This window comes from Pseudomonas sp. LBUM1673 (assembly GCF_059695645.1).
Map to the genome: position 1 here is coordinate 5,674,048 of NZ_CP166780.1, position 57,671 is coordinate 5,731,718.

Annotated in this window: 51 protein-coding genes, 4 tRNA genes and 1 pseudogene (2 of these 56 only partly in view); 22 read left to right on the plus strand and 34 right to left on the minus strand. The window is 59.1% G+C overall.

Annotated elements, in window-relative coordinates; translation table 11 throughout:
* The 3 genes from ACA044_RS25990 to ACA044_RS26000 all read right to left on the minus strand — a co-directional run.
* On the minus strand, positions 1-369 hold the beginning of the coding sequence (locus ACA044_RS25990) for an OprD family porin (RefSeq protein ID WP_497443888.1). It extends 900 nt beyond the left edge of the window; only the first 369 of its 1,269 coding nucleotides appear in the window; the start codon lies at positions 367-369; its stop codon lies beyond the left edge, outside the window.
* A gap of 112 nt (positions 370-481) precedes the next feature.
* Positions 482-1,693: a benzoate/H(+) symporter BenE family transporter gene (locus tag ACA044_RS25995; RefSeq protein WP_497443889.1), complete on the minus strand. Its 1,212-nt coding sequence runs from the start codon at positions 1,691-1,693 to the stop codon at positions 482-484.
* Between the two features lie 121 nt (positions 1,694-1,814).
* On the minus strand, positions 1,815-3,158 hold the full coding sequence (locus ACA044_RS26000; RefSeq protein WP_497443890.1) for an aromatic acid/H+ symport family MFS transporter: 1,344 nt from the start codon (positions 3,156-3,158) through the stop codon (positions 1,815-1,817).
* 379 nt (positions 3,159-3,537) lie between these two features.
* Between ACA044_RS26000 and ACA044_RS26005 the strand changes: the two genes are divergently transcribed.
* From ACA044_RS26005 to ACA044_RS26030, 6 genes and pseudogenes are all read left to right on the plus strand, one after another.
* The gene (locus ACA044_RS26005) at positions 3,538-4,641 is read left to right on the plus strand and encodes an AI-2E family transporter (RefSeq protein WP_497443891.1); all 1,104 of its coding nucleotides are present in this window, start codon (positions 3,538-3,540) and stop codon (positions 4,639-4,641) included.
* A 22-nt stretch (positions 4,642-4,663) separates the two neighbouring features.
* The gene (locus ACA044_RS26010) at positions 4,664-5,107 is read left to right on the plus strand and encodes an ion channel (RefSeq protein ID WP_497443892.1); all 444 of its coding nucleotides are present in this window, start codon (positions 4,664-4,666) and stop codon (positions 5,105-5,107) included.
* 89 nt (positions 5,108-5,196) lie between these two features.
* Positions 5,197-5,823 (plus strand): DUF1780 domain-containing protein, encoded by a 627-nt coding sequence (locus tag ACA044_RS26015; RefSeq protein WP_497443893.1) that lies wholly within the window; start codon positions 5,197-5,199, stop codon positions 5,821-5,823.
* Positions 5,824-5,984: 161 nt separating this feature from the next.
* Positions 5,985-6,158, plus strand: coding sequence for a DUF3094 domain-containing protein (locus ACA044_RS26020; protein WP_007938396.1), 174 nt, complete (start codon positions 5,985-5,987; stop codon positions 6,156-6,158).
* A gap of 60 nt (positions 6,159-6,218) precedes the next feature.
* Entirely contained in the window at positions 6,219-7,517 is a 1,299-nt protein-coding gene (locus ACA044_RS26025; RefSeq protein ID WP_497443894.1) for an NAD(P)/FAD-dependent oxidoreductase, read from the plus strand.
* A 316-nt stretch (positions 7,518-7,833) separates the two neighbouring features.
* Positions 7,834-8,135: pseudogene (locus ACA044_RS26030) on the plus strand (HvfA family oxazolone/thioamide-modified RiPP metallophore).
* 106 nt (positions 8,136-8,241) lie between these two features.
* Here ACA044_RS26030 and ACA044_RS26035 read toward each other — a convergent pair.
* The 7 genes from ACA044_RS26035 to rluD form a co-directional block, all read right to left on the minus strand.
* A tRNA-Pro gene (locus ACA044_RS26035) sits at positions 8,242-8,318 on the minus strand.
* Between the two features lie 94 nt (positions 8,319-8,412).
* A tRNA-Lys gene (locus tag ACA044_RS26040) sits at positions 8,413-8,488 on the minus strand.
* Positions 8,489-8,493: 5 nt separating this feature from the next.
* Positions 8,494-8,570: transfer RNA gene (locus ACA044_RS26045), tRNA-Pro, on the minus strand.
* Between the two features lie 9 nt (positions 8,571-8,579).
* Positions 8,580-8,655, minus strand: a tRNA-Asn gene (locus ACA044_RS26050).
* Between the two features lie 297 nt (positions 8,656-8,952).
* Positions 8,953-11,517, minus strand: coding sequence for an ATP-dependent chaperone ClpB (gene clpB, locus ACA044_RS26055; RefSeq protein ID WP_497443895.1), 2,565 nt, complete (start codon positions 11,515-11,517; stop codon positions 8,953-8,955).
* A 262-nt stretch (positions 11,518-11,779) separates the two neighbouring features.
* Positions 11,780-12,529: a peptidoglycan editing factor PgeF gene (gene pgeF, locus ACA044_RS26060; protein WP_497443896.1), complete on the minus strand. Its 750-nt coding sequence runs from the start codon at positions 12,527-12,529 to the stop codon at positions 11,780-11,782.
* Positions 12,526-13,488, minus strand: a complete 963-nt coding sequence (gene rluD, locus ACA044_RS26065) for a 23S rRNA pseudouridine(1911/1915/1917) synthase RluD (RefSeq protein ID WP_223485945.1) — start codon at positions 13,486-13,488, stop codon at positions 12,526-12,528. The genes pgeF and rluD overlap by 4 nt, the downstream gene beginning before the upstream one ends.
* Positions 13,489-13,639: 151 nt before the next feature.
* Between rluD and ACA044_RS26070 the strand changes: the two genes are divergently transcribed.
* The 4 genes from ACA044_RS26070 (at position 13,640) to ACA044_RS26085 (ending at position 17,954) form a co-directional block, all read left to right on the plus strand.
* Positions 13,640-14,662: an outer membrane protein assembly factor BamD gene (locus ACA044_RS26070; protein WP_497443897.1), complete on the plus strand. Its 1,023-nt coding sequence runs from the start codon at positions 13,640-13,642 to the stop codon at positions 14,660-14,662.
* 136 nt (positions 14,663-14,798) lie between these two features.
* Entirely contained in the window at positions 14,799-15,032 is a 234-nt protein-coding gene (locus ACA044_RS26075) for a PP0621 family protein (RefSeq protein WP_497443898.1), read from the plus strand.
* The gene (locus tag ACA044_RS26080; RefSeq protein WP_497443899.1) at positions 15,022-16,611 is read left to right on the plus strand and encodes an ATP-binding protein; all 1,590 of its coding nucleotides are present in this window, start codon (positions 15,022-15,024) and stop codon (positions 16,609-16,611) included. Before ACA044_RS26075 ends, ACA044_RS26080 begins: the two co-directional genes overlap by 11 nt.
* A complete protein-coding gene (locus ACA044_RS26085; protein WP_497443900.1) occupies positions 16,569-17,954 on the plus strand; it encodes a sigma-54-dependent transcriptional regulator in 1,386 nt (461 codons plus the stop codon). Before ACA044_RS26080 ends, ACA044_RS26085 begins: the two co-directional genes overlap by 43 nt.
* A gap of 143 nt (positions 17,955-18,097) precedes the next feature.
* Here ACA044_RS26085 and thiO read toward each other — a convergent pair whose 3' ends face one another.
* Genes thiO through ACA044_RS26120 form a run of 7 tightly spaced genes read right to left on the minus strand, consistent with a single transcriptional unit; the run spans position 18,098 to position 24,896 of the window.
* A complete protein-coding gene (gene thiO, locus ACA044_RS26090; protein WP_497443901.1) occupies positions 18,098-19,198 on the minus strand; it encodes a glycine oxidase ThiO in 1,101 nt (366 codons plus the stop codon).
* A 58-nt stretch (positions 19,199-19,256) separates the two neighbouring features.
* Positions 19,257-19,658: a type IV pilin protein gene (locus ACA044_RS26095; protein ID WP_497443902.1), complete on the minus strand. Its 402-nt coding sequence runs from the start codon at positions 19,656-19,658 to the stop codon at positions 19,257-19,259.
* A gap of 14 nt (positions 19,659-19,672) precedes the next feature.
* Complete coding sequence (locus ACA044_RS26100) at positions 19,673-22,789, minus strand: pilus assembly protein (protein ID WP_497443903.1); 3,117 nt, start codon at positions 22,787-22,789, stop codon at positions 19,673-19,675.
* On the minus strand, positions 22,776-23,255 hold the full coding sequence (locus ACA044_RS26105) for a pilus assembly PilX family protein (RefSeq protein WP_497443904.1): 480 nt from the start codon (positions 23,253-23,255) through the stop codon (positions 22,776-22,778). Before ACA044_RS26105 ends, ACA044_RS26100 begins: the two co-directional genes overlap by 14 nt.
* Positions 23,256-23,266: 11 nt before the next feature.
* Positions 23,267-23,980: a PilW family protein gene (locus ACA044_RS26110; protein ID WP_497443905.1), complete on the minus strand. Its 714-nt coding sequence runs from the start codon at positions 23,978-23,980 to the stop codon at positions 23,267-23,269.
* Positions 23,977-24,426: a type IV pilus modification protein PilV gene (pilV, locus tag ACA044_RS26115; protein ID WP_123721398.1), complete on the minus strand. Its 450-nt coding sequence runs from the start codon at positions 24,424-24,426 to the stop codon at positions 23,977-23,979. Before pilV ends, ACA044_RS26110 begins: the two co-directional genes overlap by 4 nt.
* The gene (locus ACA044_RS26120) at positions 24,423-24,896 is read right to left on the minus strand and encodes a GspH/FimT family pseudopilin (protein ID WP_497443906.1); all 474 of its coding nucleotides are present in this window, start codon (positions 24,894-24,896) and stop codon (positions 24,423-24,425) included. Before ACA044_RS26120 ends, pilV begins: the two co-directional genes overlap by 4 nt.
* Before the next feature lie 130 nt (positions 24,897-25,026).
* Between ACA044_RS26120 and ACA044_RS26125 the strand changes: the two genes are divergently transcribed.
* On the plus strand, positions 25,027-25,584 hold the full coding sequence (locus ACA044_RS26125; protein WP_497443907.1) for a GspH/FimT family pseudopilin: 558 nt from the start codon (positions 25,027-25,029) through the stop codon (positions 25,582-25,584).
* On the opposite strand, the gene ispH is transcribed toward ACA044_RS26125, so the two are convergent.
* From ispH to murJ, 6 genes are all read right to left on the minus strand, one after another.
* Positions 25,553-26,500 carry a 4-hydroxy-3-methylbut-2-enyl diphosphate reductase gene (gene ispH, locus ACA044_RS26130; RefSeq protein WP_253548398.1) on the minus strand — a complete coding sequence of 316 codons (948 nt, stop codon included), beginning with the start codon at positions 26,498-26,500 and terminating at the stop codon, positions 25,553-25,555. The two genes, ACA044_RS26125 and ispH, sit on opposite strands and share 32 nt — an antisense overlap.
* A gap of 146 nt (positions 26,501-26,646) precedes the next feature.
* Complete coding sequence (gene fkpB / locus ACA044_RS26135) at positions 26,647-27,084, minus strand: FKBP-type peptidyl-prolyl cis-trans isomerase (RefSeq protein ID WP_320394475.1); 438 nt, start codon at positions 27,082-27,084, stop codon at positions 26,647-26,649.
* Between the two features lie 7 nt (positions 27,085-27,091).
* A complete protein-coding gene (gene lspA, locus ACA044_RS26140; protein WP_497443908.1) occupies positions 27,092-27,604 on the minus strand; it encodes a signal peptidase II in 513 nt (170 codons plus the stop codon).
* The gene (gene ileS / locus ACA044_RS26145) at positions 27,597-30,428 is read right to left on the minus strand and encodes an isoleucine--tRNA ligase (protein WP_497443909.1); all 2,832 of its coding nucleotides are present in this window, start codon (positions 30,426-30,428) and stop codon (positions 27,597-27,599) included. The genes lspA and ileS overlap by 8 nt, the downstream gene beginning before the upstream one ends.
* Positions 30,429-31,379 (minus strand): bifunctional riboflavin kinase/FAD synthetase, encoded by a 951-nt coding sequence (gene ribF / locus ACA044_RS26150; RefSeq protein WP_497443910.1) that lies wholly within the window; start codon positions 31,377-31,379, stop codon positions 30,429-30,431.
* A gap of 129 nt (positions 31,380-31,508) precedes the next feature.
* Complete coding sequence (murJ, locus tag ACA044_RS26155; RefSeq protein WP_497443911.1) at positions 31,509-33,047, minus strand: murein biosynthesis integral membrane protein MurJ; 1,539 nt, start codon at positions 33,045-33,047, stop codon at positions 31,509-31,511.
* Between the two features lie 252 nt (positions 33,048-33,299).
* On the opposite strand from murJ, the gene rpsT reads away from it, so the two are divergent.
* Entirely contained in the window at positions 33,300-33,578 is a 279-nt protein-coding gene (gene rpsT, locus ACA044_RS26160) for a 30S ribosomal protein S20 (RefSeq protein WP_007901883.1), read from the plus strand.
* 184 nt (positions 33,579-33,762) lie between these two features.
* Here rpsT and ACA044_RS26165 read toward each other — a convergent pair whose 3' ends face one another.
* The 5 genes from ACA044_RS26165 to rplU all read right to left on the minus strand — a co-directional run bounded on the left by ACA044_RS26165 (position 33,763) and on the right by rplU (position 37,526).
* Entirely contained in the window at positions 33,763-34,227 is a 465-nt protein-coding gene (locus ACA044_RS26165) for a CreA family protein (protein ID WP_497443912.1), read from the minus strand.
* Positions 34,228-34,239: 12 nt separating this feature from the next.
* Entirely contained in the window at positions 34,240-35,358 is a 1,119-nt protein-coding gene (proB, locus tag ACA044_RS26170) for a glutamate 5-kinase (RefSeq protein WP_017340857.1), read from the minus strand.
* Between the two features lie 123 nt (positions 35,359-35,481).
* Positions 35,482-36,705 (minus strand): Obg family GTPase CgtA, encoded by a 1,224-nt coding sequence (gene cgtA, locus ACA044_RS26175; protein ID WP_497443913.1) that lies wholly within the window; start codon positions 36,703-36,705, stop codon positions 35,482-35,484.
* Positions 36,706-36,900: 195 nt separating this feature from the next.
* A complete protein-coding gene (gene rpmA, locus ACA044_RS26180) occupies positions 36,901-37,176 on the minus strand; it encodes a 50S ribosomal protein L27 (protein ID WP_007901871.1) in 276 nt (91 codons plus the stop codon).
* A 35-nt stretch (positions 37,177-37,211) separates the two neighbouring features.
* The gene (gene rplU, locus ACA044_RS26185) at positions 37,212-37,526 is read right to left on the minus strand and encodes a 50S ribosomal protein L21 (RefSeq protein WP_007901869.1); all 315 of its coding nucleotides are present in this window, start codon (positions 37,524-37,526) and stop codon (positions 37,212-37,214) included.
* Between the two features lie 240 nt (positions 37,527-37,766).
* Between rplU and ACA044_RS26190 the strand changes: the two genes are divergently transcribed.
* From ACA044_RS26190 to ACA044_RS26200, 3 genes are all read left to right on the plus strand, one after another.
* A complete protein-coding gene (locus tag ACA044_RS26190) occupies positions 37,767-38,735 on the plus strand; it encodes a polyprenyl synthetase family protein (protein WP_497443914.1) in 969 nt (322 codons plus the stop codon).
* Positions 38,736-38,852: 117 nt separating this feature from the next.
* Positions 38,853-39,194 carry a zinc ribbon domain-containing protein YjdM gene (locus ACA044_RS26195; RefSeq protein ID WP_007901863.1) on the plus strand — a complete coding sequence of 114 codons (342 nt, stop codon included), beginning with the start codon at positions 38,853-38,855 and terminating at the stop codon, positions 39,192-39,194.
* Positions 39,195-39,400: 206 nt separating this feature from the next.
* Positions 39,401-39,658, plus strand: coding sequence for a PA4570 family protein (locus ACA044_RS26200; RefSeq protein ID WP_007938432.1), 258 nt, complete (start codon positions 39,401-39,403; stop codon positions 39,656-39,658).
* A 149-nt stretch (positions 39,659-39,807) separates the two neighbouring features.
* On the opposite strand, the gene bamJ is transcribed toward ACA044_RS26200, so the two are convergent.
* The 3 genes from bamJ to ACA044_RS26215 form a co-directional block, all read right to left on the minus strand.
* Positions 39,808-40,425 carry a BamJ family beta-barrel-assembly machinery protein gene (gene bamJ / locus ACA044_RS26205; RefSeq protein WP_007901858.1) on the minus strand — a complete coding sequence of 206 codons (618 nt, stop codon included), beginning with the start codon at positions 40,423-40,425 and terminating at the stop codon, positions 39,808-39,810.
* A gap of 130 nt (positions 40,426-40,555) precedes the next feature.
* A complete protein-coding gene (locus ACA044_RS26210) occupies positions 40,556-40,849 on the minus strand; it encodes a DUF6482 family protein (protein WP_497443915.1) in 294 nt (97 codons plus the stop codon).
* Between the two features lie 227 nt (positions 40,850-41,076).
* Positions 41,077-41,565 carry a TIGR00645 family protein gene (locus tag ACA044_RS26215; RefSeq protein WP_007901849.1) on the minus strand — a complete coding sequence of 163 codons (489 nt, stop codon included), beginning with the start codon at positions 41,563-41,565 and terminating at the stop codon, positions 41,077-41,079.
* Positions 41,566-41,724: 159 nt separating this feature from the next.
* Between ACA044_RS26215 and ACA044_RS26220 the strand changes: the two genes are divergently transcribed.
* Entirely contained in the window at positions 41,725-43,557 is a 1,833-nt protein-coding gene (locus ACA044_RS26220; protein WP_497443916.1) for a hypothetical protein, read from the plus strand.
* 5 nt (positions 43,558-43,562) lie between these two features.
* Here the strand turns inward: ACA044_RS26220 and ACA044_RS26225 are convergent, their stop codons facing one another.
* Both ACA044_RS26225 and ACA044_RS26230 read right to left on the minus strand, forming a co-directional pair.
* Positions 43,563-43,904 carry a PA4575 family protein gene (locus ACA044_RS26225; protein WP_497443917.1) on the minus strand — a complete coding sequence of 114 codons (342 nt, stop codon included), beginning with the start codon at positions 43,902-43,904 and terminating at the stop codon, positions 43,563-43,565.
* A 236-nt stretch (positions 43,905-44,140) separates the two neighbouring features.
* Positions 44,141-46,579 (minus strand): Lon protease family protein, encoded by a 2,439-nt coding sequence (locus ACA044_RS26230; protein ID WP_497443918.1) that lies wholly within the window; start codon positions 46,577-46,579, stop codon positions 44,141-44,143.
* Between the two features lie 276 nt (positions 46,580-46,855).
* Between ACA044_RS26230 and ACA044_RS26235 the strand changes: the two genes are divergently transcribed.
* The 4 genes from ACA044_RS26235 (at position 46,856) to ACA044_RS26250 (ending at position 50,433) form a co-directional block, all read left to right on the plus strand.
* Positions 46,856-47,344: a DUF3015 domain-containing protein gene (locus tag ACA044_RS26235; RefSeq protein WP_497443919.1), complete on the plus strand. Its 489-nt coding sequence runs from the start codon at positions 46,856-46,858 to the stop codon at positions 47,342-47,344.
* A 107-nt stretch (positions 47,345-47,451) separates the two neighbouring features.
* The gene (locus ACA044_RS26240; protein ID WP_497443920.1) at positions 47,452-49,305 is read left to right on the plus strand and encodes an Lnb N-terminal periplasmic domain-containing protein; all 1,854 of its coding nucleotides are present in this window, start codon (positions 47,452-47,454) and stop codon (positions 49,303-49,305) included.
* A 205-nt stretch (positions 49,306-49,510) separates the two neighbouring features.
* A complete protein-coding gene (locus tag ACA044_RS26245; protein ID WP_007938453.1) occupies positions 49,511-49,867 on the plus strand; it encodes a hypothetical protein in 357 nt (118 codons plus the stop codon).
* Between the two features lie 71 nt (positions 49,868-49,938).
* A complete protein-coding gene (locus tag ACA044_RS26250; RefSeq protein ID WP_497443921.1) occupies positions 49,939-50,433 on the plus strand; it encodes a GreA/GreB family elongation factor in 495 nt (164 codons plus the stop codon).
* 156 nt (positions 50,434-50,589) lie between these two features.
* Here ACA044_RS26250 and ettA read toward each other — a convergent pair whose 3' ends face one another.
* Positions 50,590-52,254, minus strand: coding sequence for an energy-dependent translational throttle protein EttA (gene ettA, locus ACA044_RS26255; RefSeq protein WP_497443922.1), 1,665 nt, complete (start codon positions 52,252-52,254; stop codon positions 50,590-50,592).
* Between the two features lie 285 nt (positions 52,255-52,539).
* Here ettA and ACA044_RS26260 point away from each other — a divergent pair, with 285 nt between their 5' ends.
* Together ACA044_RS26260 and glyA are read left to right on the plus strand one after the other, a co-directional pair.
* Positions 52,540-56,388 (plus strand): sensor domain-containing protein, encoded by a 3,849-nt coding sequence (locus tag ACA044_RS26260; RefSeq protein ID WP_497443923.1) that lies wholly within the window; start codon positions 52,540-52,542, stop codon positions 56,386-56,388.
* Positions 56,389-56,652: 264 nt separating this feature from the next.
* Positions 56,653-57,671: the 5' portion of a serine hydroxymethyltransferase gene (gene glyA / locus ACA044_RS26265; RefSeq protein WP_030129473.1), read on the plus strand. 235 nt of this gene lie beyond the right edge of the window; the window shows 1,019 of its 1,254 coding nt (coding positions 1-1,019); it begins with the start codon at positions 56,653-56,655; the stop codon falls past the right edge of the window.

Genomic DNA, 57,671 nt, shown 5'->3' on the forward strand with positions numbered 1-57,671 from the left:
CAGACGGCTGTAATCATTTGCCGCGCGTCCGTCATCGTGCACCGGCAGCAAACCGGTATTAACCCGGTCCGGGCTGCTGTCGAGTTTGAGGCCGAGCAGGCCGATGACATCCACGCCAAAACCGACCGGGCCTTGGGTATAACCGGATTTGACGTTGAGGATGAAGCCCTGCGCCCACTCTTCGGCCTTCGACTGTTGATTTGCCCCGACGATGTCCGAGAAGTCTCGACTGAAGTAATAGTTACGCGCCTGCAAGGTGGCCGTAGTGTCTTCGATGAAGCCACCCTCGGCGGCCATCACGCCGCTGGAAAAACCCGAGACGACCACCATGGACAACACTGAACCGGTTGCTGGAAGAATCTGTTTCATCGCTGTTCTCTTATTTTTATTGATTGGCAGGTTGAAGTGCTCCACCCGCTGCGGATTCGCCGCGGGGGATGGTGAAAACGGATAAGGATCGGGGTTGCGATTACTTACTCGGTCAGCGCGCCACCTCCTGCGCAGGGGTGGCTTGAGTCGCCGGCGCGGGACGCCTGGCACTCAACAGCACGTGCGTGACCATGCCGAAAATCAGCCCCCAAAAAGCGGCGGACAAACCAAACAGCGACATGCCCGACGCGGTGGTGAGAAAGGTCACCAGCGCGGCTTCGCGATCACTCGGTACGGCCATTGCGCCGGCCAGTGCCCCGGCTATCGCGGCGAACAGCGCCAGCCCGGCCAGGGCCGCGATCAGTTCCCTGGGGAGCGCCGAAAACAACGAAACCAGCGTGGCACCGAAGACTCCCAGCACCAGGTAACACAGCCCGCCCACGACCCCGGCCACATAGCGTTTGCCCGGATCTTCGTGGGCCTCGCGACCGGTACAAATGGCCGCGGTAATCGCCGCCAGATTCAGCCCGTGACAACCGAACGGTGCCAACAGCGCAGTGCCCAACGCACTGCTGGCGATAATCGGGCCGGCCGACGTTGTGTAACCGCTGGCGCGCAGCACTGCCATGCCGGGAACAAACTGGCCGGTCAGCGCCACCATCACCAGTGGCAAGGCGACATTCAGGGTCGCACTCAGGCTGAACGTGGGGGTGATCCACACTGGCGTGGCCAAACCAATCACCAGCGCCTCGCGGTGCAAATCACCGACGAGGAACGCGATGGAACAGCCCACCAGCAGCACCATCAACACCGCATAACGCGGCATCACCCGCTTGCAGATCAGGTACGTGGTAAACATCGCCAGTACCAGCAATGGCTTGCCTTGCAACGAGACGAACAATCCTGTGCCGAAGCTGAACAGAATCCCTGCCAGCATCGCCGCCGCAATCGCCGCCGGCAGTTTGCCGATGACCCGGTCAAAAGCCCCCGACACCCCAACCAGAAAAATAATCAGACTGCTGACCAGATAGGCGCCCACCGCCTCCGGCATGGAGATCCCCGGCAACAAGGCCACCAGCAACGCCGAGCCCGGTGCCGACCACGCGATGATCACCGGGACGCGATAACGCAGGCTCAAACCGATGCCGAGCACAGCGCTGCCGATGGAAATCGCCCAAATCCAGGAGGACAACACTTCCCGCGAGAGGTGCGCGGTCTCAGCGGCCTGAAAGATGATCACCAAGGGGCCTGCGTAGGAAATCACCGTGGCGATAAATCCGGCGACTGCCGCAGACAGGGAAAAGTCCTGAAATAACGCTTTCATGAAACCTCGCCGCAAGACTCGTCAGGCGATCCGTGGCACAGGCCCGGCCGCTCTTGTTCGGAAAAAGTGTGGGTGACCAGGCAGGCGACACGGCACGACGCCGCGCCGCCCGCTGCCTGGTTCAAGCGCTGGTCGGTGTTAGCGTCCGGGCAACACCTTTGGCACTGCGCTGAGTGCTAATGGCGAACACGGTCATGGCGAGGGCGGCCACCGCACCGGGCAAGGCAAACGCCATGAAGTTCAGTTGCAGCGGCAGGCTGATCCCCAGCAAGGCACCGCCCAGCAGTGGGCCGACAATCGCGCCGTTGCGCCCGATACCTGACGCCCAGCCCAAACCGGTGGAGCGAATGGTCATGGAGTAGAACTGCGCGGCGCAGGCGTACAACAGAATCTGCGAGCCGATGGTGGTGGCACCGGCAAGGGCGATCAGCAGGTACAACACCGGCATCGGGCTGTTGAAGCCCAGCAAGGTGATCGATACCGCAGCAACGACGAAGAACACCGCCAACACTCGCGGCAGGTTGAGCTTGTCGCCCAGTACGCCACCGCCGACCGCGCCGAAAATGGCGCCGAAGTTGAGCACCAGCAGGAACGACAGACTCGAGCCCAGACTGTAACCGGCGTTGGCCATCAGTTTCGGCAGCCAGGAGCTCAAGGCGTAGACCATCAGCAAGCAGCAGAAAAATGCCAGCCACAGCATCAGCGTGCGCAGCGCACGGCCCTCGCGGAACAGTTGCAACACCGGGGTGCCGCTGCCCTTCACTTCACTCATGTGCAATTGATCGCTGGCGTGTGCGACGTAAGCCGGGTCAACCCGTAGCAGGATGTTGCGAGCCTCTTCGTTGCGCCCCTGACGCAGCATGAAACCCACCGACTCGGGCAGGAAGTACATGATCAACGGCAACAACAGTAACGGCAGCACCGCCACATAAAACACCGACTGCCAGCCAAAACTCGGGATTAGTACGATGCCAAGCCCCGCCGAAAGCATGCCGCCCACCGAGTAGCCGCTGAACATGATCGCCACCAGCGTGCTGCGGATTTTCTTCGGCGCGTACTCATTCATCAGTGCCACGACGTTGGGCATCACCCCGCCAATGCCCAACCCGGCAACGAACCGGCAGAGGCCAAACTCGGTGGGGTTGCGAGCAAAACCATTGAGCACGGTAAAACCGCTGAACAGTATTACGCACAGGGTGATGGCTTTTTTGCGGCCGATCTTGTCCGACAGCGGGCCGAAAAACAGCGCGCCGAACATCATCCCGAACAGTGCATAACTTCCCAGTGCGCCGGCTTGCAGGGGACTGAGCCCCCACTCTTTCATCAGCATCGGCAACACCACGCCGTAGATCACCAAATCGTATCCGTCGAAGATGATGATCAGGGCACACCAGAACAGCACCATCCAGTGAAAGCGGTTGAATCGAGCGTTGTCGATAACCTCATGTACGTTGATCTTGCGCATGGCATCTATCTCTTGTTGTTGTTTTTAGAGCGTCGGTAACGCGGCTAACGTCCGTACAGCCGAGGGTAGAGTCGCCGGGCACGGGGCAATAGCCGCTTTGCGCAGATCGCTATCCGTTTTGTGCAATGCCCTGAACCGGGCGCTGTGGCGAGGGAGCTTCCGCTTGACCGGGCTGGCGCTCCAGTGCGTAGCACTCACAAAAATCGGCAATGGTTGTCAGGTTTTTGGGGCCGCTACGCAGCCCAGCGCGACTCGCTCGCCACAAAAGCAAACCGGCCGTTGCGGACAGTCGTGGGAGCGGCCAACACGTGGATTGCCAGCACGTCTATGCTGGACTTACCCATCTCAGGTCTTTGCTCCTATCTACAGGAGGTCATCAATGGTTCCCACGCCCATTTCCGAGAAGGCTTTTTCCAGAGGTCTGCTCGATGTACTGATTCGTGCCGGACTGATTGCCGTTCTGGTGATTTTCTGCTTTCAGATATTCAGCCCATTCCTCCATCTGATGCTGTGGTCGTTGATCCTGGCAATCACCCTCTACCCATTGCATGTCAGATTCAAAGGCGCGCTGGGGAACAAGGACGGGATCACCGCGACGCTGATCGTGTTGATCGCCATCTGTATCCTTATGGTGCCGGTTTATTTGTTGGGGGCCTCGATTGCGGATTCCGTGGAGAGGGTCATGACCATGCTCAAAACTGACAGTTTCCATATTCCGCCACCGTCCGATGCGGTAGCTGGCTGGCCACTCGTGGGGAAACCTCTTCATAGCTTGTGGGCACAAGCCGTCACTGACCTGCCCCATCTGGTACAGAAGTTCATACCGCAAATCAAAGGTGTCAGCCTCTCCCTGCTGAGCAAGCTTGCGGGTGTCGGCATGGGGCTCCTTTTATTCATTGTCGCCCTGATTATTGCCGGTATTTTTGTAGCGTATGGTGACAGTGGCCACCGCAGCGCGGTGCAAATCGTTTCGCGCTTCTGTGGACCAGCCAAGGGGCCGAAAATCGCCGCGCTGTGCACCGCCACCATCCGGGCGGTGGCGTTGGGTGTGGTCGGCATCGCCTTCATTCAGATGCTGTTGGTGGGCATCGGTTTTGTGCTTATGGGTGTCCCCGGCGCAGGTCTTCTCGCCTTGGCGGTGCTGCTTCTTGGCATCATGCAGTTACCGGCCACCCTGATTACCCTTCCGGTCATCGTCTTCGTCTTCGCAAGTGAAGGTGCCAGTACGGCGACCATTGTGTTTGCCATCTATGTCTTCATCGCGGGATTGGTCGATAACGTCCTCAAACCGTTGCTGCTAGGTCGTGGTGTCGATGTGCCGATGCCTGTGGTGCTGATCGGCGCCTTGGGCGGCATGGTCACGAGCGGCATCCTCGGCCTGTTTATCGGACCCGTGATACTTGCGGTCGGCTATCGGCTGTTCTGGCAATGGGTGGAGGATCAAACGCAAGAATCCGGGCCAGACAACCAGGGACAGACCTGACACGGCTGCCGAGGATATCCCCATGCTGTTAAACCTGCTGGCCGGCGTCCCCGTGATGTTGCTCTGCCTGCTGATGCAAGCCGTTTTCGTGACCCTATGCCTGCGTCATTACGTGCATTTCAGGCATGCCCAACCAGCTGAATCGCAATGGCTGAATATCCTGTTGTTGTCGATGGTGATGCTGCTGATGTTGCTCAGTAATTTCGTGCAGATCGCCATCTGGGCCACGCTGTTCATGCTGCTCGACGAATTCGACGAATACGCCACCGCGCTGTATCACTCGGCGGTCAATTTCGCCACGCTGGGCTACGGCGACATCATCATGTCCTCACGCTGGCGCCTGCTTGGTCCATTGGAGGCAGCCAACGGCATCCTGATGTTTGGCGTCTCCACCTCGGTGATGACCGCTGCGGTGATGGATGTCATAAAGCACAACATGGACAGGCTAAAGCGTGAACAGCCGTAGGCATGCCAGAAAAAACGGGTAAGACTCTGTCTGAAGAAATCGCGACAGACTTATTATTCAGATCACATTTGAACGCTAAGCTTGGGCCTATGGATGATTCAGATTATTTACGCCTGCTGACCATCGCGGCCGAGCAAGCCAATACGTTCCTCTCCAATGCCCGCAAATGGGAGCGTGAGCGTTGGGTTTGCCAGCGCCTGCTGCAGGGCCTGAACATTCCCTATCGCGTCGACGAATTTGCTCCCGCCGGGGAGCCGCCGGACGTACTGTTCCGCGACGCGAATTTCGAGGTGTTCTTCGTGCTCGACGAAGGCCGGCGCCTTAATGATGAATGGCGCGACGAGCTGCAACGCCGGCGCAGTGCGTTTTCCCTGAGCCAGCTGGTGCGCCGCGAGGCCAAGCCCCGGCGCATCCCGGCCAATGAATTTCTGCTGAGACTGGCGCCGACCTTGCGCAAAAAAGCCCATAACTACAAAGAACGCGGCATGGACCTGGGGGAACTGGACATCATCGCCTTCGCCAGCCTCAAGCGCGAAGTGCTTGACCTCAACAGCCACTTTCCGCCGCCCACCGAGTACCTGCGCCAGGGCTGGCGCTCGTTGTCGCTGGTCGGTCCGACCTTCGCCCGAGTGCTGTTCGCCCACCCGGATGCCCCGGACTTCCTGCGCGGCAACTTGGGTCGCAGTATTGTCTTCGATGTCGGAATCAGCTTATGAGCCCCACCACAGATACCGGCAACACTGCACGGGATGGCGTAATCACTGGCCGAATGTTACAAAGCCCAATCTTTCGCCCGAACCACATGCGCCGTTCAACGCTTGCAGACAAACCGCTGTAACGTCTGCACATTCAGCAACGTCTACCTGACGAGGCCTTTATGACCAGCCGCCTGAACCCCGACGACCAGAAGCATGTCGAAGAGTACCTGCACCTGTCCCAGCACCAAGTCGAGCGCCGGCCTTTCCGGCCGTGGATGCTCCTGGTGGTGGTGTTGGCAGTGACCATTGGTCTGGGCCTGTTGAGCCGCTTGATCAGTTACCTGACGCTATGAGCTGCATCGCGCTCGCTCGGGTAATTGCACCGATTTCTTTTAGCCTTGCGAGATATCCCCATGACTCATCGTATTGTCATCGTTGGCGGCGGCGCCGGCGGTCTGGAGTTGGCTACCCGTCTGGGTAAGACTCTGGGCAAGCGCGGCACGGCCAGTGTAATGCTGGTCGACGCAAACCTGACCCACATCTGGAAACCGCTGTTGCACGAAGTGGCGGCCGGGTCGCTGAACTCCTCCGAAGACGAACTCAACTATGTTGCCCAAGCAAAATGGAACCACTTCGAGTTCCAGTTGGGGCGCATGAGCGGGCTCGATCGTGCGCAGAAAAAAATCCAGCTGGCCGCCACCTACGACGAGGCCGGTCTGGAACTGGTGCCGGCACGCGAAGTGCCTTACGACTCGCTGGTGATTGCCGTCGGCAGCACCACCAACGACTTCGGCACTCAAGGGGCGGCTCAACACTGTCTGTTCCTCGACACCCGTAAACAGGCCGAGCGCTTCCACCAGCAACTGCTCAATCACTACCTGCGCGCCCACGCCGGGCAAACCGACGCGGTGCAACAGATCAGCGTGGCCATCGTCGGCGCGGGTGCCACAGGCGTCGAATTGGCAGCAGAACTGCACAACGCGGCCCATGAACTCGCGGCCTACGGCCTGGACCGGATCAAACCGGAAAACATGCACATTACCCTGATCGAAGCCGGGCCACGGGTGTTGCCGGCCTTGCCGGAACGGATCGGCGGGCCTGTGCATAAGACCCTGGAGAAACTCGGGGTCAACGTCATGACCAATGCCGCGGTCAGCGAAGTGACGGCAGACAGCCTGATTACCGCCGACGGCCAAGTGATCAACGCCAGCCTCAAAGTCTGGGCCGCCGGGATTCGCGCGCCGGGTTTCCTCAAGGACATCGATGGCCTGGAAACCAACCGGATCAATCAGCTGCAAGTGCTGCCAACCCTGCAAACCACCCGCGACGAGAACATCTTCGCCTTCGGCGACTGCGCGGCCTGCCCTCAACCGGGCACCGACCGCAATGTGCCACCACGTGCCCAGGCGGCGCACCAGCAGGCATCGTTGCTGGCCAAAGCGCTGAAACTGCGGATCGAAGGCAAGACCCTGCCAGAGTACAAATACACCGACTACGGCTCGCTGATCTCGCTGTCACGCTTTTCCGCTGTGGGTAACTTGATGGGCAACCTCACCGGTAGCGTGATGCTTGAGGGCTGGCTGGCGCGGATGTTTTACGTGTCGCTGTATCGTATGCACCAGATGGCGTTGTATGGCGCGTTTCGTACGGCGATGTTGATGCTCGGCAGCAAAATTGGGCGCGGGACTGAGCCGCGGCTGAAGCTGCATTAACACAAATCCAGTGTGTGAGCGGGCTTGCTCGCGAAAGCGGTCTGACAGACAACATCCATGTTGAATGTACTGACCCCTTCGCGAGCAAGCCCGCTCCCACATTTGTTATTCATCACCCTGCAGATCTGTGTCTCACTGTATCTCCCCCACGATTGCGCCCCTTCGCTTACAAATACCTCCTTGCGCGACACAGTAGCGATACACCGCGCCCGCTAAATGGCCACACCTGAGCAAGGCACTGCCTGCTTCGGTCAGCGCCGCACTTACGTGGCGTCCTTTATCGAGCGGTTGTGTCGTGCAACCCAGGAGATTTGTAATGTCCCGTACCACTACTCTCAGCAAAAACACCGTTGGCCTGCTCGGCGCTGTCCTGGCCGGTGGCATGATGTTGTCCGGTTCCGTATTCGCTTCGCAGCCGCTGACTCAAGGCTACCTGTTGGCCTCGGCGGAACAGGTCGTGAAAACGCCTGAAGGCAAATGCGGTGAAGGCAAGTGTGGCGACGCCTCGATGGTCAAATCTCGGAACAAGAGGCTTTCGATAACGTGAAAGCCCACTACGAAGCCAATGGCAAAAAAATGCCGAAGGGCTTGTTCGAGCACCTGAAAGACAATAGCTAAGTCCTTGAAGACCCAAGCCCTGCCTCTCCATCGAGAATCAGGGCTTTTTTGCATTTACAGCAGACAAAAAAAATCCCCGTATCTTTCGATACGAGGATTTTTAATATGGTCGGGGTAAGGGGATTCGAACTCCTGACATCCTGCTCCCAAAGCAGGCGCGCTACCGGACTGCGCTATACCCCGGTAAAAAAAGGCACCTTTGAAAGGCGCCTTCTTCGATCAGCGCTTTTGGCCTCTGATCTTAAGATTCGATTCCAGCGTTAACTGGTTTCAAAAATGGTGGGTCGTGTGGGATTCGAACCTACGACCAATTGGTTAAAAGCCAACTGCTCTACCAACTGAGCTAACGACCCAAAAATGGTCGGGGTAAGGGGATTCGAACTCCTGACATCCTGCTCCCAAAGCAGGCGCGCTACCGGACTGCGCTATACCCCGGTTTGAAATTGGCTCCGTGACCAGGACTCGAACCTGGGACCCAATGATTAACAGTCATTTGCTCTACCGACTGAGCTATCACGGAACTACATATTTCAATTACAACTGTGAAGCATGCTTCACCTCTTCTACCTGTTCGCATCGCTGCGTTCGTGTGTCTGAGGCGCGCTATTCTACAATCTTAAGCACCTCTGTCAACCCCCTAAATTGCTTTCAAGACAATGATTTGCAACTTATTTCAGATTCCTGCTTGGGGAGCAGAAACCCCTTGGGGTGACTTACTGCGGGGCGCACTTTACAAGCCTTTCCCTTTGAGTTCAACAGCCTGGCGAAAAAAAGGCCTCGCGATGCGAGGCCTCCTTCAATGCACTGCCGTTGAGCGTCAGACGAAAACGATTTCGTCGTTTTCCACGGTGCCCTTGGCCGTCTCGCCGGGCATGAATCGACCCGACAGAATCAGCTGTGCCAGCGGGTTCTCGATCCAGCGCTGAATCGCCCGTTTGAGCGGCCGTGCGCCATAGACCGGGTCGTAACCGACGGCGATCAGCTTATCCATCGCTTCCGGGCTCAGTTCAAGCTTCAGCTCGCGCTCAGTCAGGCGGCTACGCAGGCGACCCAACTGGATCTCGGTAATGCCGGCGATCTGATCCCGAGCTAACGGTTCGAAAATCACCACTTCGTCGACCCGGTTGATGAACTCCGGCCGGAAGTGCGTGGAAATTGCATCCATCACCGCCGCGCGCTGAGCCTCACGATCACCCACCAGTTCCTGAATCTGCACCGAGCCGAGGTTGGAGGTCATGACGATCACGGTATTTTTGAAATCAACCGTGCGGCCATGGCTGTCAGTCAAACGGCCATCTTCGAGCACTTGCAGCAAGATGTTGAACACATCCGGGTGAGCCTTCTCGACCTCGTCCAACAGGATCACCGAATAAGGCTTGCGACGCACCGCCTCGGTCAGGTAACCGCCCTCTTCATAGCCGACATAGCCTGGTGGCGCGCCGATCAGTCGAGCCACGGAATGTTTCTCCATGAATTCGGACATATCGATCCGCACCATCGCCTCTTCGGTATCGAACAAGAACTCGGCAAGCGCCTTGCACAGCTCGGTTTTACCGACACCGGTCGGGCCGAGGAACATGAACGAACCGCTCGGGCGATTCGGGTCAGACAACCCGGCACGGGAACGCCGCACCGCGTTGGAGACGGCGATCACCGCTTCGTCCTGACCGATCACACGCTGGTGCAACAGGCTTTCCATCTTCATCAGTTTTTCACGCTCGCCCTCGAGCATTTTCGCCACGGGGATGCCGGTCCACTTCGACACGACTTCAGCGATCTCTTCTTCAGTCACTTTACTGCGCAGTAACTGGTTTTCGCTTTTGCCGTGCTGGTCGACCATCTGCAGGCTGCGCTCCAGGTCCGGAATCACCCCGTATTGCAGCTCGGCCATGCGGTTCAAATCGCCTTTACGGCGTGCGGCTTCCAGTTCCTGACGGGACTGTTCGATTTTCTGCTGGATCTGCGCCGAACCTTGCACTTCGGCTTTTTCCGAGTTCCAGATTTCTTCGAGGTCGGAGTACTCACGCTCAAGGCGGACGATTTCTTCCTGGAGTTTTTCCAGACGTTTTATCGCCGCTTCGTCGCTTTCTTTCTTCAGCGCCTGGGATTCCACCTTCAACTGAATCAGGCGACGTTCCAGACGGTCCAACACTTCCGGCTTGGAGTCGATTTCCATACGGATGCGGCTGGCGGCTTCATCGATCAGGTCGATAGCCTTGTCCGGCAGCTGACGGTCGGTGATATAGCGATGACTGAGCTTGGCCGCGGCGATGATCGCGCCGTCGGTGATCGCCACCTTGTGGTGAACCTCGTAGCGCTCTTTCAGGCCACGCAGGATGGCGATGGTGTCTTCTTCGCTCGGTTCGTCCACCAAGACTTTCTGGAAGCGCCGCTCCAGAGCTGCGTCCTTCTCTATGTATTGGCGGTACTCGTTGAGCGTAGTTGCGCCGACGCAGTGCAACTCCCCACGGGCCAGTGCCGGTTTGAGCATGTTGCCGGCGTCCATCGAACCTTCGCCCTTGCCCGCGCCAACCATGGTGTGCAGTTCGTCGATGAACAGAATGATCTGCCCTTCCTGCTTCGACAGTTCGTTGAGCAGGGATTTGAGGCGTTCTTCGAACTCGCCGCGGTATTTGGCACCGGCAATCAGCGCCCCCATGTCCAGGGACAACAGACGTTTGCCTCTCAGGCCATCCGGCACTTCGCCATTGATGATGCGCTGGGCCAGGCCTTCGGCGATGGCGGTTTTACCCACGCCAGGCTCACCGATCAGCACCGGGTTGTTCTTGGTACGGCGTTGCAGGACCTGAATGGTGCGGCGAATTTCGTCGTCACGGCCAATCACCGGATCGAGCTTGCCCTCTTCAGCGCGTTTGGTCAGGTCAACGGTGTACTTGTCGAGCGCCTGACGCGATTCTTCGTGGTTGGCGTCATTGACCGCCTCGCCGCCACGCAGGTTATTGATCGCGTTTTCCAGGGCTTTCTTGCTCACGCCCTGGCCCAGCAACAATTTGCCTAGTTTGCTGTTCTCGTCCATGGCGGCGAGCAGCACCAGTTCGCTGGAGATGAACTGGTCGCCCTTCTGCTGGGCCAGGCGATCGGCCTGATTAAGCAGGCGCGCCAGATCCTGCGACATGTTCACGTCGCCGGTCGGGTTCTGGATTTTCGGTAGTTGGTCGAGCTCTTTGGTCAGCTCTTTACGCAAGCTGTTGACGTCAAACCCCACCTGCATCAACAGAGGTTTGATCGAACCGCCCTGCTGTTCAAGCATGGCTTGCATCAAGTGCGCCGGTTCAATACCCGGATGATCGAGGCCGACGGCCAGGGATTGGGCGTCGGACAAGGCTAACTGCAACTTGCTGGTTAAACGGTCTATACGCATGGGTCACCTTCCTTTTGAGCAGGCCGGACCTATAAACATCCTGAATGAAGAAACCTGCCAGATACCGCTATAGATGTGGTCGATTCTGGAAGATTCAAGCGTCGTGGCGTTGATGCAGATCAGAGAAGTCTAGGCGGGTGCCCTGTCTCGCAAATACGTTCCTCTTTTGACGAGTGGCTGTTGTCGTCAGGCAAGGCGCCGCGACGAGTCATAGCCCGCTATGGCGAGGAGCGGCAACGCAGCATGACGACAACAGACGCCGTCAAAAAGGAACAGTATTTGTGAGACAGGGCACCTGAAGCCAGATGAGGGAGGCAAACCGGCCGGTGCGTGGGCTGCGGCGGTAAGAAAAGAAACGTGGATCGGTCACGGTGCACAAACCGCCCCCGTAAACGGCGGTGACACCGCGGGCGGCCAGACGCAAACGTGCCAGCTCATAGATGTCGGCCATGAACTTGCCGAGGTTGTGGCTCGGCACAAAGGCTTCGGCGGTCTCAGGCAATTGCTGAACGAAGGCTTCGCGCACTTCGGGGCCGACTTCAAAGGCTTGCGGGCCAATGGCCGGACCAAGCCAGACCAGCACGTCTGCAGACGGCACGGCCAGACTGTCGAGGGTCGCTTCCAGCACACCCGCCGCCAACCCCCGCCAGCCAGCATGGGCAGCCGCAACGCGAGTGCCGGCACGGTCGCAGAATAGCGCCGGCAGGCAATCGGCGGTCATCACCGCGCAGGCGATACCGGGCGTTGCCGTCCAGCTGGCGTCAGCGGTGGCGACCCGGTTTGGGTCGGCATCAGCCACGACAATGCCGTGAACCTGCTGCAACCAGGCCGGTTGAATCGAGAAATGATCGGTGAGGCGACGGCGGTTTTCGGCGACGGCTTCAAGGCTGTCGTCGACATGATCGCCCAGGTTGAGGCTGTCGAACGGCGCCAGACTGACGCCGCCCTCACGGGTGGTAACGCAGGCTTTGACGCTGGCCGGCGCAGGCCAGTCAGGCGTCAGCCAGGTCATCCGATGAACGCCTCGCGGTCTTGCTTGAGCAGCGACAACAACCAGACAAAATCGTCCGGCAGCGGCGATTCCCAGCTCATGCGTTTACCGGTGGTCGGATGATCCAGCTCCAGGAACCGCGCATGCAGCGCCTGACGCGGGAAGTTCTTCAGGGATTCGACCATGGTCACACTGGCTGCCGGCGGAATACGGAAACGACCGCCGTAGGCAGGATCTCCGACCAACGGGTAGTTGATGTGCGCCATGTGCACGCGAATCTGGTGCGTACGACCGGTTTCCAGCTTCACCCGCACGTGAGTGTGGGAGCGGAAACGCTCGAGCACGCGGTAATGGCTGACGGCTTGCTTGCCACCTTCCATCACGGCCATGCGCTGGCGTTGCTGGCCGTGACGACCGATCGGCGCGTTGATCTTGCCGCCGGCCGTCACCACACCGATCACGATGCACTCGTAGATCCGGCTGACACTGCGACTCTGCAATTGCGTGACAAGCTGTGTTTGCGCCTGAATGGTCTTGGCCACCACCATCAGACCGGTGGTGTCCTTGTCCAGACGATGCACGATACCGGCGCGGGGCACATTGATGATGTCCGGCACGTGGTGCAGCAAGGCGTTGAGCAAGGTGCCATCAGCGTGACCGGCAGCCGGATGCACCACCAGGCCCGCAGGCTTGTTGATCACCAGGATGTCGTCGTCTTCATAGACGATGTCCAGGGCGATGTCTTGAGCGATCCATTCGCCTTGAGCTTCCTGCTCGGCAGTGAGCTCAAGAATGGCGCCACCATGAACGATGTCTCGCGGGCGGATAACCGCCCCATCCACAGTCAGGCGGCCGTCTTTGATCCAGGCGGAAAGGCGCGAGCGCGAGTGCTCAGCGAATAATTGTGCGGCGACTTGATCGAGGCGTTGGCCGCCCAATTCGGACGGCACCTCTGCGCGAAGTTCAATTTTATCGGACATGCTCAGACTAGGCGTCGGCACAGCCTTTGGTTTCGGCTGCGCGCTTGTGGTTAAATACGGCGTCTTTTGCCCCGAGGCTTTTCAACGGGGCGCTCATCATAACAGGACGGCCCCGCCCAAGACAGCGGCCGTCATAGGGACGCAAGCCGCCATGCAAGTGAAACACCTGCTGCTGATCGCCATCCTCGCATTGACCGCTGCTTGCTCATCGAAGGAAGTCGTAGACGAAAACCTGAGCGAAGTCGAGCTGTACCAGCAGGCGCAGACCGACCTGGACAATAATAGCTACACCAGCGCCACAGCCAAGCTGAAGGCCCTGGAGTCGCGTTATCCGTTCGGTCGCTACGCCGATCAGGCTCAACTCGAGCTCATCTACGCCAACTACAAGAATACCGAGCCTGAGGCTGCGAAGTCCGCCGCCGAGCGTTTCATTCGCCTGCACCCACAGCACCCGAACGTGGATTACGCCTACTACCTCAAGGGTCTGACGTCTTTCGACCAGGACGTCGGCCTGCTGGCGCGCTTCCTGCCGCTGGACATGACCAAGCGTGACCCGGGCGCTGCTCGCGACTCCTACAACGAATTCGCCCAGCTGACCAGCCGCTTCCCGAACAGCCGTTACTCGCCGGATGCCAAGCAGCGCATGATCTACCTGCGCAACCTGCTGGCTTCCTACGAGATTCACGTTGCCGACTATTACCTGACCCGTCAGGCCTATGTCGCCGCCGCGAACCGTGGTCGTTACGTGGTGGAAAACTTCCAGGAAACCCCATCAGTCGGTGACGGCCTGGCGGTGATGACCGAGGCCTACCAGCGTCTGCACCTGGACGAACTGGCCGCGACCAGCCTCGAAACCCTGAAGCTCAACTACCCGAACCACCCAAGTCTGGTGGACGGTCAGTTCGTGCCGTCGGTAGACGAAGCCGACAACCGTTCGTGGCTGAGCAAGGCCACCTTGGGCCTGATCGAATCCCGTCCGCCGCTGCCGCCAGGTGAAACCCGCGCCAACCAGGACGTGCAGAAGCAGTTCCAGGATGCCAAGGACGCAATTCCGAACGAGCTCAAGCCTAAAGATGAAAACGGCGATGTGATCGAAGAAGAGGAACACGAGTCCGAAGCCAACAACGCTGACCGCTCGTGGTTCAGCTACATGACCTTCGGCGTGTTCGACTGACACTGGGGATTGTGCCGAGAAGGCGCCTTTTGAGGCGCCTTTTTTTTTGCCGGATTTTAGGGGTGGGCGTATTGCGCTGTGCGCCTGCCCCGTCCTTGGCTAAACTGCCAATTCACTACTCAAAAAGCAGCTCACCATGCTTCGTTTATTGTTCTGGATCGCCCTGATTGCCGCTGCGGTATGGTTCTGGCGCAAGTTCAAGAGCCCGGCTTCGGCCGCCAACACGCCGCGAGAGCAAGATGCTCCCCCCATGGTCCGCTGTGCTCATTGCGGTGTACACCTGCCCCGCGACCGCGCGCTGAGGCTTGAACAACAGTGGTATTGCAGCCAGGCTCACCTTGAGCAAGGCCCGGGCTCCAGTGATCGCTGAGACGTCCAGTCCCGGCAAAAAACAGGCCCAGCGACTGCTGCGCCTCTACCACCTCTACCGTTTAAGCATCGGCATCACCCTGGTGCTGTTGATCTCCAGCAACATGGACAACCAGTTGCTGACATTCGCCGATGACGACCTGCTGCGTAATGGCAGCTGGTTGTATCTGGTACTGAATATCCTGCTGGTGGTCTTTCTGGAGAACACCCGGCGCCCGGCGCAGTTGTTCGGCCTGGCGCTGGTCGATGTCTTGCTGCTGTGCGGCCTGTTCTACGCGGCGGGGGGCGTGGCCAGCGCCATCGGCAACTTGCTGATCGTGTCGGTGGCCATCAGCAATACCCTGCTGCGTGGGCATATTGGCTTGCTGATCGCCGCGGTCGGCGCCCTCGGCATCGTGGGTTTGAGCTTCCTGCTAAGCTTCAGCCACGCCACCAGCCCCAACGATTACCTGCAAGTCGGCACCCTCGGCGCCCTGTGTTTTGCCGCGGCATTGCTGGTGCAAGGCTTGATCCGACGACTGGAAGTCAGTGAAACCCTGGCCGAGCAGCGGGCCAGCGAAGTGCTCGGCCTCGAAGCCCTCAACGCACTGATCCTGCAACGCATGCGCACAGGCATTCTGGTACTCGACGACCAACGGCGGGTACAGCTGGCCAATCACAGCGCCCTGACCTTACTGGGGCGGGAAAAACTGGATGGCGAGTTGATCGACGATCATTCGATGCCGTTGGTCGAGCGCCTCCAACTGTGGTTCAACAATCCGACTTTGCGCCCGCAAAGCCTGAAAATCACCAGCAATGGCCTGGAGCTGCAACCGAGCTTCATTGCCCTGAACCAAAGCCCGCACCACCAGACGCTGGTCTTTCTCGAAGATCTCGCCCAAATCGCCCAACAAGCCCAGCAACTGAAACTCGCCGCCCTCGGTCGCCTGACCGCCGGTATTGCCCATGAGATCCGCAATCCACTGGGCGCCATCAGTCATGCCGCGCAGTTACTGCAGGAATCCGAGGAACTGAACGGCACGGATCGGCGTCTGACGCAGATTATTCAAGACCACTCTCAGCGAATGAATCGGGTAATCGAAAACGTCCTGCAACTGTCCCGTCGCCAGCAAACCGAGCCACAACGGCTTGATTTGCGGCCGTGGCTGGAGCACTTCGTCACCGAAACCCGCGAAGGGACGACCGAGCGCCAGCAGATTCACCTGCGCATCGGTTCGGGAGACTTCAAAACCCTGATGGATCCGAATCAGCTGACCCAGATTCTCGACAATCTATTGCGCAACGCCTGGCGCCATAGCGCCCTGAAACATGATCGGGCGCAGGCCTGGCTTGAGTTGTTTGTCGACCCGGATAGCCAGTTGCCGATCCTTGAAGTCCTGGACGATGGCCCCGGCGTGGTGCCGGACCAGCGCACGCACTTATTCGAACCGTTCTTCACCACCAGTAGCCAGGGCACTGGCCTGGGGCTTTATCTGTCCCGTGAGCTGTGCGAAAGCAATCAGGCCCGCCTAGACTTCAAACCACGCCAAGGCGGCGGATGCTTTCGAATCACCTTTGCTCACGGACGGAAACAAAGTTGAACACGAGCCCACGGCAAAAAATCCTGATCGTCGACGACGAACCGGATATCCGCGAACTCCTGGAAATCACCCTGGGACGGATGAAACTCGACACCTTCAGCGCACGCAACCTCGCAGAGGCCCAGGCGCTGCTGGCACGGGATACGTTCGACCTGTGCCTGACCGACATGCGCCTGCCCGACGGCACCGGTCTGGCGCTGGTGCAGCACATCCAGCAACGTTATGCGCAAGTGCCGGTGGCGATGATCACCGCCTATGGCAGCCTGGAGACGGCAATCAACGCCCTCAAGGCCGGCGCCTTCGACTTTCTGACCAAACCGGTAGACCTCACCCGCCTGCGCGAACTGGTCACCAGCGCCCTGAGTTTGCCAGCACCAGGCGGCACCAGCAGCGCCATCGACCGTCGGCTGCTGGGTGACTCACCGCCCATGCGCAGCCTGCGCAAACAAATCGATAAACTGGCCCGCAGCCAGGCGCCGGTGTACATCACCGGCGAGTCCGGCAGCGGCAAGGAGTTGGTCGCACGATTGATCCACGACCAAGGCCCACGCGCCAGTCGACCGTTCGTGCCCGTGAATTGCGGGGCGATCCCCTCGGAATTGATGGAAAGTGAATTTTTCGGCCATCGTAAAGGCAGTTTCAGCGGCGCCATCGAAGACAAACCCGGGTTGTTCCAGGCCGCCCAGGGCGGCACTTTGTTCCTCGATGAGGTGGCAGACCTGCCGCTGGCGATGCAGGTCAAACTTTTGCGTGCAATTCAAGAGAAAGCCGTTCGTAGCATCGGTGGTCAGCAGGAAACCGTGGTCGATGTGCGCATCCTCTGCGCCACCCACAAAGACCTCGATGCCGAAGTCGCCGCCGAACGCTTTCGCCAGGACTTGTACTACCGCCTCAACGTTATCGAGCTGCGGGTGCCGCCCTTACGCGAACGCCGCGACGACATTGAGCTTCTGGCCAGCCATGTACTCAAGCGGCTGGCGACCAGCACTGGCCAACCCGCCGCAAAACTCCACCCGCAAGCCCTCGACGCACTGAAAAGCTATCGTTTTCCAGGGAACGTGCGGGAATTGGAGAACATGCTTGAGCGGGCCCATACCTTGTGCGAGAACAAACAGATCGAAGCCAGCGACCTGCGATTGGCCGAAGGCAACTGCAACCCGGACGGCGGCGTGCCGGACTTGACGCAGATCGACAACCTGGAAGCCTATCTGGAAAACGTCGAACGCAAACTCATCCTCCAGGCCCTGGAGGAAACCCGCTGGAACCGCACAGCGGCGGCTCAGCGATTGAATCTGTCGTTTCGGTCGTTGCGTTACAGGCTCAAGAAATTGGGGTTGGATTGAAGGCCCCTTCGCGGGCAAGCCTCGCTCCTACAGGGTTTATGTGTGCCACATGATTTGGGCACGACACATACTTGTAGGAGCGAGCGGTGCGGCGATCCGACTTGCCCGCGAAGGCGATCTGACCAACAGCAAAGCTCGCTCGGTCAGATCCGCCCCGCCGGCGCATACGGCGCAGGATCGATAATCGGTGCCCGACCCAGCATCACATCCGCAAACAACTGACACGACGCAGGCGCCAGCACCAACCCATTGCGGTAGTGCCCGCAGTTGAGCCAGAGCCCGTCAAAACCCGGCACCCGGCCAATATAGGGAATCCCTTCCGGCGACCCCGGCCGCAGCCCGGCCCAATGCCCCACCACCTCGGCATCCGCCAGCGCCGGAATCAACTCCACCGCCGAAGCCTTCAGGCTTTCCAGCGCGGTGTCGGTTGGTGTCTTGTCGAAGCCTTCATGCTCCAGCGTACTGCCGATCAGAATGTGCCCGTCACGGCGAGGAATGGCATAACGCCCCTTGGCAAGGACCATGCTCGGAAGGAAGTCCGCCGCGCACTTGTAGAGAATCATCTGGCCTTTGACCGGCTCGACCGGCAGCTCCAGGCCCAGGCTTTTCAGCAAGTCACCGCTCCAGGCCCCTGCCGTCAAAACCACCTGATCACCCGCAATGGCCCCCATCGACGTCTGTACTCCGACCACCGTAGCGCCTTCACGGATAAACCCGCTGACCTCACACTGCTCATGAATCGTCACGTTCGGCAGCGCCAACAAGGCTGCCTTGAGGGATTTCACCAGCCGTGGATTACGCACATTGGCCACGTCGGCCATGTAGATCGCCCGCGAAAAACCGGCGCCCAATACCGGCACCGCATCGTGTGCCGCAGAGATATCCACAGCCCGCAGCGGACGGTTTTCCCGCTCGGCCCAGGCGAGCGCTTCGGCCTCATCATCCAGGTCCAGCCAGTACAACCCGGTGGTGTGCACTTCAGGATCGACACCGGTGGCAGCAAACAGACGCTGCGCCAGCTGTGGATAAAAATCCTGGGACCAATGAGCCAACGCAGTGACCGCCGGGCTGTAGCGCCACGGGTAGAGCGGCGAAACGATCCCGCCACCGGCCCAGGAAGATTCCTGACCGACATTCGAGCGGTCCAGCAGCACCACGCTCTGCACTTCGGACGCGAGATTGAATGCCGTCAGCAGGCCAATCACCCCGCCGCCGACAATCACCACTTGCTGTTGCCTGCTCATGTTCTGATCCAACCATTCAATAGACAGAGGGCGCAAAGGGCGCCCGAAAAAAAGAAACTCAGCGCCCCCAGCAATCCTTGGCGGTCAGGCCGGATGTCGCATTGACCATGCTTCTGACACCCGTGTTAGTGAGGGTGAAATCACCGCACTTGTCGCCCGCCATGGTCGAACCGGCCTTGCGTGTTGCCGTCAGCAGGAAGGTCTGATCGGTCAGGGTCGGGGTAATGGTATAGAAATCATTGCCGGCGCTCAGACCGGTGGCATTGGTGTAGACATTATTCTTCGAATAGAAGCGCTCAAGGATCTGTGCCTGTTCGGAAAGCAGCCCGGCCACTTCAGTACGACGGCCCTTTTTCACATACTCGGTGAGACTCGGGTAGCCAATGGTGATGACGATCCCGATGATCGCAATCACGATCATGATTTCGATCAGGGTAAAACCTCGGTTGGATCTGCGCATGCCTCAACTCTCACTTACTGTATTTGTCGCCACATGATGCGACGGCCGCTGCCGCCACCGGATTTTTCCACCAACGTGGTCACGCCACCACTGGAGTCGTTCACAACCTTGCGAGTTGCGTTATTGACGACTGCGTTCAGGGTCGGGATACCCCCGGTGAAGATCACCCCGCTGGAAATCGTGTCAGTGCTATCGACCACCCCATCATCATTGGTGTCGAGCACCGCGTAGTTGAGCATCTTACCGCTGAACGCATCGAGTTCGACCAGTTTGCCGGTGCCGAAGCTGGCACAGGGGTCCGTGGTATCGACACTGGCCGTGGTAAAAACGATTCGCCCCGACACCAGACTGGCCTGATTGATCACCCGCTCTCCCGTCAGCACGTTGTTATATACCAGGGGCAAGTACCAGCCTTTCTCTGCCGGGTAGGTCACCTCGTTCTCGCTGGTGGTGATGAATTGCCCGGTGCTGCCTGAAAAAACGCCGGTCACCGCCTGCGCCTGCAAGCTGGAAGTGGTGATCTGCCCCGCGCCACCCTCTGCATCCCATACGGCGTAGAACGCCTGTAGATCTTTGTTGGTCTTGTCGGCGGTCTCATTGAATTTCCCGGTACCGAAAAACACTTCCTTGCCACCCGATGCGTGATCGGCCAGCAACGGTTGCGCGGTGATCGGTTGGGTCGCGCCGCCTGCGGTGGTGAACAACGGCTTGCCGGAAAACGCCAAGCTCCAGGTGTCGGTGGTGGCGCCACTTAAATCGAACTTCCACAATTGCCCTTTCAGGTCGCCACCATAGGCGGCCTGCACCACATTCTGCGAATTGACCCTGAGCTTCACCGACGACAGGCCGTTGGTGGTTTCTGTACTGTCGACCACGATTTTCTTGATCAGCGAGCCGTCGCGGATATCCACCACATACAGTGCTGCCACCCCGGAGTTGCTGCCATAGCCGTTGGAGATGAAGGCCGCCCAGCGACCATCGGCCAAGCGTGCCACTTCGGGGCGCGCATAGGCGTAACCCAGATCATTGAAAACGTTCGCCGTGCTGGCGGTGGCCGGAGCGCTGATTTCCCACAACGCTCTGGTCACATTACCGGCCGACGCGTCGAACAGTTGCAGCGCATAGAAGGTCTTGCCACCCGCCCCTGTTCCGCCAATGGCCAGGGTTTTCCAGACGTTGTTGAGTTGAGCGTCGAACACACCGACCTGGCCATCGACCAGAAATTTGTGGCTCACGCCGTTGATGTAATTGGGCTCAGCGATGTCGCTCAACGACGGCAGGACGCTGGAGGGCATGTAGGCGTAACGCCTGACACCGTTGGACGAGTTGATGACATTCACGAACCCGTCATTGGCATTCACCACCAGGCTGGAATTCATAGTGGCGGCTTTGGTGGTCAGATAGGTGCTGTAGCTGGTGTCGCCTACCAGATCGGCCGCGGTTTTGTCCGAGGGTGCGGCCAGCACGAGAGGCGAATTAATGATATCGCCGAGCAACACGCTGCGTGCTTTCAACCCGGTTTTGTTGGTGCCCGTGCTCCACTCCACCAAATCGCTGCCAGTAATGCCGGTAGGCAGGCCCTGACTGAGGGATGTCTGCTGGCTCGGGGAGAAGTTGCTGTAAGCCAGGGTGATGGCGGCGTTGGTCAGTGTGTTCCAGGACTGGTAGGTCGGCGCGGTGGCACCGGGCACGATGGTGGTATCGGTTGTCCACAGCACCGCGGCCGTGTTCACCACACCCGACGACGTGAAGCCAAAGGACTTGATGGTGCCGCGCCAGTCCTTGGGATCGTAACTGGTCTGGAAGTAACTCGAATTGCCGGCGAGGATGGTGCCGCTGGTCACGCCGCTGCCGCCGGAGCCGGCCTTGGAGGTGATGTCGCTCAGCGCCGAAGACAATGCGCTGTTGAGTCCCGCGCTGTCGCTCGCCTGGTAATACCCGCCCTGCCCATAGCTGGCGGCATCCGACAACATATCGTTGGCAACGGCGAAACCCACGGTATAGGTGTTCATGTTCTGATTGGGAAAGTCCACCGCGTTCCAGCTTTTGCCCGCGGCGTCGGTGCCGGTCGAGCGCATGTCGATGTCGAAGGCGAACTTGGCGATGTCATCCAGGTACAGGGTGTCGCCCTCACCATCGCCGAAGAAGTTATCGCCATCGTTACTGCTGATACCGTCCCAGTTCGGTAACCGGCTGCCACCGAGCGGGTCATTGGTCGGGAAGGTTCGGTCGTAGGTAGGTAAACCGTCGGTGATCACTACTCCATAGTTTTTCTGACAGCGGTACGTGATTGGGCTGGTATAGGTGGTCGGCGTCGAGTTGTAGTACGGCGCCATGCCACGCATGTAGCGGGTGATCTCATAATAGGTTTCCGCCAGTGGCGTGTTGGCGATAGCGCCCAAACCGTTAATCGCAGCGATCAGGGCGTTGTAATTCGTATCGGCCTGAGCCTGGGTCACGCTGCCAGTGACCGGCGATAGATCGCTGACAGCGCGGGCAATGTAGCCGCCGGGGCCAGCGTTAATGCTGTTGGGTGGATTGAACGTCGCCAGGCCGATACGTAGAGATCGATTGCTGGCGACCAGGCCTATGGAAATATTCTGCGCCACGCTGATCCGGTAATCGTTGGGAATCGCATTGGCGCCAGTGGTGAAATCCCTGTTCGAACCATTGGCCAGACCTAGCAGATACGCGAGATAGTTGGCCGTGTAGCGAGTGTTTTCATTGCCCACCGGGTCAGGTAGCTTCAGGCAGATCGGCGTCAGCCCCAAAAACCCGCGATAAAAACCATACCAGTTGCCGCTGGTCGAACACCCCCCTCGATTCAGGCTCGACAAGGCAATATTGGCATCATCCATATCCAGGCTCTGACCGCTGAAACATGACGTATTGGAACTACAAATCGCAATTGGCGCACGGTTGAGTGTCGAGTCGAAACCCGGCGCCCAGATGATGTTGTTCATACTCCCCGAGTCGTCGATCAGCAGCATCACATTGGGCGTTACCGCTGCGGCACTCAACAATGGCGATTCCGATGGCGTAAAGGCATACGCCGGCACCGACAAATAAAGCCCCAGCACGGCACCGCAAAGCAGCCGCCACAACCCGCCGCGCCATTTAGTACTTCGCATAGATACTCTCCACCACACTGCGCGAATTACCCGCGATGCCCACGGCGGTCACCCGGTACAGCGTTGCCGACGTGTTGCTCGGTACGTTCACGGCCGTCAGGGTGGTGCCGATGTTCTGCACCCCGTAAAAGCTGCTGCCGGAGGCGATCCAGGTCACCCCCGAGGTGGAGTTGAACCCGGCGGCGGTAATAACCGACGCTTCGGCCGGCGGCGCGCATTGGCTGGTACCGCTGCAAACCGGCAATGAATAGGTGTCCAGTTGCACCGCGCTTTCGCCGACGCGCAACGCCGCTTCTGCGCCCTGGAACGACTGGTTGCGCAGGATCACGCTGCCGGCCATTTTTTCCTGCAACGTCGCGCTTTGCATCGACGAAAGGCCGATCAACGTCAGCACCAGGAGAAACACCAGACTGACCAACAGCGCCATGCCGCGCTGGGCGTGAGGGGTCATGGGAGAAATATTCATCGACCCTCCCCTCATGGCAACCGGTTGCGCAAGGCGGCAACCACGTTGAAGGTTTGATCGCTTACCCGGTAGTTCGGGTCGGTCAGCGTCAGCGTCAGTCGCACACTTCGGATTCGTGCCGGATCGGATGGGTTGCTGCTGTAGCTGGAGGCGGCCGTATCCGTGGCGGAGCTGGCGAGGCCGAAGCTCACATTGAATTCACTGACATTGTTCACCAGCACCTGCTGCGTCGGCGTACCTGTACCAGAGCCCATCAGCAGTTGGTTGTTGCTGAAGCTGTAGACCAATCGCCGGATCGGAAATGCCAACTGCCCAGACGTCGGCGTTCTTACACCGGTGTAGGCCGTCGCGATGTTGCGGCAGTCCGAAACTACTGTCCAGGTTGGCGCACCGCCACTGCCGCCGACATCGGCGGTAACAAGCGTTAATTTGAGGTTGGCATTGTCCCAACTGATCGGCGTGATTTGACTGGCATTGAAACTCCCTGCCGAGCTGTCGTCGATAATCGTGCCTAGGCAACCGAACATGCCAACCATGCGGATTTCCTGAATCATTTTGCTCAGGACGAACCGTGCATCTTCCTGCATGCCGGCGGCAGTGTTCTGACTGACGTAGGTATTTTTAGCTGCGATGAAGATCTGCGCCACGCCAAGAACCACGACCAGACTCAACGCCAGGGCGATCAGTAACTCGATCAGGCCGAAACCTTTGCTGGCTCTGATCATGGTGTCGTCGCCGGATCAACGGTGGCGCGGCTGACAACGACGAAACTGCGGCGCGAGTCGGCGGTATTGGCGGCCCGCGAGTCGTCCCAGGTAATGGTAATGGTGTACACCCGCTGGTTGCGGGTGATGCTACCGGTCGCTGTGGCGCCGCCAAAATTGACGATGTTGGTGGTGAAATCGTAAAGGTCCTGATCCCGGGCCACGCTCAGGTTGCCCGAGGTCGGTGGCGTGACGGTGTAATCGGCGCCGGAGTTGGCGCGAATGCGGTCCATCATGTCGTAGGCGATAAAACTCGCCTGGCTGGTCATCCGCGAGCTGTCGGTGTACTTCAACGCATTGAGTTGAATCGCTGCTGCGCCCAACAACCCCACAGCCAGAACCAACAACGCGACCAATACCTCGATCAGCGTCATGCCCTCCTGTGCACGCTTGCTCCATCCCCTCATCCGCAACTTCCACCCAATAGAATTCGTCCGTTCAAACACACATTCAACGTCCGGCTTTGCGCCCCCAATACATAACTGATCACGACCGCCGTAGACGGTGCCGACAAACCGCCCAGATTGTTGAAATCGATGGCGGTCACTCCTGAGGTTAGCGTCAGAGTTGCACCACTGCTCAGCGCTGGAACAACCCGCAATATATTGGCCGGATTGCCAGTACCGTCATAAACGGTCAACTCGCCGGTCCAGACATTGCCGCCGGCTGTCGGGCGAACCCGGGTGGTCAGGCCCCGGTCGATCGCCTCAAGCCGTGCGTAGCTGAGCGCGCGCTGCAGGTCGCCGATCTCGGTGTCGGCCTTGGTGCTTTGCACCGAACGGGTAAACGCCGGAACGGCCAGGGTGATCAGGATCAGAAACACCGCGAGCGTGACCAGCAACTCGATCAGCGTGAAACCTTTTGTACGATGATCCATCGGTGCGCTCCGTTGCCGTCGGCTATACCTGCTTCTACACGCTAGAACATTCGACCGGCAGATGTACGGTTGTTTTGCCATTACTCGCGCAGGGAACGCGTGGGCCGCAGCACTCCAGGAGGGAGATGACATGCATCAGCAAGGTTTCAGCCTGATCGAACTGCTCATGGGACTGACGATTGTCGGGATTGTTCTGCAACTGGTCAGCCCAGCGTTCGCCGCACTGACAGAATCGAACCACCGGGAGCGGGCGGCGCAATCGATAGCCAGTGGTATACGCAATGCCAGAACCCTTGCCATCACTCGCAATCAGAGCGTTGTGATTCACGGCATCAACGGCGACTGGAGTCAGGGCTGGCGGATCATTCTGGATATCAGCGGCAAAGGCCCGGAGGACAGCAGCAATCCACTGCTGGTTGAGCACGCGAGTAGCAGCCGGGTGCCGATTGTCGGCAATTGGTCGGTCAGGCGTTTTGTACGTTTCAGCAGTCTGGGCCAACCGCTGATGCCCGGAAGGGCGTTTCAGGCAGGGACGCTACATATTTGTTCGGCTCACGAGCCGGTCAGCCAGCTCCAGGTAGTGCTGGCGGCGAGCGGTCGAGTGCGCCTGGCCACCGATAAGGTTGAGCAGGCGCTGTGTCGAAAGACGAAAAGTGTTACAGCAGCGAACGCACGCGCAGCTCTTTAGGCATGGAGAAGGTGATGTTCTCCTCACGACCGGCCAGTTCATCGGCCCCGGTGGCGCCCCAGGCCTGCAATTGCTGGATCACGCCACGCACCAGCACTTCAGGAGCGGAGGCACCGGCAGTGATGCCAATACGCTCGACACCGTCGAACCAGCTCTTTTGCAGGTCTTCGGCGCCGTCGATCAGATAGGCCGGAGTGGCCATGCGTTCGGCCAGTTCACGCAGACGATTGGAGTTGGAGCTGTTCGGACTGCCGACCACCAGCACCACGTCGCATTCGTCCGCCAGTTGCTTGACGGCGTCCTGACGGTTTTGCGTGGCGTAGCAGATGTCGTCCTTGCGCGGACCACCGATCGCCGGAAAACGAGTGCGCAGGGCGTCGATCACGCGACTGGTATCGTCCATGGACAGGGTGGTCTGGGTGACGAAGGCCAGTCTTTCAGGGTTGTGCACCTGCAACGCGGCGACGTCTTTCTCGTCTTCGACCAGATAGATCGCGCCACCATTGCTGCCATCGTACTGGCCCATGGTGCCTTCGACTTCCGGATGACCGGCATGGCCGATGAGGATGCATTCACGGCCGTCGCGACTGTAACGCGCGACTTCGATGTGCACTTTGGTCACCAGCGGGCAGGTTGCGTCAAATACTTTCAGGCCACGGCCAGCGGCTTCGGTGCGCACGGCCTGGGAAACGCCGTGGGCGCTGAAGATCACGATCACGTCGTCCGGCACCTGATCCAGTTCCTCGACGAAGATCGCCCCTCGGGCGCGCAGGTCTTCGACGACGAATTTGTTGTGGACCACTTCATGGCGCACGTAGATCGGCGGCCCGAAGACTTCCAGGGCGCGGTTGACGATTTCGATCGCCCGGTCCACACCGGCGCAGAAGCCACGGGGGTTGGCGAGTTTGATTTGCATGCTGTGCCTCGTGTCTTGCGCGCAAGAAAATAGCGAAAACAGTGAAAAAACCACTGTGGGAGCGAGCCTGCTCGCGAAAGCGGTGCGTCAGTCAACATTGATGTTGAACGTGATGACGCCATCGCGAGCAGGCTCGCTCCCACAAGTTACAGCGCTTTGACGTTGATGATCTCGACGTCAAAGGTCAAGGTTTTACCGGCGAGCGGGTGATTGAAGTCGATGGTCACTTGCGCATCATCGAATTCCTTCACCACACCGGGCAGCTCAGTATTGGCCGCATCATTGAAGATCACCAGCAATCCTGGCGACAGTTCCATGTCCTGGAACTGCGAGCGCGGGATGATCTGCACATTTTGCGGGTTAGGCTGACCAAAGGCGTTTTCCGGCTCGACGGTCAGGCTGCGCTTGTCGCCGGCCTTGAAGCCGAACAGCGCGGCTTCAAAGCCTGGCAACAGGTTGCCGTCGCCGACCTTGAAGGTCGCCGGAGCTTTGTCGAAGGTGCTGTCGACGGTGTCGCCGTTCTCCAGGCGCAATGCAAAGTGCAAGGTGACTTCCGTGTTCTGGCCAATGCGTTGTTCAGCCAATACCTGTTCAGTCATGAACGGTTTCTCCGGTCTTCTTACTTTTGAACATATCCAGCGCGAGCATCACGGCACCGACGGAAATGGCGCTGTCGGCAAAGTTGAACGCCGGGAAATACCAGCGATTCTGCCAATGCACCAGAATGAAATCGATCACATGGCCCAGGGCAATGCGGTCGTACAGATTACCCAGCGCGCCACCCAGCACCAGCGCCAAGGCGATCGCCAGCCAGGTTTCGTTGCGCCCCAGGCGCTTGAGCCAGACCACCAGCACCGCACTGACCACCAACGCGATCAGGGCAAACAACCAACGCTGCCAGCCGGAGCTGTCGGCCAGGAAACTGAACGCCGCGCCAGTGTTGTAGGCCAGGGTCCAGCTAAAGTAATCGGGGATCACCACGATTTGCTGGTACATGCTCAGCGAGCCTTCGAAGTAAAACTTGCTGGCCTGGTCGATGACCAGGACCAGCAAACTCAACCAGAGCCAGCTCAGCCGTCCGAAACGGCCAACGCCATTAGGCATAATGACGAACCTCGCCCGCGCCGCTGATGTTGTCGACACAACGACCGCAGATTTCCGGATGCTCCGGGTTCACACCGACATCTTCACGGCAGTGCCAGCAACGGGCGCACTTGGCGAAGCTCGACTTGACCACTTTGAGCTTCAGGCCGCCGACTTCAGTGACCACCGCGTCGGCCGGTGCCTGCACGAACGGTGCAACGGTGGCGGTCGAGGTGATCAGTACGAAGCGCAGCTCGTTGCTCAGCCTGGCCAGGTCGGCGCTCAGCGCTTCTTCGGCGAACAGCGTTACTTCGGCTTGCAGATTGCCACCGACAGCCTTGGCTGCGCGCTGGATTTCCATTTCCTTGTTGACTGCAACCTTCACCGCCATGATCCGCTCCCAGTAGGCGCGGCCCAGCTCGACGTTCTCCGGCAGTTCGGTCAGGCCTTCGTACCAAGTGTTGAGCATTACAGACTCGTTACGCTCGCCCGGCAGGTATTCCCACAGTTCGTCAGCGGTGAACGCGAGGATCGGCGCGATCCAGCGCACCAGCGCCTCGCTGATGTGGTACAGCGCGGTTTGCGCCGAACGACGGGCCTTGCTGTTGGCGCCAGTGGTGTACTGACGGTCCTTGATGATGTCGAGGTAGAAACCGCCCAGCTCCTGCACGCAGAAGTTGTGGATCTTGGAGTAGACGTTCCAGAAGCGGTATTCGCCGTAGTGCTCTTGCAGCTCGCGTTGCAGCAGCAGGGTGCGATCCACCGCCCAACGGTCCAGCGCCAGCATTTCTTCGGCCGGCAGGATGTCGGTGGCCGGGTTGAAACCGGTCAGGTTGGAAAGCAAGAAGCGCGCGGTGTTACGGATGCGCCGGTAGGCGTCCGCACTGCGTTGCAGGATCTGCTCGGAAACCGCCATTTCACCCGAATAGTCGGTAGAAGCGACCCACAGACGCATGATATCGGCGCCCAGAGTGTCGTTGACCTTCTGCGGCGCGATTACGTTGCCCAAAGACTTGGACATTTTGCGACCGGACTCGTCAACGGTGAAACCGTGGGTCAGCAGCTCGCGGTACGGGGCGTGGTCGTCGATGGCGCAACCGGTCAGCAACGACGAGTGGAACCAGCCGCGGTGTTGGTCCGAACCTTCCAGGTACAGGTCGGCACGTGGACCGGTCTCGTGGCCCATCGCGTGCGAGCCGCGCAGGACGTGCCAGTGCGTGGTGCCCGAATCGAACCAGACGTCCAGGGTGTCGCTGATCTTGTCGTACTGCGGCGCTTCGTCACCGAGCAACTCGGCAGCATCCATCTTGAACCAGGCTTCGATGCCTTCGACTTCGACACGCTTAGCGACTTCTTCCATCAGCTCGGCGGTACGTGGGTGCAGTTCGCCGCTTTCCTTGTTCAGGAAGAACGGGATCGGCACGCCCCAGTTGCGCTGACGGGAGATACACCAGTCCGGACGATTGGCGATCATCGAGTGCAGGCGCGCCTGGCCCCAGGCCGGAACGAACTTGGTGTCTTCGATGGCTTTGATCGCCCGCTTGCGCAGGGTGTCGCCGCTGACAGGCTCTTTGTCCATGCCGATGAACCACTGCGCGGTGGCGCGGTAGATCAGCGGGGTCTTGTGACGCCAGCAGTGCATGTAGCTGTGTTCGATGATGGTGGTGTGCAGCAGCGCACCGACTTCGGTCAGTTTGTCGACGATGGCCGGGTTGGCTTTCCAGATGAACTGGCCGCCAAAGAACTCCAGCGACGGTACGTAAACGCCGTTGCTTTGTACCGGATTGATGATGTCATCGTTGACCATGCCGTATTTCTTGCAGGTCACGAAGTCGTCTACGCCGTAGGCTGGCGAGGAGTGAACCACGCCGGTGCCGGCGCCCAGTTCGACGTAGTCAGCCAGGTAAACCGGCGACAGGCGATCGTAGAACGGGTGACGGAAGTTGATCAGTTCCAGTTCTTTACCGGTGGTGGTGGCGATTACCGAACCTTCCAGGCTGTAACGGGCCAGGCAGGACTCGACCAGCTCTTCAGCCAGCATCAGCAGTTTATCGCCGACGTCGACCAGGGCGTAGTTGAATTCCGGGTGAACGTTCAACGCCTGGTTGGCCGGGATGGTCCACGGGGTGGTGGTCCAGATCACGATCGAGGCCGGTTTGCCCAGCGACGACAGACCGAACGCGGCGGCCAGCTTGGCTTCGTCGGCAATCGGGAAGGCCACGTCGATGGTCGCGGATTTCTTGTTCTCGTACTCGACTTCCGCTTCAGCCAGGGCCGAACCGCAGTCAAAGCACCAGTTCACAGGCTTCAGGCCCTTGAACACGAAGCCACCCTTGACGATTTCCGCCAGGGCGCGAATTTCACCGGCCTCGTTTTTGAAGTCCATGGTCTTGTATGGGTTGGCGAAGTCGCCCAACACGCCCAGACGGATGAATTCGGACTTCTGGCCTTCGATCTGCTCGGTGGCGTAGGCACGGCACAGTTCGCGGGTCTTGTCCGCACCCAGGTTCTTGCCGTGGGTCACTTCGACTTTGTGCTCGATCGGCAGACCGTGGCAGTCCCAGCCCGGAACATACGGCGCGTCGAAACCCGACAGGGTTTTCGAGCGGATAATCATGTCCTTGAGAATCTTGTTCAGCGCATGACCGATGTGAATCGTGCCGTTGGCGTACGGAGGACCGTCGTGAAGTACGAACTTCGGACGATCCTTGCCAATCTCGCGCAACTTACCGTACAGGCCAATGCTGTCCCAGCGCTGCAGAATCTGCGGTTCGCGCTGAGGCAGGCCGGCCTTCATTGGGAAGGCGGTGTCCGGAAGGTTTAGCGTGGCTTTATAGTCGGTCATTTAAGGCTCTTCATTAGCGATTGGCGCTAGGTGCGACAGGGCACGGGCGGCGGCGATATCCGCATTGATCGCCGTCTTAAGCGCCTCCAGAGAGGCGAAACGCTGCTCTTCACGCAGCTTGTGGTGGAAAACCACCGTCAAACGCCGGTCATACAGATCGCCGGCAAAATCTAAAAGATGCACTTCGAGGTGGGCTTTGCCATCCCCTTCGACCGTTGGCCGCACGCCGATATTGGCGACGCCTAGCCAGGTCTTGCCGTCGATGTCGACGTTGACCAGGTAAACCCCGCTCAGCGGCACACGACGACGTTTGAGCTGCACGTTGGCCGTGGGCGTGCCCAGCTGACGCGCCAGCTTCTGACCGTGCAGGACCCGCCCGGCAATCCGGAACGGGTGACCGAGCAACCGCTCGGCCAAGGCGAAATCGGCAGCGGCCAGGGCATTACGCACCTGAGTGCTGCTGACACGAATGCCGTCCAGCTCGACGGTCTGCGCCGCTTCGACGGTAAACCCCTGAAGGACGCCGGCCTGTTGCAGGAAATCGAAATCCCCTAGCCGGTCACAGCCGAAGCGGAAATCGTCACCGACTTCCAGATGCTGCACACCGAGGCCATCCACCAGAATGGTATCGACGAATTCGCTGGCACTGAGTTTGCTCAGGCGCTGATTGAAAGCCAGGCACAGCACCCGGTCGACACCTTCTTCGGCCAGCAGCTGCAGTTTGTCCCGCAGGCGGGCCAGACGGGCCGGGGCGGTGTCCGGGGCGAAAAACTCTCGCGGTTGCGGCTCGAAAATCACCACGCAGCTGGGCACGCCCAACTCGAGCGCACGCTCACGCAGCCGGGCCAGGATAGCCTGGTGACCACGGTGAACACCGTCAAAGTTGCCAATAGTGGCGACACAGCCCCGATGCTGGGGGCGCAGGTTGTGGAGGCCTCGAACCAGCTGCATAACGCGCTTCTTGCTCATAAAGTGGTCGATTATAACCACACCCGGCGGCCGACGACAGGCAACACCGTAACCCAAAGTGATCGAGCCGACAAAACCGTCGGCCCGCCCGTGTTTATCGAGACCAAAGCCTCAGCTCAATGCCTTGCGATTGAAGTCGCGCAAACGAAAGCCCATCAACAGCAACATGCCGAAATACGCCACCACGCCGGCGATCACCAATGCGCCCAGACGCAACAAGCGCTCAAGCATATGCCCCTGCCCCCAAGCCGGCATAAAGTGCATCACCCCCAGCAATACCGCGGACATCACCGCGACCGCCACCAACAGTTTGAGCCCGAACTTCGCCCAGCCCGGTTGCGGCTGATACATCTGCTGCTTGCGAAGTTGATAGAACAACAGCCCGGCATTGATGCAGGCACCCGCGCTAATGGCCAGGGCCAGACCGGCGTGAGCCAGCGGACCGATCAGCACCAGGTTGAACAGCTGGGTGACGATCAGGGTGAAAATCGCGATTTTTACCGGAGTCCGGATGTTTTGTTGCGCATAAAAGCCCGGCGCCAGCACTTTGATCACGATAATCCCCAGCAAGCCGACGGAATAAGCAATCAACGCACGCTGGGTCATCGCCGCATCGAAAGCGCTGAACTGACCGTACTGGAACAGCGAAGCCGTCAGCGGCTCAGCCAGAATCCCCAGCGCCAGGGCGCACGGCAACACCAGCATGAAGCACAGGCGCAGCCCCCAATCGAGGATCCGCGAGTATTCGTGGCGGTCCTGGCTGGCGTACGTCTTGGCCAGTGTCGGCAGCAGAATCGTGCCCAGTGCCACACCCAGCACGCCGGATGGCAATTCCATCAAACGGTCGGCGTAATACATCCAGGACACGGAGCCGGCCACCAGGAACGAGGCGAAAATGGTGTTGATGATCAGCGAAATCTGACTCACCGAAACGCCAATGATCGCTGGCAGCATCTGTTTCATGACCCGCCAGACGCCACTATCGCGCAGGCTCAGGCGCGGCAGCACCAGCATGCCGATTTTTTTCAGGTACGGCAGCTGAAACAGCAATTGCGCCAGGCCGCCCACCAGAACGGCCCAGCCTAGCGCCATCACGGGAGGATCGAAGTAAGGTGTCAGGAACACCGAAAAGATGATCATGCTGACATTGAGCAGGGTCGGCACGAAGGCCGGCACCGAGAAGCGGTTCCAGGTGTTGAGGATCGCTCCAGCCAATGAAGACAGGGAGATCAGCAATATATAAGGAAAAGTGACCCGTAGCAGATCGGCGGTCAGCTCGAATTTTTCCGGGGTAGTGACGAAACCCGGTGCCGTGGCCCAGATGACCCAGGGCGCAGCGAGCATGCCCAACGCAGTGACCAGCGCCAGCACCAGCGTCAGCAGGCCCGAGACGTAGGCAATGAAGGTTCGCGTCGCCTCCTCGCCCTTCTGGCTTTTGTATTCGGCAAGAATCGGCACGAAGGCCTGGGAAAACGCCCCTTCGGCGAAGATCCGCCGCAGCAGATTGGGCAGTTTGAAGGCGATAAAGAAGGCGTCGGTCGCCATTCCCGCACCAAATGCACGAGCGATAAGGGTGTCACGCACAAACCCCAATACCCGGGAAAGCATCGTGATAGAGCTGACAGCGGCCAACGATTTGAGCAGATTCATTGAAAGAGTTTTTGCCTGTCGATAAACAGCAGGCGAACAACGCGCCCACTTATGCGATACTCCGCGCCGCAACAGCACAGAGCCAAAGCTCGCGAGTTTACAGGTCGCACGCCGGAAAGAAATATCCCGGCGCTCCATACCTGCCACTTAGCGGATCGTCTCAACCGCCCTTGACAAGACATCAACTCATCGGCATGATTCGCGGCCTATTTTGTTTGCTATTTCCTAAAAAGTCTTTCGAGGAGCTCGACGGTGGCCAACACACCTTCCGCCAAAAAACGTGCAAAACAGGCTGAGAAGCGTCGCAGCCACAACGCCAGCCTGCGTTCCATGGTTCGTACCTACATCAAGAATGTAGTTAAAGCCATCGACGCAAAAGACGCTGCAAAAGCTCAAGCTGCTTACGTTCTGGCTGTGCCAGTTATCGACCGTATGGCCGATAAAGGCATCATCCACAAGAACAAAGCTGCTCGCCATAAGAGCCGCCTGAATGGCCACGTCAAGGCCCTGAACGTTGCCGCTGCTGCCTAAGCGACGCGCTCGTTAAAAAACCGACCTCAGGGTCGGTTTTTTATTGCCTGCGATTCATCAAATACATCGCAAAAAAATGTGGGAGCGGGCTTGCTCACGAAGAAGGAGTGTCAGTCGACATCAATACTGCCTGATACACCGCTTTCGCGAGCAAGCCCGCTCCCACATTTGGACCTGCGTTAACTTATTGAGCGTGCGCCCACGGCAGAATCGGAATTGCCGTCACTGCATTCTGCGGACTGCCTTCGATCAAACGATCGCTGTAGACCAGATACACCAGCGTATTGCGCTTCTTGTCGAGGAATCGCACCACCTGCATGGTCTTGAACACCAGCGAGGTGCGCTCCTTGAACACCTCCTCGCCATCCTTGAGCTCACCTTTGAAGTTGATCGGCCCGACCTGACGGCAGGCAATAGACGCTTCAGCGCGATCCTCAGCCAACCCCAGACCACCTTTCACGCCACCCGTCTTGGCGCGCGACAGGTAGCAGGTCACGCCATCCACTTTCGGATCATCAAACGCCTCGACAACGATACGGTCGTTCGGGCCGACAAACTTGAACACCGTCGACACTTGGCCAACCTCCTCGGCCGAAGCCAGAAGCGGCACCGCCAACAACAAACCCAATAATCCTTTTGCCACACGCATTAAGGTATTCCTTCAGACCAGAATCAGGTTATCGCGGTGAACCAGTTCCGGCTCCGCCATATACCCCAACAGACCGACAATCGCCTCAGACGACTGACCGATGATTTTTTGTGCCTCCAGAGCGCTGTAGTTAGCCAGGCCACGGGCAATTTCACGACCGTCCGGCGCCACGCAGACCACCATTTCGCCACGACGAAAACTGCCCTGGACCAGCTTGACACCCACCGGCAGCAAACTTTTGTTGCCCTGGGACAACGCCGTCACTGCCCCCGCATCCAGCACTAGCGTGCCGCGGGTTTGCAGATGCCCGGCCAGCCACTGCTTACGTGCCGCCAGCATGCCGCGCTCAGGCGACAGCAAGGTGCCGATGCGCTCGCCAGCCTTGAGACGATCCAGCACCCGCTCCAGGCGCCCACCCACGATGATGGTGTGCGCACCGGAACGCGCCGCCAGACGCGCAGCACGCAATTTGGTCTGCATGCCGCCGCGACCCAGCGCACCGCCAGTGCCACCCGCGACCGCATCCAGCGCCGGATCATCGGCACGCGCTTCGTAAATCAGCTTGGCGTCGGGATTGTTGCGCGGATCAGCATCGAACATGCCGTCGCGATCAGTGAGGATCACCAGCAAATCGGCTTCGACCAGATTCGCCACCAGCGCTGCCAGCGTGTCGTTATCGCCGAAACGGATTTCGTCAGTGACCACAGTGTCGTTCTCGTTGATCACCGGGATCACCTTGAGCTCGACCAGCGCACGCAGGGTACTGCGAGCATTCAGGTAGCGCTTGCGGTCGGACAAATCATCGTGAGTCAGGAGAATCTGCGCGGTATGCCGACCATGCTCGGCGAAGCTCGACTCCCAGGCCTGCACCAACCCCATCTGGCCGATGGCGGCAGCCGCCTGCAACTCGTGCATCGCACTGGGTCGTACAGTCCAGCCCAGACGGCTCATGCCTGCCGCCACCGCCCCGGAGGACACCAGCACCAGCTCAACGCCCGCCTCGTGCAGAGCAACCATCTGCTCGACCCAGACACCCATTGCCGCGCGATCCAGGCCCTTGCCGTCCGCCGTCAGCAAAGCGCTGCCGATCTTCACGACCCAACGCTGCGCACCTGTCACCTTGCTCCGCATCATCTTCAACCTTAGCTTGAGGACAGCACGACCCAGCGCTGCCCGTAACGTTATTCGTGACTACCGATTTCCAGATACTAAAACGCCGCTCTGGTGAGCGGCGCTTAAGTTTATCGCAACGAATCAGTCACGCACGTAAATGATTTCCGGACCGTCTTCGTCATCCACATCTTCTTCATCCCAATCATCATCGCCGATGTCATGGACCGACTTCACGCCACTGCGACGCAGGGCACGCTGATCGTCCAGCGCCTGCAACTGAGCACGGGCCTCGTCTTCGATGCGCTGATCGAGGTCGGCCAACTCTTCTTTGTAGGCCGGGTCGTTAGCCAGGCGATCGGCACGATCTTCCATGTAACGCATGATGTCGCGGCACAGACGCTCGGTGCCCAACTTGGAGATGGCCGAGATCACATAGACCGGACCAGTCCACTCCAGGCGATCAACGATTTCCTTGACGCGAGCATCGTGCTCTTCCTCAAGGATCTGGTCGCACTTGTTCAGCACCAACCAACGATCACGCTCCGCCAGGGACGGGCTGAACTTGGTCAGCTCGCTAACGATCACCTCAGCAGCATCCGGGGCGCTGGCGTCATCCAGCGGCGCCATGTCCACGAGATGCAGCAGCAGACGGGTACGCGACAAATGCTTGAGGAAACGAATCCCCAGGCCCGCGCCGTCGGAAGCGCCTTCGATCAGACCCGGAATATCCGCGACCACGAAGCTCTTCCAGCGATCGACGCTGACCACACCCAGGTTCGGCACCAGCGTGGTGAACGGGTAGTCGGCGACTTTCGGCTTGGCGGCCGATACCGAGCGAATGAAGGTACTTTTGCCGGCATTCGGCAAACCGAGCAGGCCGACGTCCGCCAACACCTTCATTTCCAGCTTCAGGTCACGCTGCTCACCCGGCTTACCCGGCGTGGTCTGGCGCGGCGCGCGGTTGGTACTGGATTTGAAACGAGTGTTACCCAGACCGTGCCAACCGCCCTGAACCACGAGCAGACGCTGACCGGCCTTGGTCAGGTCGCCGATGACTTCCTGGGTGGCAGAATCGATTACCGTGGTACCGACCGGCACCCGCAGGACCAGATCTTCACCTTTCTTGCCGGTGCAGTCGGTGCTGCCACCGTTGGAGCCGCGCTCGGCATCGAAGTGCCGGGTGTAACGGTAGTCCACCAGGGTGTTCAGGTTTTCGTCGGCGATCATGAAGACCGAGCCGCCATCACCACCGTCACCGCCGTTCGGGCCGCCGTTCTCGATGAATTTTTCCCGACGGAAACTCATGCAACCGTTACCACCGTCGCCAGCCTTTACTCGAATCGATACTTCATCAACAAACTTCATAACAAAACGCCTCTCGCCATACGGACGAGCCGAAAAACAACCAAGACATAAGACTCTTGCAAAAATGAGCGCAGCGACCTCAATCAACGACCGCCAATACAGCGCTGGAGCCCATCACAAACAGCTTTGCAAGAGACTCACCCCACAAACGAAAAAGCCCCGTCGCAAGACAGGGCTTTTCCAGCAACTACGTAATTATGCCGCGACGACGTCAGTCTTCGGGACAATGCTCACGTAACGACGACCGAAGGCGCCTTTTACTTCGAACTTGATCACGCCGTCGATTTTAGCGAACAGAGTGTGATCCTTGCCCATGCCAACGCCGTAGCCAGCGTGGAATTGGGTGCCGCGCTGACGCACGATGATGTTGCCCGGAATGATAACCTGGCCGCCATACATCTTCACGCCAAGGCGTTTGGCTTCTGAGTCGCGACCGTTACGGGTACTACCACCAGCTTTTTTGTGTGCCATGAGTTCAATTCTCCTAGTGAGGAATTAGGCTGAAATTAAGCCTGAATACCGGTGATTTTGATCTCGGTGTACCACTGGCGGTGGCCCATACGCTTCATGTGGTGCTTACGGCGACGGAACTTGATGATGCGGACTTTATCGTGACGACCTTGGGAGATCACTTCAGCCACAACGGTAGCGCCAGGAACAACTGGAGCGCCGATATTCACGTCGTCGCCATTGGCAACCAACAGAACGCGATCAAAAGTCACGGATTCGCCGGTAGCGATTTCCAGTTTTTCGATCTTCAGGTATTCACCTGGGGCGACCTTGTATTGCTTGCCACCAGTAACGATTACTGCATAAGACATGGTATTTCTCCGATAATCCTGCTCACCCAGCTCTTTATAAGAAGAGGTATTGGCTGGCATGGCTGCATGGGGCTGGAAGGCCCGCTTGCAATTGCGTAAGGCAGGTGCTGCCCAGGAAGTTCAGGGTGCGCGATTGTACGCAAGCTGCCTGGGCGTTGCAAGTGGCCGTCCATCGCGCCTTGACACCCGCCGACGTGGGTCCTAGCATGCCGCGCAACCCTTCTGGAGCAACTGTCACTGATGCAACCCCAAGCTTTCTACCGCGCGGTGGCGGACGATTTTAACGCCGTCGACGGCATCATCAAGAAGCAGCTGACTTCCCGAGTGCCGCTGGTATCGAAAATCGGCGACTACATTACCTCGGCTGGCGGTAAACGCCTGCGCCCGTTGTTGGTGCTGCTATGTGGCAAGGCACTGGGCCGCGAAGGCGATGACCTGCGTCTGCTGGCCGCGACCATCGAGTTCCTGCACACCGCCACCCTGCTGCATGACGACGTCGTCGACATGTCCGGCATGCGCCGTGGCCGCTCGACCGCCAACGCCATGTGGGGCAACGCGCCGAGCGTGCTGGTGGGCGATTTCCTGTATTCGCGCTCCTTCGAAATGATGGTCGAACTGGGCTCCATGCCGGTGATGAAAATCCTTTCGCAAGCCACGCGCATCATCGCTGAAGGCGAAGTGTTGCAACTGTCGAAGGTTCGCGACGCCAGCACCACCGAAGAAACCTACATGGAAGTCATCCGCGGCAAAACCGCGATGCTCTTCGAAGCCTCGACCCACAGTGCCGCGGCCCTGGCCGGTGCCTCGCCGGAACAGAGCGAAGCGCTGCGTACCTTCGGCGATCACCTGGGCGTGGCCTTCCAATTGGTCGACGACCTGCTGGACTACCGTGGCGACGCCGAAACCCTGGGCAAGAACGTCGGTGACGATCTGGCCGAAGGTAAACCGACTCTGCCACTGATCTACACCATGCGCGAAGGCACTCCGGAGCAGGCCGCACTGGTTCGTCAGGCGATCCAGAAAGGTGGCATCGAAGATCTGGAAAGCATTCGCGAAGCCGTCGAAGCTTCCGGCTCACTGGATTACACCGCGCAACTGGCCCGCGACTACGTGGCCCGTGCGATCAAGTGCCTCGACGCCCTGCCCGCCAGCGAATACCGCGATGCGTTGGTGGAATTGAGTGAGTTTGCGGTAGCCCGCACGCACTGACAACCACCATCCCTTGTGGGAGCGGGCCCGCTCCCACAGGATAATCGCTTCACCCCCCTCCCCTAAAAACCCTATATAATGTGCGCTTTTTAGCCATCCTGAATCCAAGGAGCCTTAGTGAGCACGTTGCCACCCTGCCCGAAATGCAATTCCGAATACACCTATGAAGACGGCGCGCAGCTGATCTGCCCGGAGTGCGCCCACGAATGGTCCGCCAGTGGTGAAGCCGAAGTGGCGTCCGATGACACCGTGAAAAAGGATTCGGTCGGCAATGTCCTGCAGGACGGTGACACCATCACCGTGATCAAGGACCTCAAGGTCAAAGGCACGTCGCTGGTGGTCAAGGTCGGCACCAAGGTCAAGAACATCCGCCTGTGCGATGGCGACCACGACATCGACTGCAAGATCGACGGCATCGGCCCGATGAAGCTCAAATCCGAGTTCGTCAGAAAAGTCTGAACTTGCTGTATTCCATCCCGCGCCCGGCGCGGGATGGTGCTCCGCTCTCCCCCGCTTCGCCCAATCTTTCCTCGCAATAGCCAAACGCCAGCCGTTTTGACCTTACGCAATCTTTACCCATAAAAAAATACAAACTGCCAATAGGCCCTTGCTATTTGATGAATAAGAATTATTCTCATTGAAACCAATCAATGGAGATGAGACCCATGACTTATTTGATCGATGCCTGGCTGGACCGACCACATCCTTACCTCAGGATCCTGCATCGGGAAACCGGGGAAGTCTGTGCGGTGCTTGAAGAAGAAGCCTTGAACGAGCTGCAGGATCAGGGTGATCTGGACGTCAACGGCCTGAGTTCCAGTGAGCCGGTGGTACTCAAGGAACTGGTGCGTAATCTGTTTCTGTTCTGCTATGCCCGGGCGTTGCGCCCGACGAATGAGCTGCATAACAAGATCGAGATATGAGTAACACTGTAAATCTCTGTAGGAGCGAAGCTTGCTCGCGAAACAGGCAACTCGATTTGAGCTTGAAACCGAGTTGATGCCCTCGCGGGCAAGCCTCGCTCCTACAGGATTACAGGATTACAGGATTACGGGATTACGGGATTACAGGATTACAGAACGTCGAGCAGTTCGACGTCGAATACCAGTACGCTGTGCGGCGGAATGCTGCCAACGCCTTGAGCGCCGTAAGCCAGTTCGCTCGGCACGTACAGACGCCATTTGCTGCCGGCGTTCATCAGTTGCAGGGCTTCGGTCCAGCCAGCGATGACGCCGCCAACCGGGAATTCTGCAGGCTGACCACGATCGTAGGAGCTGTCGAACACAGTGCCGTCGATCAGGGTGCCGTGGTAGTGAGTGCGCACTTGATCTTCACGGGTCGGCTTGGCGCCTTCGCCTTGGGTCAGTACTTCGAATTGCAGGCCGGAAGCCAGGGTGGTGATGCCTTCGCGCTTGGCGTTTTCAGCCAGGAAAGCCAGACCTTCGCCAGCAGCGGCTTCAGCCTTGGCTGCAGCTTCGGCTTGCATGATTTCGCGAATCACCTTGAAGCTGGCGGACATTTCTTCCTGACCCACACGGCTTGGCTTGCCGGCGAACGCGTCAGTCAGGCCAGCCAGGATCGCGTCCAGGCTCACACCCGGTGGCGGGTTGTCACGCAACTGGTCGCCCAGCTGACGGCCGATGCCGTAGCTGACGCGGGTTTCGTCGGTGGACAGATTTACTTCGGACATGACACTGCTCCGCTGTGCGGACGGCCCTGGAACTTGCCGTGCGTACACAGCGCATCCCGGAGCGCCCGGAATCAAAAGGGCGAGCAGACTAGCACAGATGCCGTCACGTTGATGAGCGGTGTCAGCGCTGTTACACAGAACGGAAGGTGCTCGGTACTTTCGGGCTTTCCTCGGCGCTGGCACCGCACATTTCGTCATGAGCCGGGGTATGTACAACGTTGAATGACTTGGGACAGGCGTGAAGCACTTCACGCGCATGCTCGACCGAGCGCAGCTGCAATATCTCGCCATGGGCATCGAGCAATGGATACGCCGCGCCATGCATCCGAGATTCCAGCACGTAGAACACGCCTTCCATCGAGATCAGGTTCAGCTCATCGATCTTTCCGGCGATGGCATACGCATTCAATTCTTGCAGAGTCATAAGCGCACCTCACGCTGTGGCGAGCCAGGATCTCTACATGGATATGCCTCGACGGGCCAAAGTACAAGCTACAAGCGACACCGCCCGTCTGTTTCACACCGCTTCTTGTAGGAGCGAGCGGTGCGGCGATCCGACTTGCCCGCGAAGGCGGCGTAACAGGCAACACTTATATCGACTGACACGGCCTCTTCACGGGCAAGCCTCGCTCCTACAAAGGATTGTGCAGATCAGTGCTTGGTCAGCTTGTCCAGATAGCCCATGGCAAACGCCGACACCACGAAGGTCATGTGAATGACCACGTACCACTTCAAATGCTCGGGATCGACGTTCTTGGCGTCCATGAAGATCCGCAGCAGGTGGATGGACGAAATCGCCACGATGGAAGCCGCGACCTTCATCTTCAACGAAGACGAATCCATGGTGCCTAGCCAGTTGAGCTTTTCCTTGCTGTCGTCGATATCCAGTTGAGAAACGAAGTTCTCATACCCGGAGATCATCACCATCACCAGCAAGCCGCCCACCAGCGCCATGTCGATCAGCGACAGCAGGACCAGAATCAGATCCGACTCGGCCATCGAGAACACGTTAGGAATGACGTGGAAGACTTCCTGGAAGAATTTCAGTGCCAACGCCAGCAAGCCCAGGGACAAACCGAAATAGATCGGCGCCAGTAACCAGCGGGAGGCGTACATTGCATTTTCGATAAAGCGTTCCATTGAATCTCACACAAGGGGCTGGAAATGGCGGCGAGTATAACAGCCACCTGTTACACCCAGAAACCGCCGGAAAATCCGCAACCTGCGTGTGTGTGACAAAGTTTTTCTGCTAGTGTCCAGATCATTGACAGGTCAGCGACGTCGGGCGGGAAGACTGGAATGGATGTGCGATTGCCTTTAACGAGCGCCGGACTTTGCCTCGCATTGCTGCTTGGTGGTTGTTCACCCAGCGATGAGAAACGCCAGGTCAGCCTCGAAGAAAAGACCGCGCAGTTCGAACAGTCCCTGGAGGCGATCGAGGATCCGAAACTCAAGAATGCCGTGGCCGAGCTCGGTGGTTCATTGTTATTGCTCGAGCGCGCGCAACTCAAGCTCGACAGCAAACCGGTGGTGACCGAATACGGCGAAGACGCCCTCGCCATGCTCAAGCACTACCCCACGCCCCAAGCGCTGGTCGACACCTACATCAACGGCCTGTTCGTGCTGCACAAGGAGTCCAGCTCGGACTACCTGACCGACCTGCAACCGGTATTTCCCTTCAACTTCAACACTCCAGGCGCGTTTCTGTTTCCTCATGGCCTGGAATGGCAATCGGTGACCCTGAGCAACAAGCGCGTCATCGCGTTTCAGCCGGAATGGTCGGAAACCGATCCCGGCATTCAACTGAGCCCGTCGAGCTCCAACCTGACCAACCCCGATGATTTGACAGTGACTTACCCCTTCATCGAAGGCCTGGATGTGGACAAGCAGAGCCAACCACAACCGGTGAGCCTGCAAGGCAAGGTGGAAGTCATCGCCCCGCGCCGGCTCTACAGCTTCGACCTGACGAAAAAGGACATCGGACAGACTCGCACCAACGACAATCTCAGTGTCACCCTGCTGAAGCTTGAAAAAAACCATGCCGAAATCGAATTCAGTAACAGCGCACCACTGCCCCCCGAGGTCCGCGATACATCGCTCAACCCGCTGATCGTCCAGGCCAGGGACGCCACCGGGCAATTCCTCTCTCGCTCTGGCGCAATCAACGAAACCGCCGCGCAAATTGCGTTCTATCAAAAACAACTGGCGCAAATGCAACAGCAGAAAGCCTGGAGTGAAGCGTTCGAAAAACAGCTTGATGACGATCAGCGTGCATTTGAAAAGCAACAAACCCGGCATTACACCAAGGTGTACTTCAATGGGCCGATCGAGACCCTCGAAGTCAGCCTGCTGGACTTCTCGACGGTCACGGTGACCCACAAGGACCTGGACTTGCCGGTACGCCGCTTCGACCCGCACACCACGGAAAAAACCCTCCAGCCACTGACCTTGCCGGTGGTGGTGGTGTATGACGACCAGGCCGCGACCTGGCTCAAGGGCGCAACGCTGAGCGAGGAACAACTGAAAAAGAGCATCAGCATCAGCCAGTCGGTCGATGACCCTAGCGCCGCGCGCATCGAGTTCTATCACCCCAGAAGCTTCAATGACGAACTGCTCGGCACCTCTTTCAATCCCGGCGAAAGCCCGGTGACGTTCTTTACCCAAGACAGCAAAGGCCAGCGCGATGGGCCGATCGAGTTGCCACCAGAGGCCTACCAGATCGACCCGCTACGCAGCAACATTACCTATGACCTGAATCTGTTTGCAGAAACACCGGCCTATGCAGTGGGCTCAATGCCGCTGTTCCTGGCGACTGTCGACCAGCAATCGTACGACGCCCGCCAATTGCCCAAAGGCCTGGAGCTCAAAGGGAATGCGTTGGTGGTGGATTTGAAGCTGTTTGCGGCCCAGGACTGGCGTTTTTTCGCCAAGGACGACAGTGGCAACTATCTGAAGGAGATTCTTTCAGTCAGCCACGACGCGAGCGCGCAAGGCCCGGCGCTATTCGCTGTGCATTACTTCTATGGCCAGCCCACACGTCTGGAAACTTATCAGCGAACCAACCTCACCACCGTGCAATACGGTTTCGAGGTCAAACTCGACAAGGCTGAGTCAGGCAATCTTGATCAATAGCCTGTTCAGTGCTCGGGCCGAAATTCGGGGCCGCCAAGGTTGCGGTAACGACCACCGTTGATCTCTCGCAATTGGGCTTGTAGATGCAGGCACCAGATTTGCGGGTCATCGGCCAGCTCGTAGCCATGCAGGGTCAGACTTTCAACGATGGTGTCGAGGATCGATTCAGCCACGACCGGCCCACGGAACGGCCCTTGGGCCTTGATGGCTGAAGGTTGTTCGCCGGCCATTCCGGCGGCAAAAAGCAAGGTCCACATGCCCGTATCCCCCGCCAATGGGCGGATGGCACATTCGATACGGGTCACAAGACCCAGGCATTGACGGGTGAGACAGAGGTTGCGCGACATGGCGGCGACCCTCGGTAGATCCGGTATTCAGCCTCCACGGGAAGGCTGTCTCGATCCAGTGATAACTGTCGATATCCTTGAGCAGAGAATAGAAGAAAAGTTCGGCCCGCACGCGAACCGAGACCAGAAGGCGCCGAGTGGTCACCGTGTGAATATTGACGCCATTTTGACGGCGCTTTTTTTTGCATTGAATACAAACCCTGTGGGAGCGAGCCCGCTCCCACATGGGGGTTGCGTCAGGCCGGTTTGATTTCCAGCATTGCTTCCTGCGCCAACTCCTTTTCGGCCTCCTTGAGGTCTTCGTCGCTGATCATTTCCGCGATCACCCGCAAGCGTTCCACCACCCGCGCGTTGACGCTACCCTCAGGGAACTGGCCGTCCTCATTCGGCTCACCAGCCGGCTCGCCGACCAACAGGCTCAAGGCCTCGTCGGCCTGGCGCACCGCATAGACATGGAACTGCCCCGCGCGTACCGCCGCCAGCACCTTCTCGTCGAGCATCAGCGTGGCGACGTTAGCCTGAGGGATGATCGCCCCTTGCTCGCCCGTCAAACCGCGGGCTTCGCAAAGTCGGAAGAAACCTTCGATCTTCTCGTTGACCCCACCCACCGCCTGTACTTCACCGAACTGGTTGATCGAACCGGTAATCGCAAAGCACTGCTTGAGCGGGGTTTTCGACAAGGCCGAGATCAGCGTGCATGCCTCGCCCAGAGAAGCGCTGTCGCCGTCGACATAACCGTAGGACTGCTCCAGGGCGATGCTCGCGGAAATCGCCAGCGGGAATTCCTGGGCATAACGGCTGCCCAGATACCCGGTGAGGATCATCACGCCTTTGGAGTGGATCGGCTGGCCGAGGTTGACCTCGCGCTCGATGTCGACGATGCCGCTACCACCTGGATAAACCGTGGCGGAAATCCGCGCCGGTATCCCGAAGGCCGAATCACCGACTTCCAGCACCGTCAGTCCGTTGCACTTGCCGACAGCTGCGCCATCGGTGTCGATCAGAATGATCCCCGCCAACATGTCATCGAGAATCCGTGCCGAAACGCGCCCGGTGCGGGTCGCCTTGGCCTTGAGCGCACGCTCGATGTGCCCGGCGTCGGTCATGTCGTCACCCGCCAGGTCACGAATGAAATCCGCCTCGCTGACCAGTTGGAACAAATCGCCGATCCGCGCCGACAGACGCCCCTGATGTTCTGCCAGACGCGCGCTGTAAGTCGCCAGGCGCGCCACCGCATCGGCGGTCAGCGGCGCCATGCCTTCCTCGGACGTACGGGTTTTGAGCAACTGGGCGAACTGCTCCAGACTCTCGTCGACCATCGGGATGTCTTCATCAAAATCCACCAGGACACGGAACATCTCCTGGAAGTCCGGATCGAGGTCTTGCAACGTGTAGTAGAGCTGCCGGGCACCGATGATGACGACTTTGACCTGCAACGGAATGTGTTGCGGTGACAGCGTCACGGTGGCCAGACGGCCCAACTCACCCAGCGGCGATTCCATTTTCAGCTTGCGCGATTGCAAGGCGCGCTTGAGCGCATCCCACACGAACGGCTCACTGAGCATTTTTTCCGCTTCGAGGATCAGGAAACCGCCGTTGGCCCGGTGCAACGCACCCGGTCGCAGCTGCCGATAGGTGGTGTAGAGCGCGCCCTGATCGGTGCTGTATTCGATGCGACCGAACAGGTTGTCGTAGGTCGGGTGCGGCTCGAACACCACTGGCGCGCCGCCGTTGGCCGGATGACCGACCACCAGACTCGGGGCGTATTGCTCTTCGAGCATTTTACGGGCGATGGCGTCGGTCTTGCCGTCGTCCACCAGTTGCTCGACCACCGTCTTGAGCAGGTAAACCTGCATCGCTTGCAGGTAACCGCAGACGCCTGCGTTTTCCGCGTACTTTTCCGACAGCGGCGCGAGCAATGGCTGCAAGGCCAGGGTGATGGTTTCTTCGTTGAGCTGACGCAGTTGATTGCTCGACTCGCGCTTCCATTGCGGCAGGCTGGCGAGTTCTTCGTTCAGCCGCTCTTCCAGCCCGGAAATGTCGTCATGAAAGCGTTCGCGCTCGGCTTCCGGCAACTGGGCGAACTCAGCCTCATCCAGTGCCTTGCCTTCGCTCATCGGGGTGAAGGCGATGTTGCTGCTGTCGCGGTAGAGCGCGACCTCTTTCTCCAGCGCCAGACGTTCGATCACATCCAGTGCACGGTCATAACGCTGGTTGAAAGCGCGGTCGATGGCGCTTTTTTTCTGCTGATAGGACGGGTGCTCGAACACGGCCGGAAAGGTCGCCAGCAGGTTGTCGATCAAGCCGTTGATGTCGCCGATGAAAGCCCCGGCGGTGCCCGACGGCAATTCCAGGGCACGAGGCTCGCGCGGTTCATCGAAATTATTGACATAGACCCAGTCCGCCGGGGTCTGCAGGCGTTTGCCTTCGGCCTTGAGGTAGCGTTTGACGAACGAAAACCGGCCGGTGCCGGGCTCGCCCATGACGAACACGTTGTAACCGGGGCGTGGCATGGCCACACCGAACTGCAAGGCTTCGACCGCACGTTCCTGGCCAAGCACACCGCGGAAGGGCTCCAGATCATTGGTGGTGGAGAAGCTGAACTGTTCAGCGGAAAACGGACGGGTCAGCGCTTCAGGCGCTAGACGCAAGCTGGCAGCAACAGGATCAGGCATCGGGCTTCCTTACATCAGGCGGGGCAGATAGCGGCATTCTGGCGCTGCCCGCACCTCACTGGCAAGGCGCGCCTCAAGCCAAAGCTTAGACAAATCGTCAGCTCCGGGCCGAGCGGGTCAAAATCAATGTTTTCAAGGAATGTTTCGCAAAAGGTTACGCAACCCCCGGAACATGCCTAAACTCCAAACCGCGCGGCTGGAACTAATAACCGGCCCACTGGCGCCATTAGGGGCCAGCACCCTGTCCATTGGTATGCACACAAAGAGAACATAGCTATGAAACGGATTCTTCTCGGTACTCTCTTCACCGCTGTATCCATCAACGCCATGGCTCAGGCGCCAGGCGGCCCGGACTGTGGTTGGGGCAACCTGCTGTTCGAAGGTCAACGTGGCACCCCAGCACACTTCCTGGCATCCACCACCAACGGCACTTCCGGTAATGCAACCTTCGGTATGACCTCCGGTACCAACGGTTGCTCGACCAATGCGTCGCTGACCTATGGCGGAAAATCCTGGATTGCCATGAATGGCATGATGAACGAGCTGTCTGAAGACATGGCTAAAGGTCAGGGCGAAGCGCTGACCACTTACGCAGTGGTACTGGGCGTGGCGCCGGAAGACCGTGCGCATTTCGCCGCGGTGACTCATCAGCACTTCCAGCAAATCTTCAGCAAAGCTGATGTGACCGCTGAAGACGTGCATACCAACACCCTGGCCGTGCTGAAAAGCGACCCTCGTCTGGCCAAGTACGCCACTCAAGCTTAAGCTCGACCGGCCCGCTCCCTTTGGGGAGCGGGTTTTATTTTTTGAACCTGGCCCTTTTTTGGCCTGCCCCTTTGGGTCTTTGTTTCTTTCGACTTAAGTTGCCCACTATGCTCAAACGCCTTGCCTGGCTGGCGCTCTGTGTCTGCGCCCCGCTGTCCGCCGCGCCATACATCGACAATCAACGTTTGCAGCAACTGGCCAACACCCCCTTCTGGATTTCCCTGGGTCATTACGAAACCGCCAAGCTCGGTGGCTGGCGCAGTTATGTCAGCGACAAAAAATTCTTTCTCGCCCCCGATGGCAACGAACACCCCGACCATGAGCTGGCGGCGACCGTGCAGGCACTGTATGCCCCTGCCAGTGCCGGCGAGCAGCATGCCCAATGCGTCTATCCGGCCCGCACCCGCTGGCTCAAGGCGCAACTTGAGCTGAGCAATCTGCCGACGCCGGACTGTGCTGAGTTCAAGCAATGGTTCAAGGACGTTTCGCCCCACAGCGCGGTGATGATTTTCCCGGCGGCCTACCTGAACAGCCCGTCGTCGATGTTCGGCCACACCTTGCTGCGCATCGATCAGGCCGGTGTGCAGAGCGACAAGACGTCGCTGCTCAGTTACGCGATCAACTTCGGTGCCTACATCGAAGGTTCGGACAACAGCATTCTGTATGCGTGGAAAGGCTTGATGGGCGGCTACCCAGGGCTGTTCGCGCTGGTGCCGTATCAGGAAAAGCTCTCGGAATACCGCAGCCTCGAGAACCGCGATCTATGGGAATACCGCCTGAACCTGACCCAGCAAGAAACCGAGCGCATGGTCGAGCACGTCTGGGAACTCAAGCAGATCCAGTTCGATTACTTTTTCTTCGACGAAAACTGCTCCTACCGCCTGCTTGAGCTGCTGCAAGTGGCGCGTCCGAGCCTGCATTTGACCGAGAAATTCCCGTTGACCGCGATCCCCACCGATACGGTCAAAGCGGTGAAAGAGGCCGGGCTGGTGGAATCGATCGAATATCGCCCGTCCCGTGAACGTGAGCTGCTGAGCCGTGCCGAGCCATTAACTTCCGAAGAGCAGGATTGTGTGCTCAACGTCAGCGCCGATCAGAAGCAACTACAGAATCCGGCGTTCAAGGCTCAACCTCGCGACCGTCAGGCGTTGATCATCGATGCGGCCTATCGTCTGGAACGCTATCGCGCCAACGGACAGGAACGTGATCCGCAACGGGCGCAGCGCAGTTTCGAACTGCTGCGCGCAATCAATCAAAACCCGCCCCCGGAACTGGAGATACCGCAACCCGGCCTGCCCGAAGACGGCCACGAGTCCCGCACCTGGCAGGCTGGCATCGGCACCCGGGGCGACCAGGCCTTCGGCGAATATGGCCTGCGCATGGCCTATCACGACCTCAATGACAACGCCGAAAGCTTCCCCCTCGGCGCGCAGATCGAAATCCTGCAGATGAAGCTGCGTCAGTACGAAGGCAATGACTGGCAATTGCAGCAACTGGATCTGGCGACCATCCGCTCGCTGACTCCTCGCAATGAATTGTTGCAGCCGCTGTCGTGGCAAGTCACCGGTGGCCTGGAACGTGTACCGGGCAAGCATGATGACGAAACCCTGGTCAGCCATGTCAACGGTGGTGGCGGCGGAACCTGGCAACTGGGTGACGACATGCTCGGTTTCGCCTTGGGCACCGTGCGCGTGGAACATAACAACGACTTCGCGGGTTTCATCGCCCTGGCGGCGGGCTTCAACAGCGGCCTGCTGTGGAAAAACCCGCTGGGCAACCTCAGCCTGGAAGCCAAGGGCGATTACTTCACCAATGGCGAAGTGCGCCGCAGCGTGAGCCTTAACCAGCAGTGGGAACTGTCGCGAAATCTGGGTGTGCGCCTGAGTGCTCAACGCGAATTCAGCCACCTGGCCTCCCCCGAAAACGAAGTGATGCTTGAGGTGAAGTGGTATCACTATTGATCTGCCCCCTGTGGGAGCGAGCCTGCTCGCGATGAGGCCATCACATTCAACATCCATGCTGCCTGTTCCACCGCCATCGCGAGCAGGCTCGCTCCCACAAGGGATTTGCGCTACCCCACAGATTAATCACAAGCCTTTCACATACACCCGACAAATCCGCTTCTAGACTTCCCTTATAGGCCGTTGAACGGCCCAGGAGTCCGAGATGTGGCGTTGCGTGGGTGTGTTGGGGTTGTTGGTTTTGATCACAGGGTGCCAGTCGACCCATGAGGATCTGATCGCCAAGGGTTATCCGCCGGCGTTCGCCGATGGCTTCGATGACGGTTGCAGCAGTGGCCGGCAAGCCGCCGGGGCGATCACCGGCGAGTTTCGCAAAAACGTCCCGCGGTACCTCAAGGACAAGCAATACGCCGAAGGCTGGACCGATGGCTTTCGCCAGTGCCAGGCCATGCGGGAAAACGAGGATCGCAACGAGTACAGGGAACGCCATTGGGATGAGCGCGAACGGGCCTGGCAACAACAGAAAGACCGGGACGCCGCGCGAGCCTATCGCTCGCAATAAGTCGTTTACAGACATTCGTCGAAACTTAAAGCCTGCGACCATGGCCCAACCCCCTATAACGGGAGAAAAACATGAGTCGCGCCTTCGTCAATGAAGATAACGCCGCCGCGCAAGCCGATCAGCCAGTCGAACGGCAGGTCAGCGCGCAGCCCAATTACGTCACGCCAGCCGGTCTCGCGCAGCTTCAGGCGAAAGTCGCCGAGCTGCAAAATCTGCTCGACGAGGAAAGTGCCAAAGGTGACCTGGCCGATAAGCAGCGTCAGGCCGACCTCGATCGTGACTGGCGCTACTTCAAGCAACGCCTGCAAAGCGCCCAGGTGGTCGCACAGGCCTCCTCGATCGACAAAGTGCAGATCGGCAACTGGGTGACCTTTGCCGACGAACACGATCATGAGCAGCGCGTGCAATTGGTCGGAGAAGACCAGGCGGATGCCGCCCATGGGTTGATCAACTGGAGTTCGCCGCTGGGGCGGGCACTGCTCGGGGCGCAGGTGGGCGATGAAGTGTTGTGGAAGCGGCCGGCGGGGGATTTGGTGATTGAGGTGTTGGCCATAGAGGCGGGGTGACCTTCAGACCGTCTTCGCGGGCAAGCCTCGCTCCCACAGACGGTGATATCCATAGGAGCGAGGCTTGCCCGCGAAGGCCGCGACTCGGTCTTACTGAATACCCATAAAAAAAACGGAGCCCCGAAGGGCTCCGTTTTTTATCCAGCCAACCTGAAATCAGGCCAGTTTCTTGTGCCGTACACGGTGCGGCTGGGAAGCCGCTTCGCCGAGGCGTTTCTTGCGATCGGCTTCGTACTCGGTGTAGTTACCTTCGAAGAACACCGCTTGCGAGTCGTCTTCGTACGCCAGGATGTGAGTCGCGACGCGGTCAAGGAACCACCGATCGTGAGAGATCACAATGGCGGCGCCCGGGAAGTCCAGCAAGGCTTCTTCCAGGGAACGCAGGGTTTCAACGTCGAGGTCGTTGGACGGTTCGTCGAGCAGCAGGACGTTGCCGCCCTCTTTCAGGGTCAGGGCCAGGTGCAAGCGACCACGCTCACCACCGGACAGGTCCTTGACGAACTTCTGCTGATCGCCACCCTTGAAGTTGAAGCGACCGACGTAGGTGCGCGACGGGATCTCGTAGTTGCCGATGCGGATCTGGTCGGAGCCTTCGGAGATCTGCTGGAACACCGTCTTGCTGCCGTCGAGGTCTTCACGGCTCTGATCGACGCACGCCAGTTGCACGGTTTCGCCGACTTCGATGGAGCCCGAATCCGGCGTTTCCTTGCCCATCAGCATGCGGAACAGGGTCGATTTACCGGCACCGTTACCGCCAATCACGCCAACGATGGCGCCTTTAGGCATGGAGAACGACAGGTTGTCGATCAGCACGCGATCGCCGTAGCCCTTGGAGACGTTCTTGAACTCGATGACCTTGTCACCCAGGCGCGGACCGGCCGGGATGTAGATCTCGTTGGTTTCGCTGCGTTTCTGGAATTCCTGCGACTGCATTTCTTCGAAGCGTTGCAGGCGAGCCTTGGATTTGGACTGGCGGGCCTTGGCGCCTTTGCGCACCCACTCCAGTTCTTCCTTCATGGCCTTTTCGTGGGCCGACTGCTGCTTGGATTCGGCCGCCAGACGATCGGACTTGGCTTCGAGCCAACCCGAATAGTTGCCCTCGTACGGGATACCGGCGCCGCGGTCGAGCTCGAGGATCCAGCCGGCAACGTTGTCCAGGAAGTAACGGTCGTGCGTGATCGCGACCACGGTGCCCGGAAAATCGTGCAGGAAGTGCTCCAGCCAGGCGACGGAATCGGCGTCCAGGTGGTTGGTCGGTTCGTCGAGCAGCAGCATGTCGGGTGCGGACAGCAGCAGACGGCACAGGGCCACACGACGTTTTTCACCACCGGACAGGAATTCGACCTTGGCATCCCAGGCCGGCAGGCGCAGCGCATCGGCGGCGACTTCCAGTTGGCGATCCAGGTTGTGGCCATCGCTGGCCTGCAGGATGGCTTCGAGCTTGGCCTGTTCGGCCGCCAGTTTATCGAAGTCGGCATCCGGCTCGGCGTAGGCCGCGTAGACCTCGTCCAGGCGCGCCTGGGCGTCCTTGATCACGCTGACCGCTTCCTCGACCACTTCACGCACGGTTTTGGCCGGGTCCAGAATCGGTTCTTGTGGCAGGTAGCCGATGTTCAGGTCCGGCATCGGACGGGCTTCGCCATCGAACTCAGTGTCGACGCCGGCCATGATTTTCAGCAGCGTGGACTTACCAGAACCGTTGAGGCCGAGGACGCCGATCTTGGCGCCGGGGAAGAACGACAGCGAAATGTTTTTCAGGATTTCCCGCTTCGGCGGAACAACTTTGCCCAGCCGATGCATGGTGAAGACGTATTGAGCCATGGAGAACCTAGGGTCAGTGACTGATGAATTAAAGCGCGGGCGAAGCCCGGGCCAGGCCATGCGCAGTGCAAGCGATTGATTAATCTCAATACCGGCGCGCGGAAAAAGCCTGAGTTTAGGAGCTGGAACGCTCCCGCGTAACGGGCAAAGCTACCTGATTGACGGAAGGCAGTCCAGCCGAGAGTGACTGGCACTTCGCCACAACTCAAGGCATGCTAGCCGCCCTCCGGGCGTCCGGCTTATAGTGCACGTCGCGCCAGTCCAGCCATATCGCAGGATTACAGTTTGTCTAATGTCTCTCCGCCATCGTCCGTGAGCGCACTTAATTCTGCGACCGGCTCGCCCCTGCGCGGAACCTTGAAGGGTGCGCTGGCGACCCTCGTGCTATTGCTGGTCGCACTGCTGTTCTGGCAACTGCTGGATCAACTTCGCGAAACCCAGAAAAACCAGCGCCAGTACACCATCGACAACACCGCCGATCTGGCTTCGCAAGTCAGCCTGAACATGGCACTCAATGCCCAGATCGCCCTCAATCTGCTACCGATCATCGAACAACCGCAAAGCGCCGACGAACAGCAGGCGTTGCTGCTCAAACTGCAACAATCGCTGCCTGACTTGCGCAGCCTGGCGCTGCTCAGTCCCTCCGGAAAAATCCTCAGCGACAGTGCCGCCGACAGCCAGGACGCCAACTACCTGAGCGAACTGGTCCAGCGCAGCCGCGCCCAAGCCCACTATTTCAGCAATGCCGACGAAGGCTCGGTGGTGCACCTGCTCCTGCATCAGGCCAGCGGCAGCAGCCGCGGTTATTGGGCCCTGCGCTTGACGCCTGCGTTTTTCGCCTCACTGACCAAACAGGGCGACGTCGGCATCCGCCCCCAGTGGCTGGTGGAAAACCGCATCAATCATCAAATCATCAGCCGCGATGACGCCCAGCCCTCGGCCAAACCGACCGTGCTGACACCCGATGAACTGGCCAACAGCGTGCTGACGGTCCCCCTGAGCAGCAGCGACTGGCAATTGCGCGGGCTGTTCGACCAACAAAGAGTGATCGAACAACTGCTGCCGGCGTTCATCGGCAAATGCCTGCTGGGCCTGGCCTTTTCCCTGTTGCCGTTCATCGTTCTGCTGAACATTCGTCGCCGTCAACGCCAGTTGCACGAAGGCCGCCGACGCTACCAGGACATTTTCGAAGGCACTGGCGTTGCGCTGTGCGTGCTCGACCTGTCCGGGCTCAAAAATGTTTTCGACAAGGCTCAACTCAACAGCAGCGAGCAGTTGAAGACCTGGCTCGATACACCGGAGCAACGCCAGCAACTGCTGCAGGAGTTGCGCATCACCGAGGTCAACCAGGTCGCCCTGCAACTGCTCAATGTCAATTCCTGCGATCAAGCCTGGAAACTGTTGATCGACGGCTGTCCGCTGGACTGCACGGCCATCGGCAATCAAGTGCTCGACGCGGTGCTCCACCAGCAGAAACAGCTTGAGCTGGAAATCAAACTCCAGGACGCCAATGGCCGCGACCAGCATTTGTGGCTGGTGCTGCGCCTGCCGGAAGATCAGGCCGACTACAGGGCGGTGATCCTGAGCATCAGCGACATCACCAGCCGCAAACTCATCGAGTTGTCGCTGCTGGAGCGCGAAGGGTTCTGGTCCGACGTGGTGCGTACCGTACCGGATCACCTGTATGTGCAAGACGTAATCAGCCAGCGGATGATCTTCAGCAACCATCACCTGGGGCAGACGCTGGGTTACAACCGCACCGAACTGCACCAGATGGGCGAGTATTTCTGGGAAATCCTCTTGCACCCCGAGGACGCCGACTACTACCACCGCTCGCGCCAGTCCCAGCGTCACGCCGGTTACACCCAATTGATGCAATGCCAGCTGCGTTTCCGTCATCGCGATGGCAAATGGCGGCGTTTCGACATTCGCGAACAGGCCCTGGCGCGGGACAAGCACGATCAAGTCACGCGCATCATCGGCGTGGCCAAGGACATCACCGAGCAGATCGAAGCCAGTGAGTCCCTGCGCGACAGCGAGCAGCGTTACCGGATGCTTGCCGAAAGCATCAGCGACGTGATTTTCTCCACCGACAACAAGATGTCGCTCAACTACGTCAGCCCCTCGGTGCAAGCCGTGCTGGGCTTCGACGCCGACTGGATATTCCAGAACGGATGGCAATCGACCATCGCCAACCCGCAACAACTGACCGGCATCTACAGCCTGCTGGACCGGGTCAGCAAAGCGCTGGATAAACCCGAAAAATTGGCACTGCTGCGCAGTCAGGTGCAGACCCAGCTGTTTCTGTTCGACTGCCTGCGGGCCGACGGGCGCAAGATCCCCATCGAGCTGCGTCTGGTGCTGGTCTGGGACGAACACGGCGCCTTCGAAGGCGTGCTCGGGGTCGGTCGCGACATCAGCCAGCAACGCCGGGCCGAGAAAGACTTGCGCATGGCGGCCACGGTATTCGAGCACTCGACCTCGGCGATTCTGATCACTGACCCGGCTGGCTACATCGTCCAGGCCAACGAAGCGTTCAGTCGCGTCAGCGGCTATGCAGTTTCCCAGGTTCTCGATCAACTGCCGAATATGCTCACCGTCGATGAGCAGCAGGAAGCCCATCTGCGTTATGTGCTCAAGCAATTGCATCAGCACAGCACCTGGGAGGGCGAAGTCTGGCTCAAGCGACGCAACGGCGAGCATTACCCGGCCTGGGTCGGTATTACAGCGGTGCTCGACGACGAAGGCGATCTGGCCAGCTACGTGTGTTTCTTCAGCGACATCAGCGAGCGCAAGGCCAGTGAGCAACGGATTCACCGCCTCGCCTATTACGATGCCCTGACCCACCTGCCCAATCGCACGCTGTTCCAGGATCGCCTGCACACCGCGTTGCAATCGGCTGAACGGCAGAAGTCCTGGGTGGTGCTGATGTTCCTCGACCTGGACCGCTTCAAGCCGATCAACGACTCCCTGGGCCATGCCGCCGGCGACCGCATGCTCAAGGAAATGGCCACGCGCCTGCTCGGTTGCGTCGACGAGGACGACACCGTGGCGCGCATGGGTGGCGATGAGTTCACCTTGCTGCTGCAACCGCGGGTCAACCGGGAAATCGCGCTGAACCGGGCGATTCACGTGGCCGAACAAATCCTCGCCAGCCTGGTGAAACCGTTCGTCCTGGAAGGCCGCGAATTTTTCGTCACCGCCAGTATCGGGATCGCCCTGAGCCCTCAGGACGGCAGCGAACTCAGTCAGCTGATGAAAAACGCCGACACGGCGATGTACCACGCCAAGGAGCGCGGCAAGAACAACTTTCAGTTCTATCAGGCTGACATGAATGCCAGCGCCCTCGAGCGTCTGGAACTGGAAAGCGACTTGCGCCATGCCCTGGAGCAAAACGAATTCGTGCTGTACTACCAGCCGCAATTCAGCGGCGACGGCAAACGCCTGACCGGCGCCGAAGCCCTGCTGCGCTGGCGCCACCCTCGTCGCGGTCTGGTGCCGCCGGGGGATTTCATTCCGGTGCTCGAAGAACTCGGTCTGGTGGTGGATGTCGGCGACTGGGTGATCAGCGAAGCCTGCCGTCAGCTCAAGATCTGGCACCAGACCAAAGTGCGGGTGCCGAAGGTCTCGGTGAATATTTCGGCCCGGCAGTTCTCCGACGGACAGCTTGGCACACGGATCGCCACCATCCTCAAGGAAACCGGCCTGCCGCCGGCGTGCCTGGAGCTGGAGTTGACCGAAAGTATTCTGATGCGCGAAGTCAGCGAGGCGATGCAGATTCTCGCCGGGTTGAAAAACCTCGGCCTGAGCATTGCGGTCGACGACTTCGGCACCGGTTATTCATCGCTCAACTACCTCAAGCAATTCCCGATCGACGTGCTGAAAATCGACCGCACCTTCGTCGACGGCCTGCCCTCGGGTGAGCAGGATGCGCAAATTGCCCGGGCGATCATCGCCATGGCCCACAGCCTCAATCTGGCGGTGATCGCCGAAGGCGTGGAAACCCACGAGCAACTCGACTTTCTGCGTGAACATGGTTGCGATGAGGTTCAGGGCTATCTGTTCGGCCGACCGATGCCGGCCAGTCGATTCGAAGCGCAGTTCAGCAATGATGCTTTGTTCATGTTGGACTGAAGAGGAACTACTGTGGCGAGGGGGCTTGCCCCCGTTGGGCCGCGAAGCGGCCCCAAAACCTGCGATGACAATTCTTCAGACAAACCGCATTCGCGCAAATTACGACTGCTTCGCAGCCGAACGGGGGCAAGCCCCCTCGCCACAAACACCGTAAATCCTGCGCATGAACACCACTTGTCTGCGACATGATGTCCTTTCATATGCCATCTAAAACCCATTGAGTTAGAATGCCCCCCTTTTCTGCCCCGATCCTTGAGGACCGCCATGTTCAGCCGTGATTTGACTATTGCCAAGTACGACGCCGATCTCTTTGCCGCCATGGAGCAAGAAGCTCAGCGCCAGGAAGAACACATTGAGCTGATCGCTTCGGAAAACTACACCAGCCCTGCGGTGATGGAAGCTCAAGGCTCGGTACTGACCAACAAGTACGCCGAAGGTTACCCGGGCAAGCGCTACTACGGCGGTTGCGAGTTCGTCGACGTGGTCGAGCAACTGGCCATCGACCGTGCCAAAGAGCTGTTCGGTGCCGATTACGCCAACGTTCAGCCACACGCCGGTTCGCAAGCCAACAGCGCCGTTTACCTGGCCCTGCTGCAAGCAGGCGACACCATTCTGGGCATGAGCCTGGCGCACGGCGGTCACCTGACCCACGGTGCCAGTGTTTCGTCCTCCGGCAAGCTGTACAACGCCGTTCAGTACGGCATCGACGCCAATGGCCTGATCGACTACGACGAAGTCGAGCGCCTGGCCGTTGAGCACAAGCCGAAAATGATCGTGGCCGGTTTCTCTGCCTACTCGCAGATCCTGGACTTCCCACGCTTTCGCGCTATCGCCGACAAGGTTGGCGCTTACCTCTTTGTTGATATGGCTCACGTTGCGGGGCTGGTCGCCGCTGGCGTCTACCCGAACCCGGTGCCTTTCGCTGACGTGGTGACCACCACCACCCACAAGACCCTGCGCGGTCCACGTGGCGGCCTGATCCTGGCTCGCGCCAATGCCGACATCGAGAAGAAGCTGAACTCCGCGGTATTCCCGGGCGCCCAGGGCGGCCCGCTGGAGCACGTGATCGCTGCCAAGGCGATCTGCTTCAAGGAAGCGCTGCAGCCTGAGTTCAAGGCCTACCAGCAACAAGTGGTGAAAAACGCCCAGGCCATGGCCGGCGTGTTCATCGAGCGCGGTTTCGACGTGGTGTCGGGCGGTACTCAGAACCACCTGTTCCTGCTGTCGCTGATCAAGCAGGAAATCTCCGGTAAAGACGCCGACGCCGCGCTGGGCAAAGCGTT

Bases quoted from the DNA above. Each gene is read 5' to 3' on its own strand.
- pgeF (WP_497443896.1), bottom strand. From the start codon at position 12,529: ATGACCTGGCTGACGCCTGACTGGCCTGCGCCGGCCAGCGTCAAAGCC.
- ACA044_RS26005 (WP_497443891.1), top strand. From the start codon at position 3,538: ATGGTTCCCACGCCCATTTCCGAGAAGGCTTTTTCCAGAGGTCTGCTC.
- cgtA (WP_497443913.1), bottom strand. From the start codon at position 36,705: ATGAAGTTTGTTGATGAAGTATCGATTCGAGTAAAGGCTGGCGACGGT.
- ACA044_RS26105 (WP_497443904.1), bottom strand. From the start codon at position 23,255: ATGAATATTTCTCCCATGACCCCTCACGCCCAGCGCGGCATGGCGCTG.
- clpB (WP_497443895.1), bottom strand. From the start codon at position 11,517: ATGCGTATAGACCGTTTAACCAGCAAGTTGCAGTTAGCCTTGTCCGAC.
- ACA044_RS26000 (WP_497443890.1), bottom strand. From the start codon at position 3,158: ATGCGCAAGATCAACGTACATGAGGTTATCGACAACGCTCGATTCAAC.
- ACA044_RS26235 (WP_497443919.1), top strand. From the start codon at position 46,856: ATGAAACGGATTCTTCTCGGTACTCTCTTCACCGCTGTATCCATCAAC.
- rplU (WP_007901869.1), bottom strand. From the start codon at position 37,526: ATGTCTTATGCAGTAATCGTTACTGGTGGCAAGCAATACAAGGTCGCC.
- thiO (WP_497443901.1), bottom strand. From the start codon at position 19,198: ATGAGCAGGCAACAGCAAGTGGTGATTGTCGGCGGCGGGGTGATTGGC.
- ACA044_RS26210 (WP_497443915.1), bottom strand. From the start codon at position 40,849: ATGACTCTGCAAGAATTGAATGCGTATGCCATCGCCGGAAAGATCGAT.
- ACA044_RS26125 (WP_497443907.1), top strand. From the start codon at position 25,027: ATGCATCAGCAAGGTTTCAGCCTGATCGAACTGCTCATGGGACTGACG.
- ACA044_RS26025 (WP_497443894.1), top strand. From the start codon at position 6,219: ATGACTCATCGTATTGTCATCGTTGGCGGCGGCGCCGGCGGTCTGGAG.
- ACA044_RS26240 (WP_497443920.1), top strand. From the start codon at position 47,452: ATGCTCAAACGCCTTGCCTGGCTGGCGCTCTGTGTCTGCGCCCCGCTG.
- bamJ (WP_007901858.1), bottom strand. From the start codon at position 40,425: ATGTCCGAAGTAAATCTGTCCACCGACGAAACCCGCGTCAGCTACGGC.
- ACA044_RS26015 (WP_497443893.1), top strand. From the start codon at position 5,197: ATGGATGATTCAGATTATTTACGCCTGCTGACCATCGCGGCCGAGCAA.
- ACA044_RS25995 (WP_497443889.1), bottom strand. From the start codon at position 1,693: ATGAAAGCGTTATTTCAGGACTTTTCCCTGTCTGCGGCAGTCGCCGGA.
- ACA044_RS26095 (WP_497443902.1), bottom strand. From the start codon at position 19,658: ATGCGCAGATCCAACCGAGGTTTTACCCTGATCGAAATCATGATCGTG.
- ACA044_RS26010 (WP_497443892.1), top strand. From the start codon at position 4,664: ATGCTGTTAAACCTGCTGGCCGGCGTCCCCGTGATGTTGCTCTGCCTG.
- ileS (WP_497443909.1), bottom strand. From the start codon at position 30,428: ATGACCGACTATAAAGCCACGCTAAACCTTCCGGACACCGCCTTCCCA.
- rluD (WP_223485945.1), bottom strand. From the start codon at position 13,488: ATGTCCGATAAAATTGAACTTCGCGCAGAGGTGCCGTCCGAATTGGGC.
- ispH (WP_253548398.1), bottom strand. From the start codon at position 26,500: ATGCAAATCAAACTCGCCAACCCCCGTGGCTTCTGCGCCGGTGTGGAC.
- ACA044_RS26250 (WP_497443921.1), top strand. From the start codon at position 49,939: ATGAGTCGCGCCTTCGTCAATGAAGATAACGCCGCCGCGCAAGCCGAT.
- ACA044_RS26075 (WP_497443898.1), top strand. From the start codon at position 14,799: ATGCTTCGTTTATTGTTCTGGATCGCCCTGATTGCCGCTGCGGTATGG.
- ribF (WP_497443910.1), bottom strand. From the start codon at position 31,379: ATGCAGCTGGTTCGAGGCCTCCACAACCTGCGCCCCCAGCATCGGGGC.
- ACA044_RS26190 (WP_497443914.1), top strand. From the start codon at position 37,767: ATGCAACCCCAAGCTTTCTACCGCGCGGTGGCGGACGATTTTAACGCC.
- pilV (WP_123721398.1), bottom strand. From the start codon at position 24,426: ATGAGGGGATGGAGCAAGCGTGCACAGGAGGGCATGACGCTGATCGAG.
- ACA044_RS26230 (WP_497443918.1), bottom strand. From the start codon at position 46,579: ATGCCTGATCCTGTTGCTGCCAGCTTGCGTCTAGCGCCTGAAGCGCTG.
- murJ (WP_497443911.1), bottom strand. From the start codon at position 33,047: ATGAATCTGCTCAAATCGTTGGCCGCTGTCAGCTCTATCACGATGCTT.
- lspA (WP_497443908.1), bottom strand. From the start codon at position 27,604: ATGCCTAATGGCGTTGGCCGTTTCGGACGGCTGAGCTGGCTCTGGTTG.
- ACA044_RS26220 (WP_497443916.1), top strand. From the start codon at position 41,725: ATGGATGTGCGATTGCCTTTAACGAGCGCCGGACTTTGCCTCGCATTG.
- ACA044_RS26245 (WP_007938453.1), top strand. From the start codon at position 49,511: ATGTGGCGTTGCGTGGGTGTGTTGGGGTTGTTGGTTTTGATCACAGGG.
- ettA (WP_497443922.1), bottom strand. From the start codon at position 52,254: ATGGCTCAATACGTCTTCACCATGCATCGGCTGGGCAAAGTTGTTCCG.
- ACA044_RS26020 (WP_007938396.1), top strand. From the start codon at position 5,985: ATGACCAGCCGCCTGAACCCCGACGACCAGAAGCATGTCGAAGAGTAC.
- ACA044_RS26225 (WP_497443917.1), bottom strand. From the start codon at position 43,904: ATGTCGCGCAACCTCTGTCTCACCCGTCAATGCCTGGGTCTTGTGACC.
- ACA044_RS26085 (WP_497443900.1), top strand. From the start codon at position 16,569: ATGCTTTCGAATCACCTTTGCTCACGGACGGAAACAAAGTTGAACACG.
- ACA044_RS26200 (WP_007938432.1), top strand. From the start codon at position 39,401: ATGACTTATTTGATCGATGCCTGGCTGGACCGACCACATCCTTACCTC.
- ACA044_RS26215 (WP_007901849.1), bottom strand. From the start codon at position 41,565: ATGGAACGCTTTATCGAAAATGCAATGTACGCCTCCCGCTGGTTACTG.
- ACA044_RS26165 (WP_497443912.1), bottom strand. From the start codon at position 34,227: ATGCGTGTGGCAAAAGGATTATTGGGTTTGTTGTTGGCGGTGCCGCTT.
- ACA044_RS26100 (WP_497443903.1), bottom strand. From the start codon at position 22,789: ATGCGAAGTACTAAATGGCGCGGCGGGTTGTGGCGGCTGCTTTGCGGT.
- proB (WP_017340857.1), bottom strand. From the start codon at position 35,358: ATGCGGAGCAAGGTGACAGGTGCGCAGCGTTGGGTCGTGAAGATCGGC.
- ACA044_RS26110 (WP_497443905.1), bottom strand. From the start codon at position 23,980: ATGATCAGAGCCAGCAAAGGTTTCGGCCTGATCGAGTTACTGATCGCC.
- ACA044_RS26120 (WP_497443906.1), bottom strand. From the start codon at position 24,896: ATGGATCATCGTACAAAAGGTTTCACGCTGATCGAGTTGCTGGTCACG.
- ACA044_RS26070 (WP_497443897.1), top strand. From the start codon at position 13,640: ATGCAAGTGAAACACCTGCTGCTGATCGCCATCCTCGCATTGACCGCT.
- rpmA (WP_007901871.1), bottom strand. From the start codon at position 37,176: ATGGCACACAAAAAAGCTGGTGGTAGTACCCGTAACGGTCGCGACTCA.